This is a genomic window from Streptomyces sp. NPDC051064, from assembly GCF_044455985.1.
Lineage (GTDB): Bacteria > Actinomycetota > Actinomycetes > Streptomycetales > Streptomycetaceae > Streptomyces.
The window spans coordinates 1-57512 of sequence record NZ_JBITFK010000016.1; the positions used below are offsets into that span (position 1 = coordinate 1).

The following is a 57512-nucleotide window of genomic DNA, read 5'->3' on the forward strand; positions in this document are numbered from 1 at the left end:
ACTGCAGGGGGGACCCTGTGGGAGAGTAGGACGCCGCCGAACAATTATTCCGGGAAAGCCCCGTGCCCTTGTGGCACGGGGCTTTTCTGCGTTCAGAACCTTCCCTCGCACCCCTGTGCACCGGGCCTCGGAGACTGAGGGTAAGGTCAGGGGGCATCATTGGCACGTTCTTCACAGGAGGCCCCCGGGTGGAGGTCCAGGAGACTCGAGTTCAGACGGACCGAGTACTCACCATCCCCAACATCCTCAGCATGGCTCGCCTCGTCGGCGTACCGCTCTTCCTGTGGCTGATCCTTCGCCCCGTGTTCGGCGGGCCCAACAGCGACGGCTGGGCCCTGCTGGTCCTGATGCTTAGCGGAGTCAGTGACTACCTCGACGGCAAGCTCGCCCGCCGGTGGAATCAGATCAGCCGACTCGGCCGGCTTCTGGACCCGGCCGCCGACCGCCTCTACATCCTTTCGACGCTCGTCGGGCTCACGTGGCGGGAGATCCTGCCACTATGGCTGACAGCGGCTCTCCTCGCACGGGAGCTGATGCTCCTCGTCATGGTGGGAATCCTTCGCCGGCACGGCTATCCGCCGCCCCAGGTGAACTTCCTAGGAAAAGCTGCAACTTTCAACCTGATGTACGCCTTCCCCTTGTTGCTGCTCAGCGACGGAAGTGGTTGGCTTGCTTCGCTGGGCACCATTTTCGGATGGGCGTTCGCTGGGTGGGGTACAACCCTCTATTGGTGGGCAGGGATCCTCTACGTGGTCCAGGTCCGCCGTCTGGTCAAGGCGGATGAAGTAGCCGATTAGCTCGTTGATGTGGAGCCGTGCAGAGTCGCCGGCCCGCACCGGATGCTGTGGTGGTGCCCCGACGGGTGAAGTCGGCTAGACCGTCGTCTCTCAAGGAGGACGTTTCCGACATGAAGGCCGTCGTGATGGCAGGCGGTGAAGGCACCCGCCTTCGCCCCATGACCTCAAGCATGCCCAAGCCGCTCCTGCCCGTGGCCAACCGGCCGATCATGGAGCATGTGCTGAGGCTGCTCAAACGGCATGGGCTCAACGAGACCGTCGTTACCGTCCAGTTTCTCGCCTCTCTCGTCAAGAATTATTTCGGCGACGGCGAGGAGCTCGGGATGGAGCTCAGCTATGCCAACGAGGAGAAGCCACTCGGTACCGCGGGAAGCGTCAAGAACGCTGAGGAAGCCCTGAAGGACGACACCTTCCTGGTGATTTCCGGCGATGCCCTCACCGACTTCGATCTCACCGACCTCATCGCATTCCACAAGGAGAAGGGTGCACTCGTCACGGTGTGCCTCACCCGGGTCCCGAACCCTCTTGAATTCGGGATCACGATCGTGGACGAGGACGGGAAGGTGGAGCGCTTCCTGGAGAAGCCGACCTGGGGCCAGGTCTTCTCGGACACGGTGAACACGGGTATCTACGTCATGGAGCCCGAGGTCTTCGACTACGTCCAGGCCGACACCTCCGTCGACTGGTCCGGTGACGTTTTCCCGCAGCTCATGAAGGAAGGGAAGCTGATCTGCGGCTATATCGCAGAGGGCTACTGGGAGGACGTGGGCACGCACGAAAGCTATGTGAAGGCCCAGGCCGATGTGCTGGAGCGCAAGGTCGACGTGGAGCTGGACGGCTTCGAGATCTCGCCCGGTGTCTGGGTGGCGGAAGGCGCCGAGGTCCATCCCGACGCGGTACTGCGGGGGCCGCTGTACATCGGTGACTACGCCAAGATCGAGGCAGGCGCCGAGATCCGTGAGCACACGGTCATCGGCTCCAATGTCGTCGTGAAATCCGGCGCCTTCCTGCACCGGGCGGTCGTGCACGACAACGTGTACATCGGCCAGCACAGCAATTTGCGCGGCTGCGTGATCGGTAAGAACACCGACATCATGCGGGCCTCGCGCATCGAGGACGGCGCCGTCATCGGCGACGAGTGCCTGGTCGGCGAAGAATCGATCATCCAGGGCAATGTCCGGGTCTACCCGTTCAAGACCATCGAAGCCGGCGCCTTCGTGAACACCTCGGTCATCTGGGAGTCGCGGGGACAGGCGCATCTCTTCGGCGCCCGCGGTGTGTCGGGGATCCTGAACGTGGAGATCACCCCGGAGCTCGCCGTCCGGCTCGCAGGCGCGTACGCGACGACCCTGAAGAAGGGCGCGACGGTCACGACCGCCCGCGACCACTCCCGTGGTGCACGCGCACTGAAGAGAGCTGTCATCTCGGCCCTCCAGGCCAGCGCCATCGATGTCCGGGACCTGGAGAACGTGCCGCTGCCGGTGGCCCGTCAGCAGACCGCACGGGGCAGCGCCGGCGGCATCATGATCCGTACGTCTCCGGGTGTGCCCGACTCGGTCGACATCATGTTCTTCGACGAGCGGGGAGCCGATCTCTCCCAGGCACGCCAGAAGAAGCTGGACCGCGTCTACGCCCGTCAGGAATTCCGCCGGGCCTTCCCTGGCGAGATCGGTGACCTCCACTTCCCGTCGAGCGTCTTCGACTCCTACACGGGGTCCCTGCTCCGCAACGTCGACACGAGTGGCATCGCCGACGCGGGCCTCAAGGTGGTCGTGGACGCGTCCAACGGCAGCGCCGGGCTCGTCCTGCCCAGCCTGCTCGGACGCCTCGGTGTGGACGCGCTGACGATCAACCCCGGGCTCGACGAGTCCCGCCCCACCGAGTCCGCCGAGTCACGGCGGGCCGGGCTGGTGCGCCTCGGCGAGATCGTGTCGTCCGCGCGGGCCGCCTTCGGCGTGCGCTTCGACCCGGTCGGTGAACGGCTGTCCCTCGTGGACGAGCGGGGCCGCATCATCGAGGACGACCGGGCGCTGCTGGTCATGCTCGACCTCGTGGCCGCCGAGCGCAGGAGCGGACGGGTCGCCCTGCCGGTGACCACCACCCGCGTCGCCGAACAGGTCGCCGCCTATCACGGTACGCAGGTGGAGTGGACGACCACGTCGCCTGACGACCTGACGCGCGTGGGCCGGGAGGACACCGCGATCTTCGGTGGTGACGGCCGTGGCGGCTTCATCATCCCCGAGTTCAGCAGTGTCTTCGACGGTGCGGCCGCCTTCGTCAGGCTCATCGGCCTCGTGGCCAGGACACAGCTCACCCTCAGCCAGATCGATGCCCGTATCCCGCGTGCCCATGTGCTGCGCCGTGACCTCGCCACACCGTGGGCGGTCAAGGGGCTCGTCATGCGCCGGGTCGTGGAGGCGGCGGGGGAGCGCAGCGTCGACACCACCGACGGAGTCCGCGTGGTCGAGACCGACGGCCGCTGGGTGATGGTGCTGCCCGACCGTGCGGAAGCGGTCACGCACCTGTGGGCCGAGGGCCCGGACGACGCCTCGGCCGAGGCGCTGCTCGACGAGTGGGCGGCGGTCGTGGACAGCGCGGGCGACTGAGCAGGCCACCGTGGGTCCGGAAGCCGTGTGCCGCGGCTTCCGGACCCACGGTGGGGCCATTCGGCGGCAGCAGGCATGACGTGCGACGATGTGCGGCATGTCGCAGCCGCCCCCCGATCGGAGTAGCGCCCCGCCGCGTCCTCGCCCCGACGCGTCGATGTCGCTGCTGACCACCGTGATGGAACACAGCCTCGACGAGGGATACGCCGAGGCCTCCGCGCGTCGCCGGTCCGAGGGGCGGGACGGGCTGCCGCGCACGCTGAAGGCCAAGCTGGGTCTCGCCGCCGGCCTGGTGCTGGCGGCCCTCGTGGTGACACTCGGTGCCGCGGAGGCCCGGGTCGCGGCTCCTGTCGTGGCCAAGGAACGCGAGGAGCTCATCGACCGGGTGAACGCCGAGACCTCCATGGCGGACACGCTCGAGGCGGATGTCGACAAGCTGCGCAAGGACGTCGGTGAGCGGCAGCGCAAGGCACTTCAGGAGCACGGTGGGGACCAAGGCGGCCTGGTGGCGTTGCTGTCCGGCGCCACCCCCGTCGAAGGCCCCGGGATCAAGCTGGTCGTGGACGACGCCGAGGACACCGACCAGGGCGGCGGCGGCCCCCGTGAGTCCACCGGTTTCGCCGACACCGGGCGGGTACGCGACCGGGACATGCAGCGCGTGGTCAACGGTCTCTGGCAGTCCGGTGCCGAGGCGATCGCCATCAACGGGCAGCGGCTGACTGCCCTCTCCGCGATCCGCGCGGCGGGCGACGCCATACTGGTCGACAACAGGCCGCTCGTGCCGCCGTACACGGTGCAGGCGGTGGGGGACGGCAAGGAGCTCGTCACGGCCTTCCAGGACAGTGCGGACGGCCAGTATCTTCAGGCGCTGCACGAGAGCTTCGACATCCGCACCAGCATCTCCGAGCAGGAGAAGGTGCGCCTTCCGGCCGCGCCCAGCCTGATCGTACGTACAGCAGAGCCTCAGGCCGCAGACACGGGCAGTGGTGCGGCAGACACAGGGAAGGGCACATCGTGATCGCCGTACTGGGCCTCGTCGTGGGAGTCGTGGTCGGACTGTTGGTCCGGCCCGAAGTGCCGGCGGTGGTCGAGCCTTACCTGCCCATCGCCGTGGTCGCCGCGCTCGACGCCGTCTTCGGCGGGCTGCGGGCCATGCTCGACGGGATCTTCGTGGACAAGGTCTTCGTGGTGTCGTTCCTGTCGAACGTCGTGGTGGCCGCGCTGATCGTCTTCCTCGGCGACAAACTGGGCGTCGGGGCCCAGCTCTCCACCGGTGTGGTGGTCGTGCTCGGCATCCGGATCTTCTCCAACGCCGCGGCCATCCGCCGGCACGTCTTCCGGGCGTGAGGCCGATGAGCAACGGGATGAGCAACGAACAGAACCCGGGCGACGGGCGGCAGCCGGGACACGGATTCGAGCCCGGTAGCGGGGGACCCGCCGGCGCGCTCCCGCCGGAAGCGCCCGAAGCACCCGGGCCCGGCCCCGCACCGTCTCCGCCGAGGGGGCCGGAGGAGGCCTCGGGACGCCAGCGGCTGCGGGCAGGCCTCTGGCCGCCCAGGGTGAGCAGAGCCCAACTGATCGTGGCGCTCCTGCTGTTCGTCCTCGGTCTGGGCCTGGCCATCCAGGTCAGGTCGAACAGTGACAACAGCGCCCTGCGCGGGGCCCGCCAGGAGGACCTGGTCCGTATCCTCGACGAGCTCGACAACCGGACCCAGCGCCTCGAGGACGAGAAGCAGCGCCTCGACGACCAGCGCACGGAACTGGAGAACAGCTCCGACCAGGCGGAGGAGGCCCGCAAGCAGACGCTCGAGAAGGAGCGGCAGCTCGGTATCCTGGCAGGCACCGTCGCCGCGCACGGCCCCGGGATCACGCTGACCATCAGTGACCCGGCCGGCGCGGTGGAGGCCGACATGCTCCTCGACACCATCCAGGAGCTGCGCGCGGCGGGCGCCGAGGCCATCGAGATCAACGGCGTGCGGGTGGTGGCGAACACATACTTCTCCGGTGAGGGGGGAGAGTTGAGAGTCGACGGCCGGAAGGTCGAGTCTCCCTACGAGTTCAAGGTCATCGGCAAGCCGCAGGACCTGGAGCCGGCTCTGAACATCCCCGGTGGTGTGGTGCAGACGCTCGAGAAGGAGCAGGCCACGGCGGAGGTGACGCGCGCCGACGACATCGTCGTGGACGCCTTGCGACCCCCGAAGCAGCCTGATTACGCTCGGTCGTCGCCCCAGTGAGGCGGCGGTGCGCTGTACTCGAAGGACACGGGCGCCAGGTTGCGGGGGGTCGGCGCAACGGATCGGTGACGCGTGGTGGAAACTGTCGGGTGGATACGGACGTTGTGAGGATGTCCGGGTCGGCAGGTGTGTTCATTCAGGGTTCGTCCTGCCCCACGGGCGGGTCTATTTCGGTCAAGGGGAAACGCCCGTGAAGTTGTTTGCGAAGTTGTTCGGAAAGAGCGCCCGCGAGGACAGCAGCAGCGCTGCCCGCCACCGCGCTCCGCGTCAGGGTGCCGAGGAGCAGGGTTCGGAGCGCCCGCTCTTCCGCGACGAGGTCCAGGGAGGCTCCGGCGGGTCCGGCGCGTCGTCCGTTGACCCCGGAGGTGCAGGGCGCATAGGTTTCGGTGAACCATCGACCTCAAGTACGGGTGGTGGGTTCGCCCCCGCTCCGGAGGGCTCGTCCATGCCGGTTTGTACGAGGTGCGGGCATCGCAATGCCGAGGCCAGCCGTTTCTGTTCCAACTGCGGTGCGCCGCTGAGGGGCGGAGTGCCCGAGCGTGCCTCCGAGACGACCTCGACGATCTCGATCTCCGGTATCGAGGCGTACGAGGCCGAGGCGACAGGCCAGACGGCCGTTCCGTCGCTCTCCCCGGAGGCCCAGGCCGCCGTCGACGCCCTGCCGCCGGGTTCCGCGCTGCTGGTGGTGCGACGCGGCCCGAACTCCGGAAGCCGCTTCCTGCTGGACGGTGACCTGACGACGGCCGGCCGTCACCCGCAGAGCGACATCTTCCTCGACGACGTGACCGTGTCGCGGCGTCATGTGGAGTTCCACAGGAACCCGGACGGTAGTTTCACCGTGGGAGACGTCGGCAGCCTCAATGGCACCTATGTCAACCGCGAGCGCATCGATTCCGTCGCGCTGACCAACGGCGACGAAGTCCAGATCGGAAAGTACCGGCTGGTCTTCTACGCCAGCCAGCGAGGCGTGTGACCCTCCCCCGGACGGTGTCCGGGGGGATCCTCAGGAAGGTCCATGCTGCGAACACCGACAGGCGGTGCCGGTCACGGCACCGCCGCCGCTGGCGAGCGCGCGATGAGCATCGGCACGGTGCTTCTGCAGCTGCGCGACGAATTTCCCGAAGTCACCATCTCCAAGATCCGCTTCCTGGAGACGGAGGGGCTCATCGAGCCCCAGAGGACGCCGTCGGGCTACCGGAAGTTCAGCCCCGCCGACGTCGAGCGGCTGGCGCAGGTGCTGCGCATGCAGCGGGACCACTACCTGCCGCTCAAGGTCATCCGTGAGCACCTGGAGGCCCTCGCACGCGGTGAGCAGATGGCACTGCCGCCCGGAGGGGCTCCGGGTGATCCCGCCGACGCCCTCCGGGACCAGGACCTGGGGCAGGCCACCGCCGCCCGTATCGGACGCTCCGAGTTCTTGGCGGCCACCGAGGCCACCGAGGAGCAGCTCGACGAGTGGGAGTCGTACGGGCTGATCGTGCCCGCCACCGGCGGGAGCTACGACGCCGAGGCGGTGAATGTGGCACGGCTGGTGGCGGACCTGGGCAGATTCGGTCTCGAACCTCGGCATCTGCGGGCCGTCAAGGCGGCCGCGGAGCGTGAGGCCGGGCTGGTCGAGCAGGTGGTCGCGCCGCTGCGCCGGCACCGGAATCCGCAGACCAGGGCGCATGCGGAGGCCACTGCGAAGGAGCTCGCGGACCTCTCCGTCCGGCTCCACGCCGCGCTCGTGCAGAGCGCTCTGAAGGCCGGCTTCCACTGAGGGCGGAGGAGCCCGACTATCCAAACATGGCGGGCACGTCCTAGGGTTGCTGTGTGAACGAGCTCGACGTTGTGGGTGTCCGGGTGGAAATGCCCTCCAACCAACCGATCGTGCTCCTGCGTGAAGTGGGAGGCGACCGGTATCTCCCTATTTGGATCGGCCCTGGGGAAGCGACCGCGATCGCCTTCGCCCAGCAGGGCATGGCTCCGGCCAGGCCGCTGACCCATGATCTCTTCAAGGATGTGCTCGAGGCCGTCGGCCAGGAGCTCACCGAGGTCCGCATCACGGACCTGCGGGAAGGGGTTTTCTACGCGGAGCTGGTCTTTGCCAGCGGGGTCGAGGTGAGCGCGCGGCCGTCCGACGCCATAGCGCTCGCCCTGCGCACCGGCACGCCGATCTACGGCAGTGACGGGGTGCTGGACGACGCGGGTATCGCCATCCCGGACGAGCAGGAGGACGAGGTGGAGAAGTTCCGCGAGTTCCTCGACCAGATCTCGCCGGAGGACTTCGGCACCAACAGCCAGTGACCTTCCGCGGAGGCGGTGTCAGCGCATCCGACAAGCCGTTCCCGTAAATCAGTCACGGGAAACCACCCTCAGGGTGATTATCACTCGGCGTGCCGAGTGTGGCGATCGTTGACGCACCCCTGGTGACTGCCTACCTTCGAGGTGGCAGGTCAAGGACGGAGGTCGGCGTGAGAAGCAGCGGCGACGGTACGGCTGTGGGTGGGCCGTACCGGCAGCACGGCAGTGCGGCCGACCACTCCATCAGACAGCCGGTTCAGCCGGCTGTGGTGGCAGCGGACGGTGTGGGAGTGGCAGGGGACATCGGCTATCGGGGGCCGACAGCGTGCGCGGCGGCCGGGATCACCTACCGACAGCTGGACTACTGGGCGCGTACGGGGCTCGTGGAGCCGAGCGTGCGTCCGGCGTACGGGTCGGGGACGCAGCGCCTCTACAGTTTCCGGGACGTGGTCCTCCTCAAGATCGTCAAACGGTTCCTCGACACAGGGGTTGCTCTGCAGAACATCCGGACCACCGTTCAGCACCTCAGGGCGCGCGGATTCACGGATCTCGAGCGGATGACCCTGATGAGCGACGGTGCGACGGTCTACGAGTGCTCCTCGCCCGACGAGGTCGTGAATCTTCTCCAGGGCGGCCAGGGCGTCTTCGGTATCGCCGTCGGTGTCGTCTGGCGGGATGTCGACGCGGCGCTGTCCCAGCTCCACGGGGAGCGTGTCGACACGGGGGAGACCCTGATCGGCCACAACCCCGCCGATGAACTGGCGCGTCGGCGCAATCGCGCGGGCTGAGTCACCGGGGCGATCCGGCACGACGCGTGCGCCGGGTGGTGGGGCGGTTGTCAGTGGCGTAGGGCAGCATCGGTCCATGTGAGAGCCGCGCCCACCATCCTGCATCTGGACATGGATGCCTTCTACGCCTCGGCCGAGCAGGCGTCGAAGCCGAGCCTGCGCGGCAAGCCGGTGGTGGTGGGCGGCCTGGGGATGCGGGGCGTGGTCGCCACCGCGTCGTACGAGGCGAGGCGGCTCGGCGTGCATTCGGCGATGCCGATGGCACAGGCGAGGCGCCTCGCGCCCAACGCGGCGTATCTGGTCCCGCGCTTCGCGCTCTACCGGACGGTGAGCGACCAGGTGATGGAGCTGCTCGGGCGGCTGTCACCACTCGTCGAGCCGCTCAGCCTGGACGAGGCCTTCGTCGACCTCGAGGCCGGCGGGGTCGCCGACGACTCGGCGTCCGCGCGGGCGATCGGCGGACAGCTGCGCACCGTCATCAGAGCCGTCACCGGACTCAGCGGTTCCGTCGGTCTGGCCGGCTCCAAGATGCTGGCCAAGATCGCCTCCGAGGAGGCGAAACCGGACGGGCTGCTGCTGATCGAGCCCGGCACCGAGCGTGAGCTCCTGGGGCCCATGTCCGTACGCATCCTCCCGGGCGTGGGCCCCGCCACCGGGGACCATCTCCGGCGCGCGGGAATGACCCTCGTCAGTCACCTGGCGGAGGCGGGCGAGGCGGAGCTCGTGCGGTTGCTGGGCAAGGCGCACGGCGTCGCGCTCCACCGCATGGCGCAGGGTTACGACGACCGTCCCGTCGTCGCCGAGAGGGACGCCAAATCCGTGTCGGTCGAGGACACCTTCGACGTGGACCTGCACGACCGGGTGCGCGTGAGGACGGAGGTCGAGCGGCTGGCGGACCGGTGCGTGCAGCGGCTGCGGGGCGCCGGCCGGTCCGGGCGCACCGTCGTCCTCAAGGTGCGTCGTTACGACTTCTCGACGCTCACCAGGTCCGAGACGCTGCGCGGCCCCACCGACGACCCCACGGTGGTCAGGGAGGCCGCTGCGCGGCTTCTGGAGGCCGTCGACACGACCGGCGGCGTCCGGCTGCTCGGAGTCGGTGTCACGGGGCTGGCGGACTTCACGCAGGAGGACCTCTTCGCGCAGGCCGCCGACGCGGAGCACGCCGCCGAGGAATCCGCCGCAGCCGGTGCCGCGGGGGACGGGGAGCAGCGCACGGCGGAGGAGGAGCCCGGAGGGGAGACCCGTGAGAGCGAGGAGCAACTGGCCGCGCGGCGCTGGCCGGCCGGGCACGACGTGCGGCACGAGGTCCACGGGCACGGCTGGGTGCAGGGCAGCGGCGTCGGCCGGGTCACCGTGCGCTTCGAGGAACCGTGGACGCCGCCCGGCCGGGTGCGGACGTTCCGGATCGACGATCGGCAGCTGCAGCCGGCCGATCCGCTCCGCCTGGTGCGGGACCCGGTGGACTACTCCTCGTGGCCGGCGAGCCTGCCGAAGTCCCTGTCCGGACCCGGGCCGGGGGAGGGGGAGGAGTCCAGTCCGTAATGGCGGTAGAGCTGCAGTTCCTGCTCGGGCGAGAGATGGCGGCCCACGCCGAAGTCCGGCGCGTCCTTGATCAGGGCCCGCTCGAAGGGGACCACGAGCGCGCCGTCGACGAATTCGCTCGGCTCCAGCGGGACGAACGCGTCCCTGGTGAAGAGACCTGTGCGTACGGCGGCCCACTCGGGGACCCCGGTGGCGTCGTCGAGATAGACCTCGTCCACCGTTCCGATCTTGGCACCTTGGCGGTCGAAAGCCTTGCGGCCGATCAGGCTGCGCGGATCGATGTCGGTCTGCACGGTGCCTCCCACTGGTAACAATTGCATCAGGTGGTCGCGGCTGCTCCACCCTCACTACGAAATGCCAGATCCGGGATGTCGGCCACTCGAGACGGCCCGCCCCGGCCCCGCTGGTAGGCTGGAGCACGGCTGCTGACCCTGTGCGGGAGAGTCCTCCGGAGCGATTCGGAGGCGCCGAAGGAGCAACTCCTCCCCGGAATCTCTCAGGCCCCCGTACCGCACGGACGAGGTCACTCTGGAAAGCAGGGCGGGATCCGTACGGCACGTGCCGCGACGGGGACCACCCTCACCGACGGTGAAAGCCGGTATGCCCCAGGGCGTGCCGGTGAAGCTCTCAGGTCGAGATGACAGATGGGGAGGCCGTTCGGGCAGCCACGCCGTGGCGCCCCTCGCAGGTCGTGACAGACCAGGAGGCCTCCATCATGACCCCCCGTCGCACCCCGCTCTCCCAGCTGGAACAGGGCATTCCGTTCGAGCAGCGCCACATCGGGCCCGACGCCGAGGCCCAGGCGAAGATGCTGGCCCAGGTCGGCTACGGCTCCCTCGACGAGCTCACCGCCGCGGCGGTGCCCGACGTGATCCGGAGTGCCGAGGCGCTGAACCTCCCCGAGGCCCGTACGGAGGCCGAGGTCCTGGCCGAGCTGCGCAGTCTCGCCGACCGTAACCAGGTGCTCGCACCGATGATCGGGCTCGGCTACTACGGGACGTTCACCCCGCCGGTGATCCTGCGCAACGTCATGGAGAACCCCGCCTGGTACACGGCCTACACGCCGTACCAGCCGGAGATCTCCCAGGGGCGGCTCGAGGCCCTCCTGAACTTCCAGACGATGGTCGCCGACCTCACCGGGCTGCCGACCTCCGGCGCCTCGCTCCTCGACGAGGGCACCGCAGCGGCCGAGGCCATGGCCCTGGCACGGCGGGTCGGCAAGGTGAAGGGCGGCGTCTTCCTGGTCGACTCCGACACACTGCCGCAGACCGTCGCCGTGATCGAGACCCGCGCCGAGCCGACCGGCGTCGAGGTGGTCGTCGCCGACCTCGGCGAGGGCATCCCCTCCGAGGTCGCCGAGCGGGGCGTCTTCGGCGTGCTGCTCCAGTACCCGGGCGCCTCCGGTGCCGTGCGCGACATCAAGCCCGTCATCGAGCAGGCGCACGAGCTGGGCGCGATCGTGTCCGTCGCCGCCGACCTGCTGGCCCTGACGCTGCTCACCTCGCCCGGCGAACTGGGCGCGGACATCGCCGTGGGCACCACCCAGCGCTTCGGCGTCCCGATGGGCTTCGGTGGACCGCACGCCGGCTTCATGGCCGTACGCGAGAAGTTCGCCCGCAGCCTGCCCGGCCGCCTCGTCGGTGTCTCCGTCGACGCGGACGGCGACAAGGCCTACCGGCTGGCGCTGCAGACCCGCGAGCAGCACATCCGCCGCGAGAAGGCCACCAGCAACATCTGCACCGCCCAGGTGCTGCTCGCCGTCATGGCCGGCATGTACGCCGTCTACCACGGGCCCGAGGGGCTGCGGACGATCGCCCGGCGCACCCACCGGTTCGCCGCCATCCTGGCCGAGGGGCTGCGGGCCGCCGGAACCGAGGTGGTGCACGACGCGTACTTCGACACCCTCACGGTCCGCGTGCCGGGGGGAGCGGCCGGCGTGGTCGCCGCCGCCCGTGAGCGCGGGGTGAACCTGCGGCTCGTCGACGCCGACCATGTCTCCGTCGCCTGCGACGAGACCACGACCCGCACCCGGATCGCCGCCGTCTGGGCGGCCTTCGGCGCCGGCGGCGACATCGAGGCGCTGGACGCCGCGACGGCCGACGCGCTGCCCGAGGGGCTGCTGCGCAGCGACGACGTCCTCACCCACCCGGTCTTCCACCAGTACCGCTCCGAGACGGCGATGCTGCGCTACCTGCGCAAGCTCGCCGACCGGGACTACGCGCTGGACCGGGGCATGATCCCGCTCGGCTCCTGCACGATGAAGCTCAACGCGACCGCCGAGATGGAGTCGATCACCTGGCCCGAATTCGGTGCGCTGCACCCCTTCGCGCCGGCCGAGCAGGCGCAGGGATTCCTCACCCTCATCCGGGAGCTGGAGGAGCGCCTCGCCGAGGTCACCGGGTACGACGCCGTCTCCCTCCAGCCCAACGCCGGCTCGCAGGGCGAGTTCGCCGGTCTGCTGGCCGTGCGCGCGTACCACCGGGCCAACGGGGACCACGGACGCACGGTCTGCCTGATCCCGTCCTCCGCGCACGGCACCAACGCCGCGAGCGCCGTGATGGCCGGGATGAAGGTCGTCGTGGTGAAGACCGCCGACGACGGCGAGGTCGACATAGAGGATCTCCGGGCCAAGATCGCGGCCCACCGCGACGAGCTCGCCGTCCTCATGATCACCTACCCCTCCACGCACGGCGTCTTCGAGGAGCACGTGGCCGACATCTGCGGAGAGGTGCACGACGCCGGCGGCCAGGTGTACGTGGACGGTGCCAACCTCAACGCGCTGGTCGGTCTCGCCAAGCCGGGCCACTTCGGCGGCGACGTCTCCCACCTGAACCTGCACAAGACCTTCTGCATCCCGCACGGCGGCGGCGGCCCGGGCGTCGGCCCGGTCGGAGTGCGCGCCCACCTGGCGCCGTACCTCCCCAACCACCCCCTCCAGCCCGCGGCGGGCCCCGAGACCGGCGTCGGGCCGATCTCGGCCGCTCCGTGGGGCTCGGCCGGCATCCTGCCGATCTCATGGGCGTACGTACGTCTCATGGGGGGCGAGGGCCTGAAGCGTGCGACGCAGGTCGCCGTACTCGCGGCCAACTACATCGCCAAGCGTCTCGAACCGCACTTCCCGGTCCTCTACAACGGCCCGGCCGGCCTGGTCGCGCACGAGTGCATCGTGGACCTGCGGCCGGTCTCCAAGGAGACCGGTGTCAGCATCGACGACATCGCCAAGCGGCTGATCGACTACGGCTTCCACTCGCCGACCATGTCGTTCCCGGTGGCAGGGACGCTGATGATCGAGCCGACGGAGAGCGAGGACCTGGCCGAGCTCGACCGGTTCTGCGACACGATGATCGCCATCCGCGGCGAGATCGACAAGGTCGCCTCCGGCGAGTGGAGCGGGGACGACAACCCGCTGTGCAACGCCCCGCACACGGCGGCGGCGCTCGGTGGCGAGTGGACGCACGCCTACAGCCGCGAAGAGGCGGTCTTCCCGGCCGGCGTCACGCCTTCGGACAAGTACTGGCCGCCGGTGCGCCGGATCGACGGTGCGTTCGGTGACCGCAACCTCGTCTGCTCCTGCCCGCCGCTCGACGAGTACGACCAGTAGGCACGCGGACACGCGTCGGGGCCGGTGCGGAGACTTCTCCGGGCCGGCCCCCGTGTTCCGTCGGCCGCGGTCAGGCGGCCTTCATCACCTGGCCGCTCTTCAGCGGGCGGTGAGGGGCGATGATCTGCCCGTCAGGGAGCAGCTCACCGGTGTCCTCGAAGAGGAGGACGCCGTTGCACAGCAGGCTCCAGCCCTGTTCCGGGTGGTGGGCCATCAGACGTGCGGCTTCCCGGTCGTTGGAGTCAGCGGTCGGACAGGGTGGCTGGTGCTGGCACATGGGTGGGTTCTTTCGCTGCGTCGATTCGAGTGTCCTGCGGCTGGACGATGTGTTCATGGCCGCCCCCGTATCAAGTCGGTCCGGTCCCAGTGTTGCCCTACGGACGTCTCTCCGCAGGGATTTCGCGGCAGCTGCTGTTCTCCTCCCATGACGCATCACCCGGCCGGACGGTTCGATCCAACTGGGCTGTCCGTTCGGATGGTTCGGGGTGACCTGACCGGACTAGTCCGGACGGGTACGGACGCGCCCCCGCCGAGCGGTCTCGGCGGGGGCGCGTGTGTCAGGAGTGTCAGGCCGGCGACCCGAGGAGGCCGGGGAGTTCGGGCAGGTCCGGAAGAGGCGCCGGGGTGACACGCAGTGTCATGACCGGGAGCAGCTCCGCGACGTGGTGCGGACGGTGGGCCGTGATGCCCGGGGGAGCGGGTGCCAGGGGCACCAGCACATCGGTCGGAGCGAGCGTGCCGCCGGCGGCGTCGGCCTCGATGTCGTGGTGCAGCCACAGCGTGAACATGTACAGCTCGGGCACCGACAGCAGACGCGGCTGGTAATGCGTCGTCGCCGACTCCGCCTGGCGTACGGCGAGTTCGGTGGAGACGATGTAAGGACCCTCGAAGAAGTGCGAGAAGGTCCAGCCGTCGGCGGTGAGCATGGTGTCCGCGGCGGCGACGGCGCGCTCACCACTGCGGATCAGGAATCGCCAGCCGGCGAGGCGGGTGCGTGGTGCGGCGTCGTTCGGCACGATCCGGTCCAGTACATGGACGGGCAGCGGAAGTTCGGGGCTCAGCGATCCCTGGACGGACCGGAGAGCGGGCGTATGGGCCTCGCGGACTGCGGTGGGAGAACCGAGTGCCGCGAGAACGCTGCGCAGTGCGGGCGCTGGGGCCGGGGAAACATGCAGCGGCATAATGGGTCGCCTCTCACTTCGGAGACACGGTGGTGCGTGGGCGGGTGCAGACGGCGCTGTCGGCGTGCGGGGCCAGAGGAAGGCCGGTGACGGGGCGGACGGGCCGGTGCGTCAACTCTCTGCCTCCTTCGCAGAGTTTATACGACAAATGTTCACACGGTGTTTCGGCTAGCCGACCCGCATATTGCGCGCAAGGCGGATTCGAGACTTTGAATTGCGCGGTTTCTGTGGATTCGGGTCGCTCCCGACCCGCGTCGCCAGGTACTTTCCCGGCGCGGCGGTAGGCTGAAACACGTCGGCGTTTCAGCCGGGCAACCCGATCGGGCAAACTGCATATGCCCCATGCCTTCGGAATGTGCCTCCGGCTCCAGTCACCAGACTACTGGGTGCCCATCGGCCGCGGAGGCGTTACGGATCATCTCGTCGGGGCACTATCGATCGTGATACGAGCGGCCTGTGCCGCGGGCCGCCCACTCGAGGAGGGACCCTTCGATGGGTGAGAAGGTCGTGGCGGGTGCCTTTGCCGCGTCCGATCGGCAGGCGTACCGCGAGAAGCTCACCCAGTGCCTGGCGGGGCTGGAGAGGCTCCTGTCGGAGCGGAGGTTCGATCGTCCCAGGAATCTCATGGGGCTGGAGATCGAGCTGAATCTCGCGGGATCGGACGGCATGCCGAGGATGCGGAATGCGGAGGTTCTCCAGCGCATCGCCAGCCGGGATTTCCAGACGGAACTGGGGATGTTCAACCTGGAAGTAAATATTCTCCCCCACCGGCTGAGCGGTCGGGTATTCGATCAGCTGGCCGAGGAGTTGCGTACGGGGCTCGCATATGCCCACCGGAAGGCCGCGGAGGTCGATGCGGGGATCGTGATGATCGGCATCCTGCCGACTCTCGGCCGGGACGACGTGGTTTCGGCAAACCTCTCGGACGTCGACCGTTACACGCTCCTCAACGATGAAATGGCGGCCGCGCGCGGCGAGGAATTCGTCCTCGATATCGAAGGTGTCGAGCGATTGGTCTCGACCTCCGCCTCGATCGCCCCCGAGTCGGCCTGCACCTCGGTGCAGTTGCACCTCCAGGTGACGCCGGACCGTTTCGCCGACGTCTGGAACGCGGCGCAGGCCATCGCGTCCGTGCAGATCGCACTCGGAGCCAACTCCCCCTTCCTGTTCGGCAAGGAGCTGTGGCGCGAGTCGAGGCCGCCGCTGTTCCAGCAGGCCACGGACGTGCGGCCGCCCGAACTGCGGAATCAGGGGGTACGCCCCAGGACCTGGTTCGGGGAGCGCTGGATCAGTTCGGCGTACGAGCTCTTCGAGGAGAACCTGCGCTACTACCCGCCCCTGCTGCCGATCTGCGACGAGGAGGATCCCCTGCGGGTCCTCGACGAGGGCGGTGTACCGGCCCTGGCCGAGCTCGTCCTGCACAACGGCACGGTCTACCGGTGGAACCGTCCGGTGTACGGGCTGGCCGACGGCGTGCCCCACCTGAGGGTGGAGAACCGGGTCCTGCCCGCCGGCCCCACGGTCGACGATGTGATCGCCAATGCCGCCTTCTACTACGGGCTGGTACGCGCGCTCGCCGACGAATCCCGGCCGGTGTGGACCAAGCTGCCCTTCGAGGCGGCAGCCGAGAACTTCGACGCCGCCTGCCGTCACGGGATCGAGGCCGAGCTGCTGTGGCCGCGCCCCGGCCGCTCCGGCGGCGTGGCGAAGGTGCCGGCCGTCAAGCTCGTACGGGACGAACTGCTGCCGCTCGCGGCCGCCGGGCTGGACGCGTGGAACATCGAGCCCTCGGACCGGGACCGCTACCTCGGCGTCATCGAGGAGCGCTGCAGGCTCAGGGTGAACGGCGCCTCCTGGCAGGTCGACACCTACCACCGCGCCCTGGAGGCGGGACTCGAACGGGAGGGCGCGCTGGCAGCCACCACCCGGCGCTACGGCGAGCTGATGCAGGTGGGTGAGCCGGTGCACACCTGGCCCATCGGCTTTCCCGCACCCTGAGGAGACCACCGCCCGGTGTCCTTCCGCCCCGGCCCCGTCGGGCAAGCTATGACGACGCATGGCTGACGACGCATAGCTGATGGCAGGTGTACAGGTGGAGGCGGGGCGCGTGGCTGAATCCATTCCTCACGAGGAGGTGTCCCGGCGGATCCTCCGGTCGGAGACCCTCCTCGTGCTGGCTCTCTCGCTCGGGGCCAGCGGGGTGTCCGCCCTGATCAGCTTCATCGGGTCGCTGACGAAACCCGGGGGTCTCAAGGACCAGGCGGCGACGCTGAACGGCTCGTACGCTCCCGGGCGGCCCTGGCTGGACCTGGCCTGGCAGCTGTTCGGCATCGCCTCCGCCCTGGTGCCGGTCGCGCTGGTGGCCCACCTGCTGCTCCGGGAGCGGGCCGGACTGCGGACCCTCGGTCTCGACCGCACCAGGCCCTGGCCGGACCTGGGCAGGGGGACCCTCGTCGCGGCGGGGATCGGCAGCGTGGGGCTGGCGTTCTACCTGGTGGCGCGGGCCGCGGGATTCAACCTGACGGTTGTGCCGGAGTCACTGCCCGACGTGTGGTGGAAGTTCCCCGTACTGATCCTCTCCGCGGTGCAGAACTCCCTCGTGGAGGAAATCATCGTCGTCGGCTATCTGCTCCGCCGGCTGGGGCAGTTGGGGTGGACGCCCATGGCCGCACTGGTGGCGAGTTCCGTACTGCGCGGCTCGTACCACCTGTACCAGGGGGTCGGCGGCTTCATCGGGAACATGGCCATGGGCGTCGTCTTCGTGCTGCTCTACAGGCGCTGGGGGCGGGTGGGTCCGCTGGTCGTCGCGCACGCCCTGCTCGACATCGGGGCGTTCGTCGGATACGCGCTGCTCGCCGGGAAGGTGGGCTGGCTGCCCACCCCGTGAGCGGGGCCCGCTCCCGCCGTTGTCAGAGCCCGGCGAGCAGTTCCCCGTCGATCACCGTGACCGCGCTGCCTGTCAGCAGCGTGCGCTCGCCGCGCAGGGAGGTGCGGACCAGGCCCGAGCGGGCGGAGACCTGGAGTCCGACGAGGTCGTCACGGCCGAGCCTGGCCGACCAGAAGGGCGCCAGGGCGGTGTGGGCGCTGCCGGTCACCGGATCCTCGTCGATGCCGACCCCGGGGAAGAAGCCGCGCGAGACGAAGTCGTACGCCCCGGCGGGGTCCTCGGCCGCCGCCGTGGCGATGACGCCCCGACGGGAGCAGGAGGCGAGTGCGGGGAAGTCGGGCTTCAGGGCCCGTACGGCCGCTTCGTCGGCGAGCTCCACCAGGAGGTCGCCGACGTGCTTCCCCGTGTCGTGGAGGGAGAGGGGCGACGCGCCGAGCGCTTCCGCGAGCCCGGGCGGGGCGGTCGCGGGGGTGAGCGGCGCGGTCGGGAAGTCCAGCGTCAGAGTGCCGTCGGCATGGGCGGTCGTGCGCAGGACGCCGGAACGGGTGGCGTGGCGCACCGTGCCGCTCGCGACTCCGGTCGTGTGCAGGACGTGGGCGGTGGCGAGTGTCGCGTGCCCGCAGAGATCGACCTCGGTGGTGGGGGTGAACCAGCGCAGCGCCCAGTCGGCCTCGCCGCCCGGCGGCAGGGGATGGGCGAAGGCCGTCTCCGGGAGATTGACCTCGGAGGCGATGCGCTGGAGGCGGTCCGACTCGGGGAAGGTGCCGGAGTCCAGGATCACGACTCCGGCAGGGTTGCCGGCGAAGGGGCGGTCGGTGAACGCGTCGACGATGCGGATCTTCATGAAGCCGACCGTAGGCGGGGCCGTTCCGCGTGGTCCAAGGCCAATCGCGGATGCGCGGCCTGTGGGGCGCCAGGGGCCGGGCGCCGCGCCCGGAACCCGCTCAGGGACCCTCGGGTTTCCGGGCGAAGAAGGTGCCGGCCGCCCTCTTCGACCCTTCGCCGGGCTCCTCCAGCAGGCGCGCGGTGATGACGAGTCCGGCCTGTTCCAGCAGGGCGACGATCCGGTCCGGCTCCACCAGATGGGACTCGTAGGAGACCGGATGGCCTCCGTAGGCTCGCGTCGGACGCAGGAGCTCGCCGTCTCCCACATGGCCGGCCATCATCAGGTGCCCGCCGGGCGCGAGCGCGCGCCGGAACTCGGCGAACACGACGGGCAGTATCTCCGGTGGCGTGTGGTGGGTCGAGTAGTAGGCCAGGATGCCGCCGAGCTCGCCGTCCCCGATCGGCAGCGCGGTCATCGAGCCGACCGCGAAGCGCAGACCCGGACAGTCCCGCCGGGCCAGCTCGATCATCTTCGGGGACACGTCGACGCCGAAGGCGGACACCCCCAGGCCGGCCAGGTGTGCCGTGACCTTGCCGGGCCCGCATCCCAGATCCGCGACCGGCCCGCGCCCGGCCGTCCGGACGACCTCGGCGAACGTGGCCAGCATCGCGCGTGACAGCGGATCGAGCTCCGCGGGGGCTTTGACGCGTGCCGCGTAGTCGGCGGCGACGGTGTCGTAGGACTCCCGGACCGCGGCGAGGTGGGAGGGCTCAGTCATGCACGCGACCTTAGGCCGTCCGCCACATGGAGGCGGCGCAGTTTTCCGAACGCTTGCCAGGCGATAGCTTCCGATATATCGTTGAGGTATCGCGATCGTTCAATGAAGAGTCGCGTGATACCGAAGAAGACATGAAGAGAGGAGCGCAGTCATGCGTTCACAAGGAAACGACCACGGACACAACCACGGCTGCGGCCCCGGGCGCCGAGGCGCCGGCAGGGGAGACTTCGAAGGCCGCGCCGCCTTCGGCCCGTTCGGGCCGCCCTTCGGCGGCGGACCCTTCGGAGGCGGGCCTTTCGGCGGCGGACGCGGCCGTGGAGGCGGCCGGGGGAGGGCCAGGCGCGGCGACGTACGCGCGTCCATCCTCGCGCTGCTCAAGGACCGCTCGATGCACGGTTACGAGATGATCCAGGAGATCGGCGAGCGCAGCGGAGGGGCCTGGAAGCCCAGCCCCGGCTCGGTGTACCCCACCCTCCAGCTGCTGGAGGACGAGGGCCTGATCATCAGCGCCAGCGAGGGCGGCAAGAAGCTGTTCACCCTCACCGACCTCGGCCGCAGCGAGGCCGAGTCCGGCCCCGAGGCCCCCTGGGAAGAGGCGGGGCGCGGTGTCGACTGGGAGGGCGTCAACGAGATCCGGCAGGCCGGCTTCGGTCTGATGGAGGCGTTCGGCCAGGTCTGGAAGACCGGCTCTGCCGACCAGCGGCAGAAGGCCCTCACGGTGATCAACGACGCCCGTAAGAAGCTGTACCTGATCCTCGCCGACGAGAACTGAGCCGTGCGGTACGCGCAAGCGGAGAAGGGCCCCGTCGCGGGGCCCTTTTTCTGTCCTCCGTACGGACCGGCGCCCCCGCCGCCTCGCTGCCCGTGATGGCGCGATCTCATCCCCGAGGATGAGGGACCCCGCAGCGGTCCCCGCCTTCCGTGGGATGCCGGATGGGCCGCGCCGGGGATGTGTTCGCCCCCCGGGACTGATGGGGTGGAGATGTGCAGAACCGGACATCAGGGATCCCCGAACAAGCCACACCGAACCACCCGTGGGCCGGCGCCGGGCTGAGCGCCGCGATGACCGCCGTGGTGACGGGGGCGCGCCGGCGGGCGGTGCGCGACGGCGACCGCCATGTCGACACGGCTCACCTCCTGCACTCCCTCGTCGAGTCCGACCCCGAGGTCCGGCAGGCCTTCGACGGAGGGCCGCAGCCGGCCAGGGTGCTCGGATATCTCGTGCAGCGCAGCATCGGATACGGCCTCCGCTGGCAGGGGACACAGGAGGATTCGGGCGCCTTCCCGGCCGTACGGGAACCCGCGGGCGAAGGGTGGTCGCCCTCGGCGGCAGCGGCCATGGACCGGGCCGTGCGGAGCGCGCTGCTGCGCGGGGAGTTCCACGCCGACGGGCTCGACCTGCTGGCGGCGCTGGTCGCGGATCCCCGATGCCGTGCGGTCGAGGTGCTGGAACGGGCCGGGGTCACGGTCGAGCCGCTGCGCGTGCGTGTGGCGGACCGAACGGCCGCGAAGAGCCCGCAGGGGTGATCATGAACACGCGGCGGACAGGTGTGACGGGGGTGACGCTGCTGACGCCTGCTGCCATGATGTGCCGATGCACGCGACTCAGGGGAGAAGTGCCGGTCTGGGCCTGGCCCTTGTCTCGGCCCTCGCATTCGGTGGTTCAGGGGTTGCGGCCAAGCCGCTGATCGAGGCGGGGCTCGACCCGCTGCACGTGGTGTGGCTGCGGGTGACCGGCGCCGCGCTCGTCATGCTGCCGGTCGCGTGGCGGCACCGGAATCTGGTGCGCGAGCGGCCCGTACTGCTGGCCGGTTTCGGGCTGTTCGCCGTGGCCGGGGTGCAGGCCTTCTACTTCGCGTCGATCTCACGCATCCCGGTCGGCGTCGCGCTCCTCATCGAGTATCTGGCGCCCGCCCTCGTCCTCGGCTGGGTGCGTTTCGTGCAGCGGCGGCTCGTCACCCGCGCCGCCGCGGCGGGTGTGGTGCTCGCGGTCGGGGGACTCGCCTGTGTCGTCGAGGTGTGGGCCGGCCTGAGCTTCGACGCGGTCGGTCTGCTCCTCGCCCTCGGTGCGGCGTGCTGCCAGGTGGGCTACTTCGTCCTGTCGGACCAGGGCGCCGGCCACGGCGACACGGCGGACGCCGAACCTCCGCACCCGGTGGGCGTGATCGCGTACGGACTGCTGGCGGGCGCGGCCGTACTCACGGTGGTGGCCGGCCCCTGGGCCATGGACTGGGCGGTCCTCGGGAGGACCGCGGACATGGACGGGCACGAGGTGCCCGCCTGGCTGCTCCTCGGATGGATCGTGCTGCTCGCGACCGTGCTGGCCTACGCCACCGGTGTGATGTCGGTACGCCTGCTCTCGCCCCAGGTCGCGGGCGTCGTCGCCTGCCTGGAAGCGGTCATCGCAACCGTGCTCGCCTGGGTGCTGCTGGGCGAGCACCTGTCCGCGCCACAACTCGTGGGTGGAGGCGTGGTGCTGCTCGGTGCTCTGATCGCGCAGTCGTCCGCGCCCAAGCCGCCGTCAGGGCCGGTGGCATCGGGGCCGGGACCGGGGGCGGCGGGGGCCCGCGAGCCGGCCGGTTCCGGAAGTGAGTTGTCCCGGCCTCCGGCCTCGCCGTAGGGTGCCGATCATGCCGCTGACCGTACTTCCGCCTCCTGCCGCCTAGCGCGAGGCGGCCACTCCGGACGAAGACCGGGCTCGGGTACGTCCCGAGCGGTTCGTCGCTGCCCGCGCGCGGAGCCGAGCGACCACCACCCCCTTCTTCTGGAGAGTCACGTGTCCCACCCTGTTCCCGGCCTGCCCGTCGGGCGGAGCCTTGTCTATCTCGTCGTCGCCGGTCTCGCCTGGGGGACGGCGGGCGCGGCCGCCTCCCTCCTCTTCCGGATCAGCGATCTCGGGCCGCTCGCACTGTCGTTCTGGCGCTGCGTCGGCGGCCTCGCCCTGCTGGGCGGGGTGCTCGCACTGCGCCCCCGCCGGCCGCGTACCCCCACCGAGCCGCGCCGTCGGCGGCTGCTCCGCATCCTGGGGACCGGCATCGGCCTGACCGTGTTCCAGAGCGCGTACTTCGCGGCGGTCGAGGCGACCGGACTCGCGGTCGGAACCGTCGTCACCCTGGGCGCGGGCCCCGTCCTCATCGCGGTCGGCGCGCGGCTCACCATGGGGGAGCGGCTGGGCGGGGGCGGGCTCGCCGCGGTGGCGGGCGCGCTCATCGGTCTCGCCGTGCTGGTGCTCGGCGGCGAGCCGGCCGAAGTGCGGCCCGTCGGACTGCTGCTGGCCGTGCTGTCCGCCGCGGGGTACGCGGCGATCACGCTGCTCACCCGGTGGCTCGGCCGGGACGGTGCGGCCGGCGACTCCCTCTCCACCAGCGCGTGGGCCTTCGGCATCGGCGCCGTGGGTCTGCTCCCCATGGCGGCGGCCGAAGGCCTCGTGCCGCACACCGTGGAGACGGGGCAGGTGCTGTGGCTGCTCGTCTACGTGGCGGCGGTGCCGACCGCGCTCGCCTACGCGCTCTACTTCGCGGGTGCCGCGGTGGTCCGCTCGGCGACCGTGTCCGTGATCATGCTTCTCGAACCGGTGAGCGCCGCCGTCATCGCGGTGACCGTGCTGCGGGAGCGGCTCACCGCGGCCACGGTCATCGGCACGCTGCTCCTGCTCGCCGCCGTGGCGGGACTGGCCTTCTCCGAGACGCGTGGTGCCGCCGCCGCCCGCCGTGGGGCCGCCGTGGCGGCCTGACCGACGAGGTCACGGGCGGGAGGCAGGCCGCCGCTCCGGAGGTCATAGAACGGTGAGGTAGTCCGGCACCTGGACCGAGGGGTCCAGGTCGCCGGACGGCACCGGCGCCGCGTATCGGTGGTCCAGCGGAACCACGCCCGCCCAGTACGGCAGCGAGAGGTCCTCGGGGTCGTCGTTCGGCCCGCCCGTACGGGACTTGGCGGAGACCTCGTCGAGGTCCAGGCGGATCACCGCGGTCGCGGCGAGCTCCTTCGCGTCGGCGGGCCGGGAGTCCTTCGACCTGCCCGGCACGACCTGGTCGACGATGGCGTCGAGTGCGATGCGCCGCTCCTCCGGGTCGGTCACCGTACGGGCGATGCCGTGGACCACCACGGAGCGGTAGTTCATCGAGTGATGGAAGGCCGAACGGGCCAGCACCAGGCCGTCCACATGCGTCACCGTCAGGCAGACGGCGAGACCCGGATCCGCCGCGCCCGTCGCGCGCAGCGGGCGTGATCCGGTCGAGCCGTGCACGTACAGCCGGTCGCCGACCCTGGCGAAGAGGGTCGGGAGGACGACGGGCGCGCCGTCGCGGATGAAGCCCAGGTGGCAGAGGTAGGCCGTGTCGAGTATCGAGTGGACCGTTTCGTGGTCGTACGAGGCGCGTTCCCTGGACCGGCTCGGGACCGTGCGGTCCGTCCGCTCGTAGGCGGCTGCCCCGGGAAGGCCGGTGCTGTCGGGCGTGGCGGTGTCCGGCATTGCGTACTCCATTGCACTAGTGCATACTGATGTTTGTGCTAGGAGAGTATCGGATCAGTGGGCGGCGTGCATCCGACATTGCCGCGAGTGTGGAGCGTGGTGTCGCGTCGGGTGACCTCGCGCCCGGCCATGTCCTGCCGCCCATGCGGGAGTTGGCGACCTTGCTGGGGGTGAATCCGAATACGGTGGCCGCCGCCTACCGGACCCTTCGCGAGCGTGGAGTGATCGAGACGGCGGGGCGCCGGGGCAGCCGGGTGCGGCCGCGGCCCGCGAGCACGGCGCGTGGATCACTCCGCGTGGAGGCTCCCCCGGGTGTCCGTGACCTGGGTGACGGCAACCCCGACCCCGCCCTGCTGCCGGGCCTCGGGGAGGCGCTGGCCGCCGCCGCGGAGGCGTACGGCCGGGAGCCCGGTCTCTACGGGGACGCGGCGGTGGTCCCACTCCTCGGGGACCTCGCGCGGGCGGGTCTGGACGCCGATGGTGTGCCCGCCGGGCCGGTGGCGGTCGCCTCCGGGTCCCTCGACGCGATCGAGCGTGTGCTCGCCGCGCACCTCAGGCCCGGAGACGCGGTCGCCGTCGAGGACCCGGGGTGGGGCGCGCTGCTGGATCTCGTCCCGGCGCTCGGGATGCGCGTCGTCCCCGTCGCCCTGGACTGCGACGGCCCTCTGTCGGGCGAGGTGGAGCGAGCCCTGCGGGACGGGGCCAGGGCCCTGGTGGTCACCGACCGGGCGCAGAACCCGACCGGTGCGGCGGTGAGCAGCCGGAGGGCCGCCGAGCTGCGGTCCGTTCTCGCGGAGCATCCCGGTGTGCTCCTGATCGAGGACGACCACGGCCACGCCATCGTCGACCTGCCGGTGCACCCGCTCGCCGGCGTCACGGAGCGCTGGGCCTTCGTGCGATCGGTCTCCAAGGCGTACGGACCCGACCTGCGGCTCGCGGTGCTCACCGGCGACGGGCTCACCGTGGACCGGGTGACGGGGCGTCAGCGGCTGGGGCCCGGCTGGGTCAGTGGGCTGCTGCAGCGGACCGTGGCGCACCTGTGGGCGACAGGGGCCGTCGACACGGCAGTGATCGCCAACTCCTACGGGCTGCGCAGGGACGCGCTCGTACGGGCCCTGGGGGAGCGGGGGATCGCGGCGTACGGGCGGACCGGGATGAATGTGTGGGTCCCGGTGAGCGACGAGACCGGCGCGGTGGCCCGGATGCTGCACTCGGGCTGGGCCGTGGCCCCGGGGGCTCGGTTCCGTATGACCTCGCCGCAAGGGGTGCGCCTGACCGTCTCGTCGCTGTCCGCCGCCGACATCGAACCGCTGGCCGACGCGGTGGCGGCAGCGGTACCGCCCGCCCGCCCGGTCAGTTACGGCTGAGCGGTCCGGCAGGAGGGGGCGCCCCGGCCGGTCCCCGGGCCCGGCTCCGGGTGAGGGCCGCGCCCGCGAGGACCACCAGGGCTCCCACCTAGGTGTTCCAGCTCAACTGCTCGCCGAGCAGGGTCACTCCGGCGAGGCCCCGACGGTCCGTGATCACGCAACGGCCCCGCCCGGTGAGGCCTCTCACGCCTGAGTGATGGAGCCGCCCTCCACCCGGATCTGCTTCTCCGGCAGCGGCATCGTCGCCGGGCCGCCCGTCGCCTCGCCGGTCGCCGCGTCGAACGTACTGTTGTGGCACGGGCAGGTGATCACGCCGTCGGCGATCCCCTTCACCGCGCAGCCCTGGTGGGTGCACTTCGAGGAGAACGCCTTGAACTCACCGGCCTTCGGCTGCGTCACCACCACCCCCTGATCGGCGAAGACGACGCCTCCGCCCTCCGGGATGTCGGCTGTCCGGGCGAGGGGCGCGCCGCCGTTCGCACCGTCCCCCTCCTCGGCCGGTTCGACCGTGTCCGAACCGCCGGAGTCCTTGGATCCGCCGCCGCACGCGGTGAGAGCGACGGCCAGTCCCGTCGCCCCGACCGCGACGACGGCACGACGCCCTACATGGACCTGGGTCTCCTGCGATGCGCTCATGCCCAGCTTTCCCTTCGTCGGAGTACGAGACGCCGGGTGAGGATGACGTCAGGTGTGGATACGGAGCCTCGCAGCCGCGCGTTCAGTCGCGGGGCAGATTCCTCCGCGCCGGCCCGGCGAGGAGCATGCCGAGGTCGACGGCATCGGCCATCGCGCGGGTGCCCGCGTCGCCGGGGTGCAGACCGTCCCCGCTGTCGTAGGCGGGATCCAGCGCCAGCGGATCGGTGGCCGACGCGGTGGCCGCCGCGAAGTCGACCACTCCGTCGAAGGCGCCGGAGTGCCGGATCCAGGCGTTGACCGTGGTCCAGGTCGCCTGTCGTTCGGGGGTCCACACGAACGACCCGCGGAAGGGCAGCAGCGTCCCGCCGTACACCGGGACGCCCTTGGCGCGCACCTTCTCGATGAACGTCCGGTACCCGGCGATGATCTCCTCGGCGGACGCGTCGAAGCCGATGTCGTTGATGCCCTCCTGCAGGATGACGGCCCTCACGCCGCTCTGACCGAGCGCGTCGCGCTCCACCCGGGAAATGCCCGACGGGCCGTAGTAGGGCTCGCCGTCCCGCTCGGCGATGAGGCGGTTGCCGCCCAGCCCCGCGTTGACCACGGCGAGCGTGCGCCCCGTCCGGTCCTGCAGCCGACGGGCGAGGTGGTCCGGATAGCGCTGGTCGGCATTGCCGGTGGTGCTCGCGGTGTCGGTGATGGAATCCCCGAACGTGACCACGGCACCGGCCGTACGGGCGCTCCCGCGTACGTCGACCCCGCTCACCAGCATCCAGCAGGGGTGTCCGAGTAGGGGGTGCCCGACGTGTCGCCGGCCGCGTCCCCGGCGGCGAGGTAATTCCCCTGGGCGGTGAACGGATGGTTCGTCACCGGGCCCGTGGCCTCGTCCACGTGCACGCTGACCAGCAGCCTGGAGAGGGCTTCCACCCGCATCGGTACGGGGTCGCTGAAGAGGTCCTCACCTGCTGCGATCGTGGTGTCCCGGCGGCCGTCGAAGGTCAGGGTGCGCAGTGTGCCCGGCACGGCCGCGGCCCCGGACCGCTGGAGCGCGACCGTGACTTGGTCCACGCTCACCGGCCGTGTGCCGAAGGTGTTGGCGAGCCGGACGCGGACGCCGGCACCGCCGGCGCTGACGAAGAGCACATTGCGGACGGTCCGGTTCTCCAGTCCCGATCCGGCGGGGCAGGTGCTGCCGGGGATCTCACTGCCGGCCACCTGGCTCGCACCCCAGGCGGCGACCCACTTCCCGCCCGGGCCGTGGGCGGAGGCGTGCGGCACCTGTGTGACGGAGAGGGCGACGGCGCTCACGGTGGTGAGGGCCAGTCGCGTGGCCGCGGAGGGGCGTAAGCGCATCGGCGTACTCCTTCGTGCGGTGCGTCGACGGGGCGCCCCGCACCGCACCGCCTCTGAGGGGTCCGGCAACGTTGTCACCCGCCGGACAGGTCTGCCGTTATGCAGGAGACCGGAGCCGGCACGGGGACACAAGGGCTGTTCGAGTCAGGTGGGAACACCTGGTGTCCGACTTCCACCCCCGCGCCGGTCCTGCAGCCCGGCCCTCCGCCTCAGCCGCGCAGGCGTACCGGCAGCGCCCTCACGCTGTTGCCCACGAAGGAGGCGTGGCGCGGCAGTTCGGCCTCCGGGACGGCGAGATCCAGGTCGGGGAAGCGCGCGAACAGCTGCGCGAGCGCCGCAGTGCCCTCCATCCGGGCCAGCGGGGCGCCCATGCAGTAGTGCGCGCCATGCCCGAGCGAGAGGTGCCGGGTCCCGCTGTCACGGGTGATGTCGAACCGGTCGGCATCCGGGCCGTGGGTCTTCCTGTCGCGGCCCGCCGCGGAGTAACCGGCCAGCACCGGGGTCCCCTTGGGGATGACGGTGCCGTCGAGTGTCAGATCGCGGGTCGGGTAGCGGAACGGGAAGTAGCTGACCGGGCTGTCCCAGCGCAGCGTCTCCTCCACCACGTCCTCCCAGCTCGCCCCGCCCGACCGGACCAGGTCGAGCTGATCCCGGTGGGCGCACAGGGCACGTACGGCGTTGGTGATCAGATTGAGCGTCGTCTCGTGTCCGGCGATGATCGTGAGCATCAGGGTGCCGATCAGCTCGTGCGGGCCCAGCCGGTCGCCGTCAGCCTCCCGGGCCGCGATCAGCGCGCTGATGAGGTCGTCCCCGGGACTCTCCGTCCGGGCGGCCGCCACGGCGCTGAGCACCTCCACCATCTCCCGGTTGGCCGCCATGGCCTCGGCGGGGGCTGTGTCGGTGGCGACGATGCGGTTGGACAGATGGTGCAGCCGGTCGTGGTGCTCGGCGTCCACACCCAGGAGCTCGCAGATGACACCCATGGGCAGCGGAAACGCGAAGTGCGCGCGCAGGTCGGCGACACCGTCACCGGCGATCGCGGCCCGGTCGAGACCGTCCAGGAGCGAGGCCGTCAACGCCTCCACGCGTGGCCGGAGTGCCTCCACCCGGCGCGCGGTGAAGGCCTTGCTCATCAGGGACCGCAGCCGTCGGTGGTCGGCGCCGTCGGCGGTTGTCATCCCCTGCACCGTCGCGAACGTCTTCAACGGCCAGCCGTCGGCGATCTCACCCGCCTGGAGCGCCGCGAAGTGCTGCGCGTCCTTGGCGACATCGGGGTGCGACAGAAATTCCTTGAGGGCGTCATGCCCCAGGACCGCCATGCCCTCCACCTCGCCGGGCAGGATCACCGCGGTGACAGCGCCCTGGGACAGCAGGCGGGCGTTGGCCGCGTGCGGGCAGCCGCCGGACGGGTCCATGCGGTGTGGGCTGCCGGGTGAGGAGTTCACCGGTGACGTGTTCAACTGGGCTCCTTCTCGAAGGATGTTTCCCCTGCTCGCGTGACAAGCGGATGATGCCAGTGGTGACCCGGTGCCGCACTGGCGGGTGTTGACACGGCCACAGTCGAAGTTCATAGTTCCATTGTTGGCGAACTATTAAATGAAACTGGAGTGGCTTTGGCCCGGGCGACTCGGCTCGTCCAGGTGCTGCCCGTGAGAAGGAAGGAGTGAGCCGTTGGACCGCTACGGGGTGACGATCCCGCTCCAGACCGTTCCTCTGTCCGCACACCGTCGCATCATCGAGGAACTCCCGGATCTCGGCTACACGGACGCCTGGACCGGCGAGGCAGCCGGCTACGACGGCTTCACACCGCTCGCGCTGGCCGCCGCATGGGCACCGGAGCTGAGGGTGGGAACCGCCGTGCTGCCGGTGCAGACGCGCGGCCCGGCTCTGCTGGCGATGACGGTCGCGACGCTGGCGGAGGCCGCGCCCGGGCGGGTCGTGCTCGGGGTGGGATCCTCGGGGCCTCCGTTCGTCACGCGCATCAACGGCATCCCCTTCGAACATCCCTATCGAAGGGTTCGCGACACGGTGCGCTTCCTCAAGGCGGCCCTGAACGGGGAGTACGTGTCCGGCGACTTCGACTCGTTCAGCATCGAAGGCTTCCGCGTCGCCTCCGTACCCGACCCGGCACCTCCTGTCCTCATCGGTGCCCTGCGGCCGCAGATGCTGCGGCTCGCCGGGCGGGAGGCTGACGGGCTCGTCACCAATTTCCTCGCCGTGGACGATCTTCCTCAGGTGGTGGAGGCGATGGGTCCCGAGGGCAAGGCGAAGGAAGTGGTCGCGCGGATCTTCGTCTGCCCCACCCGGGACAGGGGCTACGCCCGGGCACAGGGCCGGGCGATGCTGGGCGCGATCCTCAACGCGCGGACCTACTCGGCCTTCCACGACTGGCTCGGGCGGGGTGAGGTGCTGGAGCCCTCCAGGCGGGCCTGGGCTGCCGGTGACTTCAGGGGCGCCGCCGCGGCCGTACCGGACCGGCTCGTGGATGAACTCCTCGTCCACGGCAGCCCGGAGGAGTGCCGCGCGCATGTGGAGCGCTATGTCGACGCCGGTGTGGTCACACCGCTGCTCGCCGTGAGCCCCGCGCCCGAGTTCGGTGCCGGCCCCGACGGCATGCTGCGTGCCCTGCGGGCCCTTGCGCCGGTTTCCTGAACCGGCGATCGGCGTCGCCCGCCGGCCGGCCGGCCGCTCACGTGACTTCGAGGATCTTGGCGATCAGGCGGGTGAGTGTCTTGCGCTCCGCGGGGGTGAGGGCCTGGAAGGCGCGGTCCAGCAGGCGCGGCACCCCGCTCTCGACCTCGGCCAGGGCGACCAGCCCGTCCGCCGTCAGCGTGATGGCGTTGGCCCGCCGATCCTTGGGGTGCCGCTCGCGGCGTACCAGCCCCGAGTCCTCCAGACCGTCGATGCAGCCGACCATCACGCTGCGGTCGATACGCAGCTGCTCGCTCAGCTCCTGCTGCGAACAGGGCCCCACGTCGCTGAGCATCTTCAGCACCAGGTGCTGGGCCACCGAGACCTTGTAGTCGGTGAGTTCGACGTCGATGGCGCGGGCCACCACGGTCGTGGCCCGGCACATGGCGATGTCCGGACGGTCGAGGGCGAGTGTGGAGAAGTACTGCCGGCGTGCGCTGTCGTCGGCAGCCCTGCTCGGCGAGGTCCGGCGGGTTCGCGGCGGGTTGGTCGTCATCCGGGCTCCCTCGTGTGCAGCTGCTGTCATCCTGAGCGCTGCATAGTGGGTGTCAAGATTATTTATCCTTCTACTTTACGGTCAAGTCCAACGCGTGCGCGGCCGTATACGCGGTGGGCGGCACGGCGGCACCGCGGTGCCGCCGTGGACGGCCGAAGTGCGGCCGGGCTCCTCGAGCCCATCACCGCACTTCGGTCCGCGATCAGATGTGTTCCGCCGTCACCAGTCCACGGGAAGGGCCTTGGGGCGCACGGTCAGCAGTCCGCCGATCCACTCCACCTGCTCCGCGGGAACGGCCAGACGCAGCGAGGGGAGCCGCTTCGCGAGCGTCCCGAAGGCCGACTGGAGCTCCACCCGGGCGACGCCGACGCCAGGGCAGTAGTGGTGGCCGTGCCCGAAAGCGAGGTGCGTGGCATCGGTGCGGGTGAGGTCCAGCGCCTCCGGTGCGGAGACCCGCCTGGTGTCACGGCCGGCCGCGTGCATCACCGGGATGACGCCCTCGCCCTTGGCCACCTTGGTGCCGGCGATCTCGACGTCCTCCGTCGCGATGCGCATGAAACCGATCTCGGAGGGAGGCGCGTAGCGCAGGAGTTCCTCGGTGGCCTCGGGGAGCACGCCGGGGTTGTCGACCAGCAGGCGCCACTGGTCGGGGTGGCGCAGCAGCTGGAACAGGCTGCGCGAGATCGCGCTCACGGTCGTGTCGTGGCCGGCGACGAGCAGGTTGATGCCCAGCCAGACCAGCTCACGCTCGTTCAGCCGGTCGTCGTCGTCGCGGGCCGTGATGAGGGTGCTGAGCAGGTCCTCACCCGGCTCCTCGCGGTGCTGTGCGATCAGCCCGGCCACGTACGCGGCGGACTCCTCGCGGGCGGCCAGCCGTTCTTCGGGCGTGTGCGCGGTGATGCTGACCAGTCGGTCCGTCCACTTCTGGAGCTTCGCGCGGTCCTCGACGGGGGCGCCCACCATCTCGCAGATGACCCAGATGGGCAGCGTGGCCGCGAAGTCGTGGTGCAGGTCGGCGGGACGGGGCCCGGCGATCAGCTGGTCGATCAGCTCATGGGCTATCTCCTCGATCCTGGCCCGCCACAGCTCGGCCTTACGGGGAGTGAACGCGGGGGCGATGAGCCTGCGCAGCCGGGTGTGGTCCTGGCCCTCCTGGTTGAGAAGGTTGTACGGGTTGTCCGAGAAGTCCTCGCCGCTGACCGTGCGGACCGCCCCGGGTTCGCGCAGCGCCGCACGGGACAGCCGCCGGTCGGACATGGCGGCCACGACCTCGTCGTAGCCGGTGACCATCCACGCGGCGTCACCGCTGGGCAGTCGGACGCGGGAGACCGGGCACTTCGCGCGCAGTTCGGAGTACTTCTCCGGGGGTTCGCCAAGAGGCCCCAGGGGGAGCGGGTACTGGGTGAGCGAGTCGTCGGACATGCTGGCGTTCCCTTTCAGACGGTTCGGGAAGGGGTGGCTTCGGTAGTCGCGGGACGAGCGGCGGCCGATGGCCGGGCCGGGGCCGGGGGAGGTGCGGACCTGCCCCGGCCTGAACCGAGCAGGCGCATCGCGGGACGTTCGACGCAGACGTGCAGCGCCCAGGAGATCAGCAGTGACAGGGCGAACGCGGCCGCGAACAGGCCGAACACCGTGGGTGTCGACCAGGTGCGGCCCTCGCCCAGCAGCCGGTGCCCCTGCTGGAGGAGCAGTCGGTGGACGAGGTAGAAGGCGAAGGACCATTCCCCAAGGCGGACGGCCATGGGGCGGGCCAGTACCGAGGCCGTCCCGCGGATGTCCTTCTGGGCGACGGCTGCGATGAGCAGCCCGATGGGCACGACGGTCACGCTGGTCAGCCCGTACAGGAAGGGGAGCTGGAGTGAGACCGCGTAGGCGACGAGGACGAGCGCGGCCGCGGGCAGGACCGGGACGGGGACTGTGCGCCCGGTCAGCAGCATCCTGGCCAGGAACATGCCGAAGCAGAATTCCAGCAGGCGGCCCACCGGGATCACGTACACGAACCAGAACTGCCACTCGGAGCCGGAACCGAACGGCAGCGGCGGGGAGTCCGGCAACAGCTCCGCCAGCAGCGGCAGCACGGGAACCAGGAGTGCTGTGACGGTCGCCCACACCCACAGGCGGCCGGCCTCGATGCGTCGCAGGGCCCGCAGCAGGAACGGGAAGAGCAGGTAGAAGAAGACCTCGCAGGACAGTGACCAGCTCACGTCGTTGAGGCTCGAGAACACGTCGCGGTCGGGGAACCAGGTATGCACCAGGAACAGGTTCGGGAGCGCCTGGCGCAGCTCTGCCGGTGCGCCGGCCGCGGCCACCAGGACGAGCGCGGCGGCCCAGGTGACGATGTGCAGCGGATAGACCTTGGCGGCCCGCCGCCGCCAGAAGCCCGGCACCGTGTCCCGGGGGCGGGCGGACCACGTCAGGACGAATCCGCTGAGGACGAAGAAGAAGCTCACGCCCAGCCATCCCGCGTTCATGACCGTGTCCGCGTACGCCTGGCCGAAGCCGGTGTCGCTGAACGGCGCCTCCAGGGCGGCATGGAAGGCGAAGACGAACAGAACGGCGACGAAGCGCAGGCCCGTGAGGGACGGGAGTCGGGACAGGCCCGACGGCCTGCGCGGATCCGTGGTCATGAAGGCACTCCGGATCTAGAAGGCCAGTATTCTAAAGTTCGCTAAGTATCGAATCATATGGTGAACTCCGCTTGCATGCAAGGGAGTTGGGGCTGCGCAGACTGCCGGGGCGAGGCCGGTGAGCGGACGCGCCCCGGCGTCAGGTGCTACCGCGTTCTCACGCCGCCTTCTCGACCGCCTGGTGGGCGTGGGCGACGGCCTGGAGGCGATTTTTCACACCGAGTTTGCGCAGAATATTGGAGACATGGAATTTCACGGTCTTTTCGCTCAGGTAGCACGCCCTGGCGATCTCCGCGTTGGACCGTCCTGCGGCCACATGGGAGTAGACCTCCTTCTCCCGGGTGGTGAGCCGGTCCAAAGGTGAGGTGGTGCCGGGGGTGAAGAAGGGGAGATGAGGCAGTATTCCGTCGATGATTTGGACCGCTATTCCATGGGGAAGGAACACCTCTCCCCGTGCGATCGAATGCACGGCGTCCACCAGGTCGTCGAGCGGCGCGTCATGGCAGACGAAGGCGCGGACGCCCGACCGCAGATACGCGACGATGCGCTCGATGGCCGGCTCCTGTGTCACCAGCACGACTCCGGCCCGTCGCTGCCGGGTCTCCGAGGCCTGCCGCGGCCGGGCGGCGGCGATGACCTCGGGGGGAGATAAGGAAGGGTCGTCCTCCACCAGGAGGACGTCGGCCTGTGGCCTGGGATCCCGTCCTTCCGGCCCGGGCCGGCCGGGGCTGATGACGCTCATGCCTGGTGTCGAGTGCAGGGCGGCCGCGATTCCGGCAGACAGGATCGAAGGACCTCTGGGCGCAGCGACACGTATCGGCGTTCCGGTGCGGTGGGTGGCGCAGTCGATCATTGATCCCCCTGTGGATGGCTTCGCGGAGCTACTGCTCGCGGCGGCGACCGGAGTACTGCGGGACACTGGCCGCGAGGCGTGCGGCTGGCAGATGCTAACCCGATAACCGTCTTGCATTCAATGATTTCCATCCAGACATAACCTTGTAACATTCGCTCCGTCGCGCATTCCGTCGCCGGTCACGGGGGAATCGGTTCGTGACACCGTTTTGCAGGCGGCTCCTCTCTGTGCCACCCATACGGAAGCACCTATTCCTCCTGGTCTTCGGCCCAGGTAGAGACTGGCCGCTCGGCGGAAGCCCGGAGCACGGCCGATCACAGAGGCTGGGCACATGCCAAATCGATTTGCGTCGGAGAGTGCCCTGTGACCGCACAGACCCACGACGTCGGGATCGAACTCGACGGTCGATCGCTCACCCTGCGCGACGTCGTACGACTGGCCCGCCCGCCCAGGGAGGGCGTGGCCCCTGCCGTGGCGCTGGCATCCCAGGCGGTGGCCACGGCAGAGCGAAGCGTACGGCTGCGCGACCGCCTGATCGCCGACCGGAAGCCGATCTACGGTGTGACCACGGGCTTCGGGGACAGCGTCACCAACCAGATCAGCCCTGAGCGCGCTGCTCATCTGCAACGGAACCTGATTCGCTATCACCTCAACGGCACGGGCCCGGAAGCCGCGGATGACGTGGTCCGCGCCACATTCCTGATCCGCGCCAACGCACTGGCCCGCGGCAACTCCGGCATCCGCCCCCTGGTGATCGAGCGGTTGCTCGCCCACCTGGACGCGGACATCCTGCCGCGTGTACCGGAGAGGGGCTCCCTGGGGGCCAGCGGGGACCTGGTACCGCTCTGTTACGTGGCCTCCGTCCTGCTCGGCGAGGGCGACGTGCTCTACGGCAAGCGGATCATGCCGGCCTCCGAGGCCCAGCGGGAGGCGGGCATCGCGCCCCTCGACCTGGAGGCCAAGGAGGGGCTGGCGCTCATCAACGGAACGTCGTTCACCACCGCGTTCGCCGTCCTCGCCGCGCACGACGCCGTGAGCATCGCCCGTACGGCCGAGATCGTCACCGCGTTCATCAGCGAGGCGCTGTTGGGCAACGCCTCCCACTTCGCCGCGTTCCTGCACGACGCCAAGCCCCACCCCGGCCAGGTCGCGACGGCCAGGGAAGTGCGGCGAATGACCGCGGAGTCGGGGCTCTCCACGACGTACGAGGAGATCCTCGACGGGACGGACCCGCTGCAGGACGACTACCGCAGGCTCGAACAGCGCATCCAGGACCACTACTCGGTGCGCTGTGCTCCGCATGTCATCGGCGTCCTCCGCGACACCCTCACCTGGGTCGAGCAGTGGCTGACCACGGAGATCAACGCCTCCACGGACAACCCGCTCTTCGCGGTCGAGGAGGAGCGGGTGCACCACGGCGGAAACTTCTACGCCGGACACGTCGCCCAGGCGATGGACAGTCTCAAGATCGCGACCGCGAACGTGGCCGATCTCCTGGACCGGCAGCTGGCGCTCGTCGTGGATCCGAAGTTCAACGCGGGGCTGCCGGCCAACCTCGTACCCCCCTCACTGAGCGACGAGGCCGGACTGCACCACGGATTCAAGGGCATGCAGATCGCCGCCTCCGCCATCACCGCCGAGGCCCTCAAGACCGCCGCTCCGGCCAGTGTGTTCTCCCGCTCCACCGAAGCCCACAACCAGGACAAGGTGAGCATGGGCACCCTCGCCGCGCGCGACGCCCGCACCGTGAACGAACTGACGGGCCAGGTCGCGGCGATCGCCCTGCTCGCCGGCGCCCAGGCCATCGACCTCAGGGGCCGCGAGAACGCGGCCCCCTGGGTCCGGCGCGTGCACGAAGTCGTGCGCGCCCACGTCCCGTTCGCCGACGGCGACCGGCGCATGGACGGAGACATCGCCGCGGTCAGCGAGCTCATTCTCGACGGCAGCCTGGCCCGCGCGGCCGGCTTCACCTCCGACAAGGACACCGATGTTGCTGCTGCGTGACTCCCACATCGAGCACACACTCCTGGCCACCGCCCGGGCGCACACCGATCTCGTCCGCGACAGCCACGCGGGCACCCCCGAACCCGGCGCCCTGGGCAGGAAGTTCTCCGCCACCCTGCAGGCCGCTGCCGACTCCGGCCTCTACGAGCGCGACACGCTCGCGGACCTCACGAAGAAGGCACAGGCGACGGCCCCGGAGACGGTCATCGCGGACCTCCTGCCCCAGCTGCCGTTCCTGCCCAAGCAGAGCCTGAGCTCCGGCGGACACAAGGCGTTCACCCGCGACCTGTCGGAGTTCCTCCACTACTACGAGTCGTCCGGCACGACGGGCAACCCGGTGGCGGCGCCGAAGGCCCTCGACGACCTGATCGTGAACACCATCAACATCGGGGAGCAGTGGGCGCGCATCCTCGACCGGAGCGACCGGGCGCTCATCCTGATCAACGCCCCCTTCGCCCCCGCGGCCTACCAGTTCGAGAAGGTCCTCGAATATCTCCAGGTGATGTCCCTGCGGCCGTGGGTGGACAACATCACGGGTGACTACACCCGGGTGCTGCGACTGACCCGCGAACTCGGTGTCAACGTCTTCGTAGGGCCTCCGTCCCGCCTCCTGGAGATGATCCAGTTCGCCTACCGCAACGACGAGCCGGTGCCCGCCTTCGACAAGCTCCTGCTCATGGCCGAGCAGACAGGGCCGGGATTCATCCGGCACCTGGAGCGGCTGACCGGGGCCAAGGCCTACTCCGCCGCCTACGGCTCCTCGGAGACCGGCACCACCGCCATCACCTGCGAACAGGGCAACCTCCATCTCCAGACGCAGAGTTACGTCCTGGAACTGACCGACGACACCGGGACCCGGTTCATCGAGGGCAGCCCCGACCGCGGTGAACTCGTCGTCACCACCCTCGACATGCAAGCGAGGCCCCTGCTGCGGTACCGCACGGGTGACCTCGTCGAGATCCCGGGAACGCCCTGCCCGTGCGGGGTGGCCACCCCGCTGTTGCGCACCCTCGGACGCTCCCAGGACCTGATCGTGCTGGAGGGCAACGGCATCCGGCAGAACGACTTCGAGGCCGGCCTGTGGCCGGAGGAGCACACCGGCCCGACCGTCCTGAACTACATGCTGGTGATCCGCGGTACGGCCATCGTGTGCCTGGCCACCACCGACGTACCCGTCGACGAGGCCTGGTCACGCGCGACCGCCGAACGCGTCGGCGGCCTGTTCCCGGGCTACGACCTGGTGCTGCGCCCGGTGGAGACGCTCCCGCCGCTCGCCTCCCTCGGCCAGTACCTCGGCTGGAAGCTGTCGAGGGTCCTCGACCTCAACGACGCGCGCAACTGGGACCGGCTGCCCGCCCCGATCCGGGGCGTGGTGGAGGCGAGCCTCGTCGGCTTCGCCACCGCCTCCGAGAAGTGAGGAGCTCACGCACATGTGCGGCATAGCAGGCTGGTTGGACTGGGAACGTGACATGACCGGTCAGGTCGCCACCGTCTCCCGGATGGCTGAGACACTCGCCCTGCGCGGCCCGGACGGCGCCGGGGTGTGGAGTGCCCCCAGCATCGGTCTGGGGCACCGCAGGCTCGCGGTCATCGACGTGGACCACGGGCAGCAGCCGATGGCCGCCCGCGGGGAGGACGACGGCCGGGAGCTCGCGGTGGTCTCCTTCAGCGGCGAGATCCACAACTTCCGTGAGATCCGGGAGGAGTTGACCACCCGCGGGCATCGCTTCCGTACCGGCACGGACACGGAGGTGATCCTGGCCTCGTACCGTGAGTGGGGCGAGTCCGCAGTCACCCGGTTCGCCGGAATGTTCGCCTTCGCGCTCTGGGACGTCGCGCGGGAGACACTGCTGCTGGCACGTGACCCGCTGGGCGTGAAACCCCTCTACTACGCGGAACACCCCTCGGGCGTGATCTTCGGATCCGAGCCCAAGGCACTGTTCGCCAGCGGGCAGGTCGCCCCGGAGGTCGACGCCGAGGGGCTGGTCGATGTCTTCACGGTGGCGGCCAAGCGCCCCGGGGACGCCGTCTTCCGCACCCTGCGCGAAGTGAAGCCGGGTCACCTGATCCGCTTCGACCGGCGGGGCGCGAGGCCGCACCGCTACTGGGAGTTACGCAGTCGGCCGCACGAGGACGACGTCCCCACCACCGTCGCCCGCGTCCGCGAGTTGCTCGACCGGGCGGTCTCCGAGCAGATCGAGGCCGACAGGCCGCTGGGCGCCCTGCTCTCGGGCGGCATCGACTCGAGCGCCATCACGGCCCTGGGCGCGGGCGTGCTGTCCGCCAACGGCCTCGACCCGCTGGCGACGTACTCGGTCGACTTCGAAGGCAGCGAGGAGGAGTTCACCGCTGACGCGCTGCACGTCTCCCGGGACGCGCCGTTCGTGCAGGCGGTCGTCGGGCACCTCGGCACCAAGCACACCGAGGTCCTGGTGGAGCCGGCCTCGCTGCTCCACGAGTCACGGACCACCCTGCGGGCCCGCGACATCCCCGGCGTGGGCGACCTGGACGTGTCCCTCTATCTGCTCTTCCGCGAGGTGAGCAGGTATCTGACGGTCGCCCTGTCCGGCGAGGGCGCGGACGACGCGTTCGGCGGCTACCCCTGGTTCGTCTCCGAGGCCCGGAAGCCTACGAACGGCTTCCCCTGGTCGGCCGGCGTCCAGGACCGCAACGCCGTTCTCTCCGGGCACCTGCGCGACAGCCTGGACCTGCACGAGCGCCTCGACGCCCGGTACGAGGAGGCGCTGGGCGAGGTGCCCCGCCTCGAGGGCGAGACCGGAACGGACCGGCGGATGCGCGAGGTGTACTACCTCCAGCAGACCCGCTTCCTGCCGTTCCTCCTCGACCGCAAGGACCGGATGAGCATGGCCAACGGCCTGGAGGTCCGCGTCCCGTTCTGCGACCACCGCCTGGTCGACTACGTGTGGAACGTGCCATGGCAGGTCAAACGCCTCGGTGACCAGGAGAAGGGCCTGCTCCGCAGCGCGGTCGAGGACCTGCTGCCCGCCGAGGTCGTGCACCGGCCCAAGAGCGGATTCCCCGTCGGAAAGGGTTCCGAGTACCTGGACTCCGTCCGCGACGCCGTCTCGGACATGATCGGCGACCCGAGCTCGCCCGCCATGCAACTGCTGGACGCGGCGGCGCTGCGCGCCATGGTCGACAACAAGGACTGGTTCAACGGCGCGTTCACGCCGCCTCCCATTCTGCCCCGGGCGCTCCAACTCGACAGCTGGCTGCGTGACTACAACGTGCGGGTGGTCGTGTGACACGCCGTCTGTTCACCTCGGAGTCCGTGACCGAGGGACACCCCGACAAGATCGCCGACCAGATCAGCGACACCATTCTCGACGCGCTGCTCAAGGAGGACCCCACCTCCCGCGTCGCCGTCGAGACCCTGATCACCACCGGCCTGGTGCACGTGGCCGGAGAGGTCACGACCAAGGCTCGTGTCCCGATCCCGCAGCTGGTCCGGGACAAGATCATCGAGATCGGCTACGACTCGTCGGCGAAGGGCTTCGACGGAGCCTCCTGCGGCGTCACGGTGTCGATCGGCGCGCAGTCGCCGGACATCGCGCAGGGCGTGGACACGGCGGACAAGGCCGGCGTCGAGGACGAACTGGACCGGCAGGGCGCCGGCGACCAGGGCATCATGTTCGGCTACGCGACCGACGAGACGCCGACCCTGATGCCGCTGCCGATCTTCCTGGCGCACCGCTTGTCCAAGCGCCTGGCGGACGTACGGAGGAACGGCACCATCCCCTATCTGCGTCCGGACGGCAAGACGCAGGTCACCATCGAGTACGACGGCGACAAGGCGGTCCGGCTGGACACCGTCGTGGTCTCCTCGCAACACGCGTCCGGAGTGGACCTGGACTCCCTGCTGGCCCCGGACATCCGTAAGCTCGTCGTGGAGCCGGAGCTCAGGGCGCTGCTCGACGAGGGCATCAAGCTGGACACCGAGGGCTACCGCCTCCTGGTCAATCCGACCGGCCGCTTCGAGATCGGCGGCCCGATGGGCGACGCGGGCCTCACCGGCCGCAAGATCATCATCGACACGTACGGCGGTATGGCCCGCCATGGCGGCGGCGCGTTCTCCGGCAAGGACCCGTCCAAGGTCGACCGCTCGGCCGCGTACGCCATGCGCTGGGTCGCCAAGAACGTCGTGGCGGCCGGGCTCGCCACCCGTTGCGAGGTCCAGGTCGCCTACGCGATCGGCGTGGCCCAGCCGGTGGGCCTGTTCGTCGAGACGTTCGGCACCCACCGGATCGGGACCGAGCGGATCGAGAAGGCGATCGGTGAGGTCTTCGACCTCCGCCCGGCGGCGATCATCCGGGACCTGGGTCTCCTGCGTCCGATCTACGCCAGGGCCGCCGCCTACGGCCATTTCGGCCGCAGGCACCCCGACTTCACCTGGGAGCGCACGGATCGTGCGACGGCGCTCCGGAAGTCGGCGGGGGTGTGAGGTGCGCATAGCGGTCACAGGTTCCATCGCCACCGACCATCTGATGCACTTCCCGGGCCGGTTCACCGAACAGCTCGTGCCGGACGCGCTCGACCACGTGTCGCTCTCTTTCCTGGTCGACGAACTGCACATCCGCCAGGGCGGCGTCGCCTCCAACATCGCCTTCGGTCTCGGCGGCCTCGGCCTGCGGCCCGTGCTCGTCGGAGCCGTCGGACGCGACTTCGAGGACCACGGCGCACGGCTCGCCCGCCATGGTGTGGACACGGGTTCGGTGCACGTGTCGCAGGTCCGGCACACGGCGCGGTTCCAGTGCACCACGGACGACGACGGGAACCAGATCGCCTCGTTCTACGCCGGCGCGATGAGCGAGGCGGCGGCGATCGACATCCGCGCGGTGGCGGAACGCGCAGGCGGCCTGGGCCTCGTCCTGATCGGGGCGAACGACCCCGAGGCCATGCTGCGGCACACGCGGGACTGCCGTGCGGCAGGACTGCTCTTCGCCGCCGATCCGTCCCAGCAGCTCGCACGGCTCGACGGCGAGACGATCCGGGACCTGGTGACCGGCGCCGGCCTCCTCTTCACCAACGAGTACGAGAACACCCTGCTGCTCCGCAAGACGGGATGGACCGAGACCGATGTGCTCGTCAGGGCCGGCACCTGGGTCACGACGCTGGGCGAGAAGGGCTGCCGGATCCAGCGGAGGGGCGAGCCACCCGTCGAGGTCGCGGCGGTGCCCGTGGCCGAACCGCGGGATCCCACCGGTGTCGGCGACGGGTTCCGCGCCGGTTTCCTCGCGGCGGTCGCAGGCGGGCTCACCCCGACCCGGGCCGCCCAGCTCGGCTGCGCGGTGGCCGCGGTCGTACTGCGCGCGGTCGGGGCGCAGGAGTACCGGCTGGACCACGAGGAGCTGCTGACGCTGTGTGCTTCGGCCTACGAGCCGGAGGCGGCGCAGGAGCTGGCACGCTTTCTCGGCCGGACCGGTGGGGAGGTGTCATGACACCACCAGGCACGTCGCCGGACGGGGTGCGCCGCCTGCTGGCCGAGGGGCGCACTCTCTACTCCTTCGAGATCTTCCCGCCGAAGTCGCCGAAGTCGCCGAAGTCGCCGCAGACTTCGCCGGGCGAGCGGTCCCTGTGGCAGACCCTGCGTGAGCTGGAAGCCGTGCGGCCCGCGTTCGTCTCCGTCACCTACGGCGCCGGCGGATCCTCGCGGGACCGGACGATCGCCCTCGCCGAGCGCATCGCGCAGGACACCACGCTCCCCGTGGTGGCCCATCTCACGGCCGTCGGGCACTCCGTGGCCGAACTCCGCCGGATCATCGGGCAGTACGCGCACGCCGGAGTCCGCGACCTCCTCGTCCTGCGCGGCGACCCGCCGTCCGACCCCCGGGGCCCCTGGGTCCCGCACCCCGAAGGGCTGCGCCACGCCGCTGAACTGGTACGCCTGGTAAGGGAATCCGGTGACTTCGGCATCGGCGTCGCCGCGTTTCCCGAGCGGCACCTCCGCTCGCGGGACTGGGAGGACGACATCGGTCATTTCGTGGCTAAGGCCAGGGCCGGCGCCGACTTCGCGATCACCCAGATGTTCTTCCGGTCCGAGGACTACTTCAGGCTCCGCGACCGGCTCGACGCGGCGGGTTGCACCATCCCGGTGATCCCGGAAATCATGCCCGCCACGCGCTTCGGGCAGATGGCGCGATTCGCGGAGCTGAGCGGCGCCACGGTCCCGGCGCACCTGGCCCGTCGCTTGGAGGAAGCACGTGACGACGCCGCCGAGGGCCACCGCATCGGGGTCGACCACGCCACCGGGATGGCCCGGCAGCTGCTCGACCAGGGCGCCCCCGGTCTGCACTTCATCACCCTCAACCGTTCCACGGCAGCGCTCGACATCTACCGCGGGCTCGGCCTGCCCGAACCCCGGCGTAAGACGCACGCCGCCGCCGTAGGAGGAGCCGACCGTGGAACGTACTGAGCAGGCTGCCGCGGACGGTGGCGCCGAGTGCGACGTGTACGTCGTGGGCACGGTGTTCCAGGACATCGTCTTCACCGGACTGGAAGGCGCCCCGGTCAAGGGAGCCGAGTCCTGGGCCCGCGGCATGGGGTGCAGCCCCGGAGGTGTGGCCACCACGGCGACGGCACTGGCCCGGCTCGGCCTGCGCGCCATGTTGTGCGCGGCGTTCGGCGACGACGAGTACGGCGACCACTGCTGGGTGGACCTCTCCGCCGACGGGGTCGACCTGTCGACATCGCGCAGACCGGCGGGCTGGCACTCCCCGGTGACGGTCTCGTTCGCCTACGACGGGGACCGCACCATGGTCACCCATGGGCACGAGGCCCCGGCCGAGGAGCGGTTTCCCCCGCGCCGCCCGCCCCGCAGCCGCGCCTGCGTCGCGGGCCTCGCTCCCGGGGAGGACGCGGAGTGGGTCCGCCGGGCGGCGGAGGACGGCAGCCTGGTGTTCGCCGACACCGGGTGGGACGCCACAGGCCGCTGGTCCGTGTCCGACCTCGACGGGCTCCGTCACTGCCACGCCTTCCTGCCGAACGCCGCCGAAGCGACGCGGTACACCGGGACCGACAGCGCGCGGGCGGCCGCCCGCGCCCTCGCCGAGGTCGTTCCGGTCGCCGTGGTGACCATGGGCGCCCAGGGAGCTGTCGCCTGCGACGGACGCACCGGCGAGGAGGCGGCCGTCCCCGCGGTCCCCGTCGACGCCCTGGACCCGACAGGCGCGGGCGACGTGTTCCTGGCCGGTTTCGTCTTCGCCACCCTGGCCGACTGGCCCCTGACCGACCGCCTCGCGTTCGCCGACCTCTGCGCAGCACTGTCCGTCGCGGAGTTCGGCGGGGCTCACTCGGCACCCGGCTGGTACGAGATCACACGGTGGTGGTCCGGGCTGAGGGACGGGGGCTCCCGCCGTCGCACCGACGCCGAACTGCGCCGGCGCTATTCCTTCCTGGCAGACCTGTCCGAGATGGCGCCACTGACGCCGCCACGACGTGCGGTTCCGACGATCGGATTCAGAGGAGCCGCAGCGCCCCCCGTCGGCCGACGCTGACCACCTTCTTGAGCTACAGGAGAACCAGTCATGCATGCCTATCCGGAGGAACCGGTCCCGGCCCGACCGGGCCGGCGAGACCTTCCCGCGGCGCAGCAGCCCGAGTACCCCGACCCCGAGGCCCTGCGCGCGGTCGTCGCGGAGCTCGAGTCGTATCCGCCGCTCGTCTTCGCGGGCGAGTGCGACCAGCTGCGCGCCCGTCTGGGAGCCGTCGCCGAGGGGGAGGCGTTCCTGCTGCAGGGCGGCGACTGTGCCGAGGCCTTCGGCGCCGTGTCCGCCGACCAGATCCGCAACAAGCTCAAGACGCTGCTGCAGATGGGCGCCGTGCTGACGTACGCGGCCTCGGTCCCGGTCGTGAAGGTCGGCCGGATCGCCGGGCAGTACTCCAAGCCGCGCTCCAAGCCGACCGAGACCCGCGACGGCGTGACCCTGCCGGCCTACCGCGGCGACTCGGTCAACGGCTTCGAGTTCACCGAGGCCGCCCGCGTCCCGGACCCCGGGCGTCTGAAGCGGATGTACCACGCGTCGGCCTCGACGCTCAACCTGGTGCGCGCCTTCACGACCGGGGGGTACGCGGATCTGCGTCAGGTGCACGCCTGGAACCAGGACTTCGTGAAGTGGTCCCCGTCCGGGCTGCGCTACGAGCAGCTCGCCCGTGAGATCGAACAGGCGCTGAACTTCATGCACGCCTGCGGGGCCGACCCGGAGGAGTTCGAGACCGTCGAGTTCTACTCCTCGCACGAGGCGCTGCTGCTCGACTACGAGTCGGCGCTCACCCGCGTCGACTCGCGCACCGGGCAGCTGTACGACGTCTCCGCGCACATGCTGTGGATCGGCGAGCGGACCCGGCAACTGGACCACGCGCACATCGAGTTCGCCTCGAAAATCCGCAACCCCATCGGCGTCAAGCTCGGTCCGACGGCCACGGCCGAGGAGGCGCTCCAGTACATCGAGCGCCTCGACCCCGAGCGCGAGCCGGGCCGGCTGACCTTCATCGTCCGCATGGGCGCCGACAAGGTCCGTGACAGGCTCCCCGAGCTGATCGAGAAGGTCACCGCCTCGGGCGCCACGGTGGCCTGGGTGAGTGACCCGATGCACGGCAACACCTTCGAGGCGGCCTCCGGACACAAGACCCGCCGCTTCGACGACGTGCTGGACGAGGTCAAGGGATTCTTCGAGGTCCACAAGTCGCTGGGCACCCACCCGGGCGGCATCCACGTCGAGCTCACCGGTGACGACGTCACCGAATGCGTGGGCGGCGGTGCCGAGGTCTTCGTCGACAACCTCCACCAGCGCTACGAGACCGCCTGCGACCCGCGGCTGAATCACAGTCAGTCCCTGGACCTGGCGTTTCTCGTCGCCGAGATGTACCGCCCCGAGGGAGCGATCGCATGATGCCCCGCACAGCTGCCGTGGTGGGCAGCGGCGTGATCGCCTCCTCGGTGACGTCGGCCCTGAGACGGCACGGCGTCGACGTCCTGCTGCTCCCCGAAAACCCGGCCCACGCGGACGCCGGTGGCCCGCAGGGGCCGGTGGACCTGGCCGTACTCGACGTTCACCCGAGCGGAGTCGGCCCCGTACTCGCGGCCTGGCAGCGGCGCGGCCTGGCGTACGCGTACACCGATGTGGCCGGCATCAAGTCGGTCCCCGAGCGCGACGTCGCCCACGGCCCCGCGGACGCGGCCACGTACGTCGGTGGGCACCCGGTGACGGACCTCGCCGGGCGGGACGCGTCGGCCGCGCTCTTCGAAGGGCGCCCCTGGGTCCTCACCCCCACCCCTGTCACTTCCCAGGAAACCCTCAATCGTGCCCTCGCGCTGACCGCGCTGTGCGGTGCCGTGCCGGTGGTGATGAAGAGCGCGGCTCACGACGACGCGATGGCCCGGGCCGCGCACGCGCCGTACGCGATGGCCGCCCTGCTGGCCGCCCGTTTCCACCCCGCCGTGCCGGAGGTGCTGCGGCTGACGGCACCGGAACTGCGCGACGCCACCCCTACCACCGCCGCCGGATCCGAGGTCTGGAGCGACGTGTTGCGCGGCAACGCCTCCGCCGTCGCCGAGGTGCTCCGTGAGGTGAGCGCCGACCTCACCATCCTGCTCGACGCCTTGGACGGCCTCTCGGCGCCGGAGACAGAGACCGGTGAGGAGAGCATGAAGCACCTGCGGCATCTGCTCGAACGCGCCCATGACGGACAGGCGGCGCTCGTCGCGAGCGACAGCAGCCGGGCAGGTGGACCGCGTTGAGCAGGTTGCACTGGCTGACGGCGGGGGAGTCCCACGGCCCCGCACTCGTCGGGACGCTGGAGGGTCTTCCCGCCGGCGTGCCGGTCACCACGGAGATGGTGGCCGGCCATCTCGCGCGGCGCCGGCTCGGTTACGGGCGCGGCGCCCGGATGAAGTTCGAGCGGGACGAGGTCACCTTCCTCGGCGGTGTCCGGCACGGCCTCACGCTCGGCTCGCCGGTCGCGGTCATGGTGGGCAACACGGAGTGGCCGAAGTGGGAGCAGGTCATGGCGGCCGACCCCGTCGACTCCGGGATCCTCCGGGAACTGGCCCGCAACGCCCCGCTGACCCGGCCGCGACCCGGCCACGCCGACCTCGCGGGCATGCAGAAGTACGGTTTCGAGGAGGCCCGGCCGGTCCTGGAGCGTGCCTCGGCACGGGAGACGGCCGCCCGCGTCGCGTTGGGCGCGGTGGCCCGGTCCTACCTGAAGGAGACGGCCGGCATCGAGGTCGTCTCGCACGTCGTGGAGCTGGCCGCCGCCGAGGCGCCCCGCGACGTGTACCCGACCCCCGCCGACGCCGAGCGGCTCGACGCCGACCCGGTGCGCTGCCTGGACGCCGACGCGTCGAAGGCGATGGTCGCGGAGATCGACCAGGCCCACATGGACGGCGACACCCTCGGTGGCGTGGTCGAGGTGCTGGCGTACGGCGTCCCGGTCGGCCTGGGCTCGCACGTGCACTGGGACCGGCGTCTGGACGCCCGGCTCGCCGCCGCCCTCATGGGCATCCAGGCGATCAAGGGCGTCGAGGTCGGTGACGGCTTCGGCCTCGCACGGGTGCCGGGTTCGAAGGCGCACGACGAGATCGTCAGCACGCCCGAGGGCATCAGGCGGACCTCGGACCGCGCCGGTGGTACCGAGGGCGGGCTGACCACAGGCGAGCTGCTGCGGGTGCGGGCCGCGATGAAGCCGATCGCGACCGTGCCGCGGGCGCTGCGGACGGTCGACGTCGTCACCGGTGACACGACCGCCGCCCACCATCAGCGCTCCGACGTGTGCGCGGTGCCGGCGGCCGGGATCGTCGCGGAGGCGATGGTGGCGCTGGTGCTCGCCGACGCGGTGGCGGAGAAGTTCGGCGGCGACTCGGTCGTCGAGACACGGCGCAACGTCCAGTCGTACCTCGGCCATCTGCCCCGGTACGCACGCGATCCGAGGACAGGGAGAGACAAGTGACGGACCGTCCGTTCTATGTGCTGCTGGGTCCGGACTGCGCCGGGAAGTCCACGGTGATGGCGGAGCTCTCGGCGGCGCTGCCCGGCTGGCGGACCCTGTCGACCGACGACGACCTCGTGGCCGGGGAGCACCGGCTGATCCCGCAGCTGCGCCGGAACGTCGTCCGGGACGTACTCCCGGGCCTGGGCCGCACGTACTCCGCCGACTTCCTCGCGAATCTGCTGGGCACCGCCGTCGTGCACCTGAAGGACCAGCTCGAACGCCAGGAGCCGGACGTGCCCGTCCTGATGGACTCGTACTACTACAAGATCCTCGCGAAGTGCCGGCTCGCCGGGCTCGAAGGACACTCCTTGTACACCTGGTGGCGTTCCTTCCCTCAGCCGCGTGAGGTGATCTATCTCGACGTCTCGCCCGAGACCGCCTGGCGTCGCTCGGGACGCGGAGTACGGCTCAACCCCATCGAATACTTCGGCGATCGGCCCGAGTGGTTCGGTTTCGAGAGCTATCAGAAGAACCTCGGAAAGCTGTTGCTGGAGGAAACGGGGGGACTGCCCGTCACGGTGGTCGAGGAGCGTTCCGGAAGAGCCGCGACCGCTGCGGCCGTGCGGGAGGTCCTCGCGGTATGAGCAGCACCCAGGGCTGGGGCACACCCGGCCACGCGGGCCGCTACCGGGAGCGGGTGTTCGCCGAGCGGGCCCGGCTGAGCGCCGACCGCGACGAGCTGAGCCGGCGTCAACAGCACGTGCTGTCCGATCTGCTGGAGTTCAACGGCGACACCGAGTTCGGGCGCCGCCACGGCTTCGCCGCGATCCGTACCCTGAAGGACTTACGGGCGGCGGTGCCGGTCCAGGACTATGCCGCGCACGCCCCGCTGATCGAACGCATGGCGGCCGGAGAGCCGAACCTGCTGACCGCGGACGCGCCGGTGGTGTACTTCACCAGCAGCGGAAGCACCGGGGACCACAAGAAGGTCCCGGTCACCCGCCGTTTCATGAAGACCGTGTTCTTCCCCTTCTACTACGCGGCCTGGGCGCCGCTGATCGAAAGTGTCCCGGAGCTCATGGAGCGTCCGGACGCGGTGCTGAACCTCAAACACGATCCGCTCGCCGCTCCTCCCGTCACGAGCGGCGGCCGCCCCCATGTGGGTGCCAGCCAGGTCGACTTCGGCACGGCGTTCGGCGAACCGCTCTCGGCCGAACTGGGTACCGCCGCCCCGTGGTCCACCCTTCCCGTGGACGTCGCCCCCGAGGACCACCTGGAGAAGATGTACCTGCGGCTGAGGCTGGCGGTGCAGAGCGATGTGCGGGGATTCATCGGGATCAATCCGGCGATGATCGCGGCCGTGCCCTACCAGCTCGGCCTCTGGTGGCCGCGCATCGTCAAGGAGGTCCGCGACGGGACCCTGGGCGGAGTGCCGTACGGAGACCCCGATCCGGCGCGCGCCGCCCGACTGGAGTTCCTCGCCGACCACTTCGGGGAGCCGAGCCCGGCTCACGTCTGGCCACAGGTCCGGGCGTTGTTCGGCTGGACGACCGGCGTGGCCTCCCTGTACATGCCGGGCCTGCGTGAGCGGTTCGGGGCGGGGGTCGGTGTCCTGCCCGCGCCGGTGGCCGCGTCGGAGGGGCCGGTGGCGGTGCCGCTCGACCGGCATCCCGCCGCGGGCAGCCTCGTCCCCTCCGCCGCCGTGTACGAGTTCGTGGAGGCCGACCAGGACCTCGGCCCCGGCACCGAGACGCTCGTGGCGGAGGAACTCGAACCGCACCGGGACTACCACGTGCTCTTCAGCCACGTCGGAGGTCTCTACCGGTACGCCGTCGGGGACGTCGTCCGCGTGGTGGACCGCGTCCGGGGCGTGCCGCGGGTCCTGTACGCGGGCCGGGCCGCACGGTCGGACGCGGCCGGGGAACGTCTGCGCGAGGCCCAGGTGGTGAGAGCGCTGGGACAGGCACTCGCGAGCACCGGCCTCGCGCTGAGGGGCGTGTCGTGCCGGGTGGAGGAAGTGGCGGGCGAAGCGCCCCGGTATGTGTTCGCGGTGGCCCCGCAGTCTCCATGGCTGGCGTCCGAGACCGTGCGGTTCGCCGGGCTGCTCGACTCGGAGCTGGCCGCGGAGTCCCCGGGATACGCCAGAGCCCTGCGGGAGAGGCGGCTCGGCGCCGCGCGGCTCCGGCTGCTGCACCCCGACGCCTTCCAGAGCGAATGGCACGCCCGCGTGGCGGACGGTGTCCGGCCCACCCAGGTCAAGGACCGGCTGTTCCGGCAGGACGAGAGCCAGTGGCGGCGACTGATCGCCGCGTCCGACGTACTACGAGGAGAGGGCACATGACGCACGTCCAGGATCCCGCCGGCCCCGTGGAGAAGACCGCCCTGCTGACCGCCGCCCTGCGCGCCGCCGAGAGCCGGCGGGAGGACCGGCTCTACACGGACCCGTATGCGGCCGCGCTGGTGGGGGAAGCCGGTCCCCGGCTCCTGGCGGAGATCCGTGCCGCGACGTTCCCGCCCGGCCGGCAGCGGAGCGTGCCCAGCACCCCGGACTACAACGCGATCCGCACCAGATTCTTCGACGACCTTCTCCAGGAGGCCGTACAGGACCGGGGGATGACACAGCTCGTCGTGGCCCCGGCGGGCATGGACTCCCGTGCCTACCGGCTGCCCTGGCCGGAACACCTGCGCTACTTCGAGGTCGACCGGCCGTCGGTGCTCGCGTTCAAGGAGGAGCGGTTGCGTGGAACCGGCCCGCGCGTCGACCACGTCACGGTGGCCGTCGATCTGACCGCGGACGACTGGGAGGACCGGCTCCGCGACTCCGGATACGACCCGGACCTGCCGTCCACCTGGCTCCTCGAAGGGCTGCTGTACTACATCCCCGAGAAGGACACCGACCGGATGCTGGAGCGGGTCGCCGCGTTCTGCGCCCCGGGCAGCCGCATCGCCGCCGACCTCGTCAACTCCGCGGCCCTCTCCCTCCCGCACATGCGCCCCCTCCTGGACGTCTTCAGCGGCTGGGGCTGCCCCTGGCTCTTCGGCAGCGACGAGCCCGAGGCGCTCTTGGAGCGGTACGGCTTCGAGGTGGCCGCGGTCCAGCCCGGTGAGCCCGGTGCGCACTTCGGCCGCTGGCCGGACCCGGTCCCCGACCGCACGGTCAAGGACGTGCGCCGGGTGTTCTTCGTGCACGGCCGACGCCGGTGGCCCGGGCCGTCGTCGTGGTGGGCGGCAGCGTGGCCGGGCTCGCCGCCGCCCTCGCCCTGGCGCTGCGAGGCCTGTCCGTCAGGGTGCTGGAGCAGGCGCCGGTGCCACCGGAAGGGCCGCCGGAGCAGGCGGCCGAGCTGTGGAGGAGACCCACCGTCCCGCAGAGCGGTCACTCCCACGTCCTGACCTCGCTCGGCGTACGCGTGCTGAGAGCCCATGCTCCGCAGGTGCTCGACGCGGCCTCGGAGGCCGGAGCACGCATGCTCGACCTCATGCGGGCGCTGCCGGCGGGGGCCGACGACGGGGTCCGCCGGCCGGGCGACGAGGAGCTCGTGGCCCTCGCCGTGCGCCGTCCGGTCTTCGAGCTGGTCCTGCGCCAGGTGCTGCGATCACTGCCGAACGTCAGGATCAGCCACGGCGTCACGGTCGTGGCCCTGCGCACGACGCCGTCGGGGAGCCGGGTCACCGGCCTGGTGACCGGCGACGGCGAGAGCATCCCCACGCACGCCGTGGTGGACGCCACCGGACGCCGGGCGGCTTCCCGGTCCTGGCTCACCGCCGCCGGACTGTCCCCGGCGCCTGAACGGACCGCGCCCACCCAGGTGCGCGCCTTCACCCGCTTCTACCGGCTCAGGTCTCCCGGCACACTGCCCGGACCGCTCAACCGCGGCAACGCGGCCGGCGGCATCTGGGACCACTACGCGGCGGTCGCGCACCTCGCCGACAACGACACGTACGCCCTGACCCTCGGCGTGCCGACCGCGGATCCGGAGACGACAGGCATGCGGCACCCGGGCCCGTTCACCGCGGTCGCCCGCCTTTCGCCGCACCTCGCCGCCTGGGTGGATCCCATCGTGGGCGAGGCGATCAGTGAGGTGCGCCCAATGACCCTGCCGCCCAACAAGCTGTGCTGCGCCCCCGACGTCGGCGCCGGAACGATCGCGGGCCTGTATCCGGTCGGGGACGCCGCGTGCGTCACCGACCCGCTCTTCGGCCGGGGCATGTCGCTGGCCCTGCGGCACGCGTTCCTGCTCGCGGAGCTCCTGGAGGACGAGCCGGTGGCCGAGGAGCAGGGCGAACGTGCCGCACGCATCGCTGACGGCGTCTATCGGTCGTGGTACGAGCATGCCGTTCGCGAGAACACGGCACGGACGGCCCTGTGGCAGGCGGGGGTCACGGGAAGCCCGCCGCCGGCCGCACCGGAGTCCGGCCGCCCGGCACTGCCGGAGGTCGCCCGGGCGGCCTCCACCGACGGGGCCGTGTGGCGCGGCCTCACCCGTGTGCTGATGGGCCTGGAGACCGTCGAGGAGGTCCTCGACGACGAGGCGTTCCGGCGGCGCGTACGGACGGCCCCCGCACCGGCCGTGGCCGCGCCGCCCCCGCCGACCCGGGAGGAACTGCTCGCCGCCGTCCGGAACGAGGCGTACGCATGACCGCACCGCATCCATCCGAGGCGCGTCGCAAGGTGCTGCTCGCACCCGTCACGGTCACCCCGGCCAAGCCGCTGACTCCCAGTCACCTCAAGGGCCTGCTGTGGACCGACGTCATGTTCCGGGCCACCGCGCCCCTCGCCGACGTGACCTACCACTACAGCCCCACGACCTACCACCTCACGGAGCAGACCCTCGGCTTCTGGGAGTACCTCGACCGCACCCGGAAGGACCTGCCCTACGCCTTCCTTTCCGAGGAGGAGATCGGCGAGTTGTACATCCGGTTCCGGGCCGGCCCACCGCCACCGGCCGCCGCCCTGCGTCCCTACGCGCACGAGGTCGAGAGCCACGGCTGGGTGCACCCGGCCAGCGAACGCGTCCTGCGACTGTGGCGCGGGCACTACGCCCGGCTCGGCCTCCATGACCCCGGACTGACCGCACGTCAGCCACCCGGGTTCGGTACCGAGGAGATGATCGAGCGGCTCGTCGCCCTGGGCCTGGGCCTCGACCAGCGCTCCAGCGGCGGCCCCGTGTTCCTCGACGCCACTCGGCACGGTCTGCCGCTGCGCCAGATCGTGACGGCGGACGGCCGCCCGAACTACCTCGCCTGCGCCCTGCGGGAACTGCTCCCGATGGCGCCCGCGTACGACGAGGTCGTGTTGCTGTACGACGCGGAGCTCGGCGCGGACTACCGGCTGCTGCAGCTCGTGCTGAACCGGCTGGGGCCCCAGGTGCACCGGGTCCCGATCGGCCGCGTGCCCATCGACGGCACGATCAGATCCGCGCGGCACGGCGGCTGGCAGGATCACACGGCGGGCGCCCTGCTCAAGGCCATCGGCACGGACGAGGACGCGGATGTACGACGCCTCGGCGTACGGCTCTACTTCGTCGCCGTCCTCGGCCCCGGACAGGCGCAGTCCTTCCGCACCGACCTCCTCCGGAGGAGCCTCGACCGGGCGCGCCGGCTGCTGCGCCGGACCAGCGAGCGCGGGCCCGGGGTTCCGGCGCTCGTGGACGACCTGCGCCGGCACCGACGTGACCACACCCACGTCGATCCCTACCGGCTCACCTCGTCCCTGACGGCCCGGGCCCGCCCCACCATCGACCGCGACCTCCTCTCCACGGTGTACCTGTGACCCTTCCCCCGGACCTGCTGCTGACCGTCGCAGGCGAGCGCCTCCGGGCCGCACGCCCCGACCTGTCGGCCCGCGTGAACCCGGTCACCCCGCACTCCCTGCTCGCGGCGAAGGAGCAGATCCAGGAGGACGCCGCCGGCCGCCCCGGCGGGGTGTCGGCGGTCGCCGTCGTCCGCGACCTCCAGCTTGCCTCCTGGGCGGCGGAGACCTGCGCGTTCGTGCTGTCCCTGCCGCCGGAGCAGGCCGACGCCTGGCGCCGCTCCCTGACCCGGACCGTCTACCTGGCCGGCCGCCCCGACAACCTGAGCCGGCGGTTCACCTTCACGCACATCGCCGCCGACGGGTCGGCAGCCTGGGCCGGGCCGTTGCCGGACGAGGCCACGACCGGCCTGCGCAGGCTGCTGAAGACGTTCAGCGGGCGACGTCCGCTGACGGCCTGGCAGCCCGTCATCATCGACGTTCCGGGCACGGCACGCGACCCCGGCCGTGAGCCGGTCCACCGTGACCTGTACCTCGCCACGGAGCACCTCACCGTCTCCGACGCACTGGTCCACCTCGGACACCTGCTGGCCGAGGCGGTCATCGACGGCACGGTCGGACCCGGCGACCGGCTGACCCTGCGTTCGGTACCACGCCTGACGGAACTGCCCACGCCTTACGCGGCCCTGCGTGTGGACACCGACGGCCGCAACCCCTACGAGCTCCGGGCATACGCCGGACTGACGCCTCCCAGGAGAACCGAAGTGCCGAAAGCCCCGCCCTCCACCGTCGCCCGCCCGCTCCGCATCGGAGTCCACGGCTCGCCCCACCAGGCCCGGCAGATCGTCGCCGCGGCCGGGTACGAGGAGGAGAGGGTGAGCTACGTGCCCTACGACGTACGGGAGCCGTTCCGGCTGCTGCGCGCCGGTGAACTGGACGTCGTGCTGGTGAAGTTCGCGCTGAACGAGTCGGACATCGTCACCAGCCGGACGGTGGCTCTCGACGGCAGAGCCGTCCTGGTCCGGACGGGCCACCCGCTGGCCGGCCACGAGTCCGTCTCGATCGAGGACATCACCGCCTACGACGCCTTCCGCTGCCCGGGCGACTTCCCTCCCTACGTCTGGGACCAGGTCGTGCCGCCCCGCACGCCGAGGGGAGCGCCGATCCGCCGGGTCCATCCCATGGGCAGCGTCGCCGACATGGTGGAGATCCTCGGCGGATCGGACGCCCTGCACCTGTCGTTCCGGTCGCTGGAGGCGATCGTGCCGCCCGGGATCAGGGTCGTCCCCGTGCCGGACCTCCCGCCCGCCCCGGTCTCCCTCGCCCGGCTGCGGCACACCCCGCCGCCCCCGGAAGTCGCCGCGTTCCTCGCCGCCGCCGAACGGAGCGCGGGCCGGTGAGCGCCTCCGACGGGACGCCGATCGTCCTCCTGCACGCGCTGCCCCTGGACTCCTCGATGTGGAGGGCCCAGACCCAGGCCCTGACCGCCCGCGGGCACACGGTCCTGGATCTCGACCAACGAGGCTTCGGGCCGGCGCCGTTGGGCTCGGCGTCGCCCTCCCTCGATGTCGTGGCCGACGACCTCGCCGCCGCACTGGACCGGCGGGGCATCGACCACGTGGTTCTCGCCGGCTGTTCCATGGGCGGTTACACGGCGATGGCGTTCCTGCGCCGCCACCCCGGACGGGTCAGTGCCCTGGCCCTGCTCTCCGCCCGTGCCACGGCCGACAGCCCCGAGGCGGCAGCCCGGCGCCGTGCTTTCGCCGACGGGATGCAGGGCGACGCCACGCGTGGCCGGCTCGTCGAGGCCACCACGCCCGCCCTCCTCGGCGCCACCAGCCGGGATCGGCACCCCACGATGCTCGCGGAGCTCCTCGCGACCGCGCGGACCGCCCGCCCCGAGGCGGTCGCCTGGGCGCAACGGGCCATCGCCTCGCGGCCCGACTCGCTTGAGGTCCTGCGCGCGACCGACGTGCCTGCACTGGTCGTCGTGGGCGACGAGGACGAACTCGTCTCCGTCGCCGAAGGCCGTGCGGCGGCGGACGCCCTGCCGCGCGGGACGCTCGTCGTCCTGCCCGGTGCCGGCCACCTCCCGCCGCTCGAAGCCCCCGGCCCGACCACGGAACTGCTCACCGCGCTGCACGACGACGCCGCAGCCGTGCTGCGCACCGCAGGAGGAGGACGGTAGAGATGCTCACGACGGACCACAGCTCCTGGGGCTACACGGCCTCCACCGGCCTCGGGTTCACCCACGAGGACATCGTCGACGCCCACTTCGACGCCTGTGCCGGCCCGTACCGTGCGACGTTGGAGGCGGCCGGCATCCGAGCCGGGTGGCGTGTGCTCGACGCCGGATGCGGCACCGGCGCCTTTCTGCCCTGGCTGGCGGAGGCGGTCGGCCCCGAGGGGCGGGTCTCCGCCCTCGACCTCGCCGAGGAGAACACCGAACGCGCGTCAGCTCGCATGCGGACCCATGACATGCCGTGGGGGCCGGACATCCGGCAGGGCGACATCCTGCAACTGCCCTACCCCGACGACTCGTTCGACGCCGTCTGGTGTGCCAACACCACGCAATACCTGAGCGACGAGGAACTGCCCCGCGCCCTGGCGGAGTTCCGCCGTGTCGTGCGCCCGGGCGGGACCGTGGCGGTCAAGGACCTCGACGCGGCCCTGATCGCCGTACGCCCCGGGGATCCCTTCCGCTTCACGGACTTCTTCCGTGAAGCAGCCGCGACTCCGGGCTACGCACGGCAGTTGCTCCGCACCGGGGAGCTGTACCGGTGGCTGGGTGAGGCCGGGCTGAGCGGGGTGCGCCAGCACACCGTGCTGATCGAGCACTTCGCGCCGATGTCCGAGGCCGTGCTGCGCTTCTACACGCGGGCCTGCGCCCGGGTGGCCGGCATGGCGGCGACCGGGGGATCCGACGCGGCATGGACGGCCTTCCTCGACCCGGACGACGCCGGCCACCCCCTGCGCGACCCGAGGGGATACATCAGAGAGGGCAACACCGTGACGGTGGGCAGCGTGCCGGTGTGCCCCTCGTGAGGAGGCGCGGAGGTGCATCTGCGCCAACTCGGCCTCGGGAAGCACTTGTTGTCCCGAGTAAGCCTCTTCTATAGTTCTATGAGTTGCGAACCATCGAACCATCGGTCACGGTATCGCGAGATCACGAGGAGACAAGGTGCCCGAGCTCAAGATCGAGGTCGACCCGGCGGAGGTCGGGCTGGATGCCGGCCGCTTACGGAGAATCGACCGTTATCTGGCCTCCTACGTGGACGACGGCCGGCTGCCCGGCTGGCAGGTGGCCGTGACGCGCAGGGGGAAGGTGGCACACCTTGCGGAGTACGGCAGGCGCGATGTGGAGAACGACCTGCCGAGCGAGGGTGACACCATCTACCGCGCCTGGTCGATGACCAAACCGGTCACCTCCGTCGCCGCGATGACCCTGGTCGAGGACGGCACGATCGGCCTCCAGGACCCCGTCAGCCGCTACATCCCCGCCTTCGAGGATGTACGGGTCTACCAGCGAGGCCCCGCGGCGCGCCCGGTCACCACCGCGGCCGCGAACCCCATCCGGATCCAGCACCTCCTCAGCCACACCTCGGGCCTCACCTACGGCTTTCACCGTGCCCACCCGGTCGACGAGATCTACACGGCGGCCGGCTTCGAATGGGCCACGCCGCCTGGGCTGGACCTGGCCGCCTGCTGCGAGCAGTGGGCCGGCTTCCCGCTGCTCTTCGAACCCGGCACCGCCTGGAACTACGGCGTCTCCAGTGATGTGCTCGGCCGTGTGATCGAAGTGGCGTCCGGCAAGAGCCTCGACGCGTTCTTCGCCGAACGCGTCCTGGGGCCGCTCGGGATGGCCGACACCGCCTTCCATGTGCCGCAGGAGAAGGCGGACCGCCTCGCCGCCTTCTACACCGCGGACCCGGCCACCGGGCGCGCGGCCAGGGCCGACCACCTCGGAGCCGGCGCGTTGCACCCGCCCGCCTGCCTGTCCGGCAGTGCCGGGCTGGTCACCACGCTCGGCGACTACCACCGGTTCACCCAGATGCTGCTCGGGGAAGGCGTCTTCGAGGGGGAGCGGATCCTGGGCCCGCGCACCGTGCGCCACATGCTGCGCAACCATCTGCCCGGCGGAGGCGACCTGCAGTCGGTGGGCCGTCCGGTCTTCTCGGAGATGCCGACCGCAGGCGTCGGCTTCGGGCTGGGATTCGCCGTGGTCGAGGACCCGGCGGCGGCCGGAGTGCCGGCCGGTGCGGGTGAGTACGCCTGGCACAGCGCGGCCGGGACGATCTTCTGGGTGGATCCCGTGGAGCAGTTGACCGTCCTGTTCTTCACCCAGCTCATGCCGTCCAGCGTCCATCCGCTGCACAGCCGTCTGCGTCAGCTGGTCAACCAGGCCCTCATCGACTGAGGGGGCGGTTCGCCGTGTGTGCTCCTGGAGCCATCCGTCCGCCGACTTTCGTATGAGCGCCCCGCACGGGCTCTCGCACTGCCGAGTTCGAACCGATCAAGGAGAACGCAGATGACCGCATCAACCGGCACGGCGGCCCCCGCGGACGGGCCGTCCAGGGAACGCTGGGAGTGGAACGAGGAGCGGTACAGGGACGGGGTGTTCAGTCATGCCGTGTCCACCGAACGCGAGAGGCTGCGGTTGCTGGAGTCCGTCCTGGACGAGCACACCCGTGGCCACTTCCGGCGTCAGGGCCTGGCATCGGGACACCGTGTCCTGGAGGTGGGCGGCGGCGGCGGGTCGGTCGCGCGCTGGCTGGCCGGACAGGGCGCCGAG

Annotated in this window: 52 protein-coding genes, 1 pseudogene and 1 riboswitch (1 of these 54 running past the window's edge); of the genes and pseudogenes, 39 read left to right on the forward strand and 14 right to left on the reverse strand. The window is 70.8% G+C overall.

Annotated features, from left to right (window positions below; translation table 11 throughout):
* Positions 1–188: 188 nt before the first annotated feature.
* The 10 genes from ACIBCU_RS36555 to ACIBCU_RS36600 all read left to right on the forward strand — a co-directional run bounded on the left by ACIBCU_RS36555 (position 189) and on the right by ACIBCU_RS36600 (position 10250).
* On the forward strand, positions 189–797 hold the full coding sequence (locus ACIBCU_RS36555) for a CDP-alcohol phosphatidyltransferase family protein (RefSeq protein WP_362943630.1): 609 nt from the start codon (positions 189–191) through the stop codon (positions 795–797).
* 110 nt (positions 798–907) lie between these two features.
* Positions 908–3403 carry a mannose-1-phosphate guanyltransferase gene (locus tag ACIBCU_RS36560; RefSeq protein WP_362943633.1) on the forward strand — a complete coding sequence of 832 codons (2496 nt, stop codon included), beginning with the start codon at positions 908–910 and terminating at the stop codon, positions 3401–3403.
* Positions 3404–3500: 97 nt separating this feature from the next.
* Entirely contained in the window at positions 3501–4421 is a 921-nt protein-coding gene (locus ACIBCU_RS36565) for a DUF881 domain-containing protein (RefSeq protein ID WP_399236830.1), read from the forward strand.
* Positions 4418–4750 (forward strand): small basic family protein, encoded by a 333-nt coding sequence (locus ACIBCU_RS36570; RefSeq protein WP_003970459.1) that lies wholly within the window; start codon positions 4418–4420, stop codon positions 4748–4750. Before ACIBCU_RS36565 ends, ACIBCU_RS36570 begins: the two co-directional genes overlap by 4 nt.
* A 17-nt stretch (positions 4751–4767) precedes the next feature.
* Positions 4768–5637: a DUF881 domain-containing protein gene (locus ACIBCU_RS36575; RefSeq protein ID WP_362943252.1), complete on the forward strand. Its 870-nt coding sequence runs from the start codon at positions 4768–4770 to the stop codon at positions 5635–5637.
* Between the two features lie 190 nt (positions 5638–5827).
* Positions 5828–6610 carry an FHA domain-containing protein gene (locus tag ACIBCU_RS36580; RefSeq protein WP_362943249.1) on the forward strand — a complete coding sequence of 261 codons (783 nt, stop codon included), beginning with the start codon at positions 5828–5830 and terminating at the stop codon, positions 6608–6610.
* Positions 6611–6652: 42 nt separating this feature from the next.
* Positions 6653–7396, forward strand: coding sequence for a MerR family transcriptional regulator (locus tag ACIBCU_RS36585; protein WP_399236833.1), 744 nt, complete (start codon positions 6653–6655; stop codon positions 7394–7396).
* 53 nt (positions 7397–7449) lie between these two features.
* Positions 7450–7923: a bifunctional nuclease family protein gene (locus ACIBCU_RS36590; RefSeq protein WP_006123076.1), complete on the forward strand. Its 474-nt coding sequence runs from the start codon at positions 7450–7452 to the stop codon at positions 7921–7923.
* A 167-nt stretch (positions 7924–8090) separates the two neighbouring features.
* Positions 8091–8708, forward strand: coding sequence for a MerR family transcriptional regulator (locus tag ACIBCU_RS36595; protein WP_362943243.1), 618 nt, complete (start codon positions 8091–8093; stop codon positions 8706–8708).
* 78 nt (positions 8709–8786) lie between these two features.
* Positions 8787–10250 carry a DNA polymerase IV gene (locus ACIBCU_RS36600; RefSeq protein WP_399236836.1) on the forward strand — a complete coding sequence of 488 codons (1464 nt, stop codon included), beginning with the start codon at positions 8787–8789 and terminating at the stop codon, positions 10248–10250.
* Here ACIBCU_RS36600 and ACIBCU_RS36605 read toward each other — a convergent pair.
* Positions 10172–10543, reverse strand: coding sequence for a PRC-barrel domain-containing protein (locus ACIBCU_RS36605; RefSeq protein WP_399236837.1), 372 nt, complete (start codon positions 10541–10543; stop codon positions 10172–10174). The genes ACIBCU_RS36600 and ACIBCU_RS36605 overlap by 79 nt on opposite strands.
* Before the next feature lie 133 nt (positions 10544–10676).
* Positions 10677–10772: riboswitch (glycine riboswitch) on the forward strand.
* A gap of 193 nt (positions 10773–10965) precedes the next feature.
* Between ACIBCU_RS36605 and gcvP the strand changes: the two genes are divergently transcribed.
* Complete coding sequence (gene gcvP, locus ACIBCU_RS36610; protein WP_399236839.1) at positions 10966–13851, forward strand: aminomethyl-transferring glycine dehydrogenase; 2886 nt, start codon at positions 10966–10968, stop codon at positions 13849–13851.
* A 70-nt stretch (positions 13852–13921) separates the two neighbouring features.
* Here the strand turns inward: gcvP and ACIBCU_RS36615 are convergent, their stop codons facing one another.
* Together ACIBCU_RS36615 and ACIBCU_RS36620 are read right to left on the reverse strand one after the other, a co-directional pair.
* Positions 13922–14128 (reverse strand): DUF5999 family protein, encoded by a 207-nt coding sequence (locus ACIBCU_RS36615; protein ID WP_103759919.1) that lies wholly within the window; start codon positions 14126–14128, stop codon positions 13922–13924.
* Between the two features lie 289 nt (positions 14129–14417).
* Entirely contained in the window at positions 14418–15032 is a 615-nt protein-coding gene (locus tag ACIBCU_RS36620; RefSeq protein ID WP_362929182.1) for a hypothetical protein, read from the reverse strand.
* Between the two features lie 492 nt (positions 15033–15524).
* On the opposite strand from ACIBCU_RS36620, the gene ACIBCU_RS36625 reads away from it, so the two are divergent.
* Complete coding sequence (locus ACIBCU_RS36625) at positions 15525–17030, forward strand: glutamate-cysteine ligase family protein (RefSeq protein ID WP_362929180.1); 1506 nt, start codon at positions 15525–15527, stop codon at positions 17028–17030.
* Positions 17031–17109: 79 nt separating this feature from the next.
* Positions 17110–17919, forward strand: coding sequence for a type II CAAX endopeptidase family protein (locus ACIBCU_RS36630; protein WP_362929178.1), 810 nt, complete (start codon positions 17110–17112; stop codon positions 17917–17919).
* A 22-nt stretch (positions 17920–17941) separates the two neighbouring features.
* Here the strand turns inward: ACIBCU_RS36630 and ACIBCU_RS36635 are convergent, their stop codons facing one another.
* Both ACIBCU_RS36635 and ACIBCU_RS36640 read right to left on the reverse strand, forming a co-directional pair.
* Positions 17942–18763 carry a PhzF family phenazine biosynthesis protein gene (locus tag ACIBCU_RS36635; RefSeq protein WP_362929176.1) on the reverse strand — a complete coding sequence of 274 codons (822 nt, stop codon included), beginning with the start codon at positions 18761–18763 and terminating at the stop codon, positions 17942–17944.
* A gap of 100 nt (positions 18764–18863) precedes the next feature.
* Complete coding sequence (locus ACIBCU_RS36640) at positions 18864–19523, reverse strand: class I SAM-dependent methyltransferase (protein ID WP_362929174.1); 660 nt, start codon at positions 19521–19523, stop codon at positions 18864–18866.
* Between the two features lie 151 nt (positions 19524–19674).
* Here ACIBCU_RS36640 and ACIBCU_RS36645 point away from each other — a divergent pair, with 151 nt between their 5' ends.
* The 4 genes from ACIBCU_RS36645 to ACIBCU_RS36660 all read left to right on the forward strand — a co-directional run bounded on the left by ACIBCU_RS36645 (position 19675) and on the right by ACIBCU_RS36660 (position 23256).
* Positions 19675–20295 carry a PadR family transcriptional regulator gene (locus tag ACIBCU_RS36645; protein WP_362929172.1) on the forward strand — a complete coding sequence of 207 codons (621 nt, stop codon included), beginning with the start codon at positions 19675–19677 and terminating at the stop codon, positions 20293–20295.
* Between the two features lie 212 nt (positions 20296–20507).
* On the forward strand, positions 20508–21050 hold the full coding sequence (locus ACIBCU_RS36650) for a Clp protease N-terminal domain-containing protein (RefSeq protein ID WP_399236844.1): 543 nt from the start codon (positions 20508–20510) through the stop codon (positions 21048–21050).
* A gap of 67 nt (positions 21051–21117) precedes the next feature.
* Positions 21118–22143, forward strand: coding sequence for an EamA family transporter (locus ACIBCU_RS36655; RefSeq protein WP_399236846.1), 1026 nt, complete (start codon positions 21118–21120; stop codon positions 22141–22143).
* Between the two features lie 156 nt (positions 22144–22299).
* Positions 22300–23256: an EamA family transporter gene (locus ACIBCU_RS36660; protein ID WP_362929166.1), complete on the forward strand. Its 957-nt coding sequence runs from the start codon at positions 22300–22302 to the stop codon at positions 23254–23256.
* Positions 23257–23298: 42 nt separating this feature from the next.
* On the opposite strand, the gene ACIBCU_RS36665 is transcribed toward ACIBCU_RS36660, so the two are convergent.
* Positions 23299–23994 (reverse strand): pyridoxamine 5'-phosphate oxidase family protein, encoded by a 696-nt coding sequence (locus ACIBCU_RS36665; RefSeq protein ID WP_362929164.1) that lies wholly within the window; start codon positions 23992–23994, stop codon positions 23299–23301.
* A 35-nt stretch (positions 23995–24029) separates the two neighbouring features.
* Between ACIBCU_RS36665 and ACIBCU_RS36670 the strand changes: the two genes are divergently transcribed.
* The gene (locus ACIBCU_RS36670; protein ID WP_399236849.1) at positions 24030–25361 is read left to right on the forward strand and encodes an aminotransferase class I/II-fold pyridoxal phosphate-dependent enzyme; all 1332 of its coding nucleotides are present in this window, start codon (positions 24030–24032) and stop codon (positions 25359–25361) included.
* Between the two features lie 183 nt (positions 25362–25544).
* Here the strand turns inward: ACIBCU_RS36670 and ACIBCU_RS36675 are convergent, their stop codons facing one another.
* From ACIBCU_RS36675 to ACIBCU_RS36690, 4 genes are all read right to left on the reverse strand, one after another.
* Complete coding sequence (locus tag ACIBCU_RS36675; protein ID WP_399236851.1) at positions 25545–25997, reverse strand: Rieske (2Fe-2S) protein; 453 nt, start codon at positions 25995–25997, stop codon at positions 25545–25547.
* An 82-nt stretch (positions 25998–26079) separates the two neighbouring features.
* Positions 26080–26769, reverse strand: a complete 690-nt coding sequence (locus ACIBCU_RS36680) for an SGNH/GDSL hydrolase family protein (RefSeq protein ID WP_399236853.1) — start codon at positions 26767–26769, stop codon at positions 26080–26082.
* The gene (locus ACIBCU_RS36685) at positions 26760–27350 is read right to left on the reverse strand and encodes a hypothetical protein (RefSeq protein WP_399236855.1); all 591 of its coding nucleotides are present in this window, start codon (positions 27348–27350) and stop codon (positions 26760–26762) included. Before ACIBCU_RS36685 ends, ACIBCU_RS36680 begins: the two co-directional genes overlap by 10 nt.
* A 209-nt stretch (positions 27351–27559) precedes the next feature.
* Positions 27560–28765, reverse strand: coding sequence for a cytochrome P450 (locus ACIBCU_RS36690; protein ID WP_399236904.1), 1206 nt, complete (start codon positions 28763–28765; stop codon positions 27560–27562).
* 256 nt (positions 28766–29021) lie between these two features.
* Here ACIBCU_RS36690 and ACIBCU_RS36695 point away from each other — a divergent pair, with 256 nt between their 5' ends.
* Positions 29022–30002, forward strand: a complete 981-nt coding sequence (locus ACIBCU_RS36695) for an LLM class F420-dependent oxidoreductase (protein WP_399236857.1) — start codon at positions 29022–29024, stop codon at positions 30000–30002.
* A 37-nt stretch (positions 30003–30039) separates the two neighbouring features.
* Here the strand turns inward: ACIBCU_RS36695 and ACIBCU_RS36700 are convergent, their stop codons facing one another.
* From ACIBCU_RS36700 to ACIBCU_RS36715, 4 genes are all read right to left on the reverse strand, one after another.
* The gene (locus ACIBCU_RS36700; protein ID WP_362929154.1) at positions 30040–30537 is read right to left on the reverse strand and encodes a MarR family transcriptional regulator; all 498 of its coding nucleotides are present in this window, start codon (positions 30535–30537) and stop codon (positions 30040–30042) included.
* A gap of 219 nt (positions 30538–30756) precedes the next feature.
* Entirely contained in the window at positions 30757–31959 is a 1203-nt protein-coding gene (locus ACIBCU_RS36705; protein WP_362929152.1) for a cytochrome P450, read from the reverse strand.
* Positions 31960–31973: 14 nt separating this feature from the next.
* Positions 31974–33164: an acyltransferase family protein gene (locus ACIBCU_RS36710; RefSeq protein WP_399236860.1), complete on the reverse strand. Its 1191-nt coding sequence runs from the start codon at positions 33162–33164 to the stop codon at positions 31974–31976.
* Between the two features lie 157 nt (positions 33165–33321).
* The gene (locus ACIBCU_RS36715) at positions 33322–33906 is read right to left on the reverse strand and encodes a response regulator transcription factor (RefSeq protein WP_362929148.1); all 585 of its coding nucleotides are present in this window, start codon (positions 33904–33906) and stop codon (positions 33322–33324) included.
* A 474-nt stretch (positions 33907–34380) separates the two neighbouring features.
* Between ACIBCU_RS36715 and hutH the strand changes: the two genes are divergently transcribed.
* From hutH to ACIBCU_RS36815, 20 genes and pseudogenes are all read left to right on the forward strand, one after another.
* Positions 34381–36021, forward strand: a complete 1641-nt coding sequence (hutH, locus tag ACIBCU_RS36720; RefSeq protein ID WP_399236862.1) for a histidine ammonia-lyase — start codon at positions 34381–34383, stop codon at positions 36019–36021.
* Positions 36005–37438, forward strand: a complete 1434-nt coding sequence (locus ACIBCU_RS36725; protein ID WP_362929144.1) for a hypothetical protein — start codon at positions 36005–36007, stop codon at positions 37436–37438. The genes hutH and ACIBCU_RS36725 overlap by 17 nt, the downstream gene beginning before the upstream one ends.
* A 13-nt stretch (positions 37439–37451) precedes the next feature.
* Entirely contained in the window at positions 37452–39287 is a 1836-nt protein-coding gene (asnB, locus tag ACIBCU_RS36730) for an asparagine synthase (glutamine-hydrolyzing) (RefSeq protein ID WP_399236864.1), read from the forward strand.
* Positions 39284–40483 (forward strand): methionine adenosyltransferase, encoded by a 1200-nt coding sequence (gene metK, locus ACIBCU_RS36735; protein ID WP_362929140.1) that lies wholly within the window; start codon positions 39284–39286, stop codon positions 40481–40483. Before asnB ends, metK begins: the two co-directional genes overlap by 4 nt.
* Position 40484: 1 nt before the next feature.
* Positions 40485–41480 carry a carbohydrate kinase family protein gene (locus ACIBCU_RS36740; RefSeq protein ID WP_362929138.1) on the forward strand — a complete coding sequence of 332 codons (996 nt, stop codon included), beginning with the start codon at positions 40485–40487 and terminating at the stop codon, positions 41478–41480.
* Positions 41477–42454, forward strand: coding sequence for a methylenetetrahydrofolate reductase [NAD(P)H] (gene metF, locus ACIBCU_RS36745; RefSeq protein WP_362929136.1), 978 nt, complete (start codon positions 41477–41479; stop codon positions 42452–42454). The genes ACIBCU_RS36740 and metF overlap by 4 nt, the downstream gene beginning before the upstream one ends.
* Positions 42441–43535, forward strand: coding sequence for a PfkB family carbohydrate kinase (locus ACIBCU_RS36750; RefSeq protein WP_362929134.1), 1095 nt, complete (start codon positions 42441–42443; stop codon positions 43533–43535). The genes metF and ACIBCU_RS36750 overlap by 14 nt, the downstream gene beginning before the upstream one ends.
* A gap of 30 nt (positions 43536–43565) precedes the next feature.
* The gene (locus ACIBCU_RS36755) at positions 43566–44930 is read left to right on the forward strand and encodes a class II 3-deoxy-7-phosphoheptulonate synthase (RefSeq protein WP_362929132.1); all 1365 of its coding nucleotides are present in this window, start codon (positions 43566–43568) and stop codon (positions 44928–44930) included.
* A complete protein-coding gene (locus ACIBCU_RS36760; RefSeq protein ID WP_362929130.1) occupies positions 44927–45778 on the forward strand; it encodes a prephenate dehydrogenase/arogenate dehydrogenase family protein in 852 nt (283 codons plus the stop codon). Before ACIBCU_RS36755 ends, ACIBCU_RS36760 begins: the two co-directional genes overlap by 4 nt.
* Entirely contained in the window at positions 45775–46989 is a 1215-nt protein-coding gene (aroC, locus tag ACIBCU_RS36765; RefSeq protein WP_399236868.1) for a chorismate synthase, read from the forward strand. Before ACIBCU_RS36760 ends, aroC begins: the two co-directional genes overlap by 4 nt.
* Positions 46986–47615, forward strand: a complete 630-nt coding sequence (locus tag ACIBCU_RS36770; protein WP_362929127.1) for a hypothetical protein — start codon at positions 46986–46988, stop codon at positions 47613–47615. Before aroC ends, ACIBCU_RS36770 begins: the two co-directional genes overlap by 4 nt.
* Positions 47612–49312 carry a GH3 auxin-responsive promoter family protein gene (locus tag ACIBCU_RS36775; RefSeq protein ID WP_362929125.1) on the forward strand — a complete coding sequence of 567 codons (1701 nt, stop codon included), beginning with the start codon at positions 47612–47614 and terminating at the stop codon, positions 49310–49312. Before ACIBCU_RS36770 ends, ACIBCU_RS36775 begins: the two co-directional genes overlap by 4 nt.
* A pseudogene (locus tag ACIBCU_RS36780) lies at positions 49309–50169 on the forward strand (class I SAM-dependent methyltransferase); the annotation flags it as partial. The gene ACIBCU_RS36775 and the pseudogene ACIBCU_RS36780, both read left to right, overlap by 4 nt.
* A 35-nt stretch (positions 50170–50204) precedes the next feature.
* Positions 50205–51608 carry an NAD(P)/FAD-dependent oxidoreductase gene (locus ACIBCU_RS36785; RefSeq protein ID WP_399236871.1) on the forward strand — a complete coding sequence of 468 codons (1404 nt, stop codon included), beginning with the start codon at positions 50205–50207 and terminating at the stop codon, positions 51606–51608.
* Positions 51605–52741 (forward strand): hypothetical protein, encoded by a 1137-nt coding sequence (locus ACIBCU_RS36790; protein ID WP_399236873.1) that lies wholly within the window; start codon positions 51605–51607, stop codon positions 52739–52741. Before ACIBCU_RS36785 ends, ACIBCU_RS36790 begins: the two co-directional genes overlap by 4 nt.
* Positions 52738–54120: a DUF6182 family protein gene (locus ACIBCU_RS36795; RefSeq protein WP_399236875.1), complete on the forward strand. Its 1383-nt coding sequence runs from the start codon at positions 52738–52740 to the stop codon at positions 54118–54120. The genes ACIBCU_RS36790 and ACIBCU_RS36795 overlap by 4 nt, the downstream gene beginning before the upstream one ends.
* On the forward strand, positions 54117–54908 hold the full coding sequence (locus ACIBCU_RS36800) for an alpha/beta fold hydrolase (protein WP_399236877.1): 792 nt from the start codon (positions 54117–54119) through the stop codon (positions 54906–54908). The genes ACIBCU_RS36795 and ACIBCU_RS36800 overlap by 4 nt, the downstream gene beginning before the upstream one ends.
* Before the next feature lie 2 nt (positions 54909–54910).
* Complete coding sequence (locus ACIBCU_RS36805; RefSeq protein ID WP_362929113.1) at positions 54911–55765, forward strand: class I SAM-dependent methyltransferase; 855 nt, start codon at positions 54911–54913, stop codon at positions 55763–55765.
* A gap of 136 nt (positions 55766–55901) precedes the next feature.
* On the forward strand, positions 55902–57137 hold the full coding sequence (locus ACIBCU_RS36810; RefSeq protein ID WP_399236879.1) for a serine hydrolase domain-containing protein: 1236 nt from the start codon (positions 55902–55904) through the stop codon (positions 57135–57137).
* Between the two features lie 111 nt (positions 57138–57248).
* On the forward strand, positions 57249–57512 hold the 5' portion of the coding sequence (locus tag ACIBCU_RS36815) for a class I SAM-dependent methyltransferase (RefSeq protein ID WP_362929109.1). 582 nt of this gene lie beyond the right edge of the window; the window shows 264 of its 846 coding nt (coding positions 1–264); it begins with the start codon at positions 57249–57251; its stop codon lies beyond the right edge, outside the window.

Excerpts from the sequence above, each read along its gene's own strand:
- ACIBCU_RS36560 (WP_362943633.1), top strand. The coding sequence starts at position 908 with ATGAAGGCCGTCGTGATGGCAGGCGGTGAAGGCACCCGCCTTCGCCCC.
- ACIBCU_RS36565 (WP_399236830.1), top strand. The coding sequence starts at position 3,501 with ATGTCGCAGCCGCCCCCCGATCGGAGTAGCGCCCCGCCGCGTCCTCGC.
- ACIBCU_RS36575 (WP_362943252.1), top strand. The coding sequence starts at position 4,768 with ATGAGCAACGAACAGAACCCGGGCGACGGGCGGCAGCCGGGACACGGA.
- ACIBCU_RS36585 (WP_399236833.1), top strand. The coding sequence starts at position 6,653 with ATGCTGCGAACACCGACAGGCGGTGCCGGTCACGGCACCGCCGCCGCT.
- gcvP (WP_399236839.1), top strand. The coding sequence starts at position 10,966 with ATGACCCCCCGTCGCACCCCGCTCTCCCAGCTGGAACAGGGCATTCCG.
- ACIBCU_RS36615 (WP_103759919.1), bottom strand. The coding sequence starts at position 14,128 with ATGTGCCAGCACCAGCCACCCTGTCCGACCGCTGACTCCAACGACCGG.
- ACIBCU_RS36620 (WP_362929182.1), bottom strand. The coding sequence starts at position 15,032 with ATGCCGCTGCATGTTTCCCCGGCCCCAGCGCCCGCACTGCGCAGCGTT.
- ACIBCU_RS36625 (WP_362929180.1), top strand. The coding sequence starts at position 15,525 with ATGGGTGAGAAGGTCGTGGCGGGTGCCTTTGCCGCGTCCGATCGGCAG.
- ACIBCU_RS36630 (WP_362929178.1), top strand. The coding sequence starts at position 17,110 with ATGGCAGGTGTACAGGTGGAGGCGGGGCGCGTGGCTGAATCCATTCCT.
- ACIBCU_RS36635 (WP_362929176.1), bottom strand. The coding sequence starts at position 18,763 with ATGAAGATCCGCATCGTCGACGCGTTCACCGACCGCCCCTTCGCCGGC.
- ACIBCU_RS36640 (WP_362929174.1), bottom strand. The coding sequence starts at position 19,523 with ATGACTGAGCCCTCCCACCTCGCCGCGGTCCGGGAGTCCTACGACACC.
- ACIBCU_RS36645 (WP_362929172.1), top strand. The coding sequence starts at position 19,675 with ATGCGTTCACAAGGAAACGACCACGGACACAACCACGGCTGCGGCCCC.
- ACIBCU_RS36655 (WP_399236846.1), top strand. The coding sequence starts at position 21,118 with ATGCACGCGACTCAGGGGAGAAGTGCCGGTCTGGGCCTGGCCCTTGTC.
- ACIBCU_RS36665 (WP_362929164.1), bottom strand. The coding sequence starts at position 23,994 with ATGCCGGACACCGCCACGCCCGACAGCACCGGCCTTCCCGGGGCAGCC.
- ACIBCU_RS36675 (WP_399236851.1), bottom strand. The coding sequence starts at position 25,997 with ATGAGCGCATCGCAGGAGACCCAGGTCCATGTAGGGCGTCGTGCCGTC.
- ACIBCU_RS36680 (WP_399236853.1), bottom strand. The coding sequence starts at position 26,769 with ATGCTGGTGAGCGGGGTCGACGTACGCGGGAGCGCCCGTACGGCCGGT.
- ACIBCU_RS36685 (WP_399236855.1), bottom strand. The coding sequence starts at position 27,350 with ATGCGCTTACGCCCCTCCGCGGCCACGCGACTGGCCCTCACCACCGTG.
- ACIBCU_RS36690 (WP_399236904.1), bottom strand. The coding sequence starts at position 28,765 with ATGGACCCGTCCGGCGGCTGCCCGCACGCGGCCAACGCCCGCCTGCTG.
- ACIBCU_RS36700 (WP_362929154.1), bottom strand. The coding sequence starts at position 30,537 with ATGACGACCAACCCGCCGCGAACCCGCCGGACCTCGCCGAGCAGGGCT.
- ACIBCU_RS36705 (WP_362929152.1), bottom strand. The coding sequence starts at position 31,959 with ATGTCCGACGACTCGCTCACCCAGTACCCGCTCCCCCTGGGGCCTCTT.
- ACIBCU_RS36710 (WP_399236860.1), bottom strand. The coding sequence starts at position 33,164 with ATGACCACGGATCCGCGCAGGCCGTCGGGCCTGTCCCGACTCCCGTCC.
- ACIBCU_RS36715 (WP_362929148.1), bottom strand. The coding sequence starts at position 33,906 with ATGAGCGTCATCAGCCCCGGCCGGCCCGGGCCGGAAGGACGGGATCCC.
- ACIBCU_RS36725 (WP_362929144.1), top strand. The coding sequence starts at position 36,005 with ATGTTGCTGCTGCGTGACTCCCACATCGAGCACACACTCCTGGCCACC.
- asnB (WP_399236864.1), top strand. The coding sequence starts at position 37,452 with ATGTGCGGCATAGCAGGCTGGTTGGACTGGGAACGTGACATGACCGGT.
- metF (WP_362929136.1), top strand. The coding sequence starts at position 41,477 with ATGACACCACCAGGCACGTCGCCGGACGGGGTGCGCCGCCTGCTGGCC.
- ACIBCU_RS36755 (WP_362929132.1), top strand. The coding sequence starts at position 43,566 with ATGCATGCCTATCCGGAGGAACCGGTCCCGGCCCGACCGGGCCGGCGA.
- ACIBCU_RS36760 (WP_362929130.1), top strand. The coding sequence starts at position 44,927 with ATGATGCCCCGCACAGCTGCCGTGGTGGGCAGCGGCGTGATCGCCTCC.
- ACIBCU_RS36775 (WP_362929125.1), top strand. The coding sequence starts at position 47,612 with ATGAGCAGCACCCAGGGCTGGGGCACACCCGGCCACGCGGGCCGCTAC.
- ACIBCU_RS36790 (WP_399236873.1), top strand. The coding sequence starts at position 51,605 with ATGACCGCACCGCATCCATCCGAGGCGCGTCGCAAGGTGCTGCTCGCA.
- ACIBCU_RS36805 (WP_362929113.1), top strand. The coding sequence starts at position 54,911 with ATGCTCACGACGGACCACAGCTCCTGGGGCTACACGGCCTCCACCGGC.